General features: G+C 38.9%; 52 protein-coding genes (2 of these 52 running past the window's edge). 41 read left to right on the forward strand and 11 right to left on the reverse strand.

The window, feature by feature from the left end; translation table 11 throughout:
* The 4 genes in view from EO112_RS07310 to EO112_RS07325 are tightly spaced (at most 41 nt apart) and all read right to left on the reverse strand, a layout consistent with a single transcriptional unit that may run on beyond the window.
* On the reverse strand, positions 1–733 hold the 5' end (the start) of the coding sequence (locus EO112_RS07310) for a type IV secretory system conjugative DNA transfer family protein (RefSeq protein ID WP_240629362.1). Its footprint begins 1,514 nt before the window's first position; the window shows 733 of its 2,247 coding nt (coding positions 1–733); its start codon is at positions 731–733; its stop codon lies beyond the left edge, outside the window.
* Positions 734–774: 41 nt separating this feature from the next.
* Positions 775–2,169 (reverse strand): TrbI/VirB10 family protein, encoded by a 1,395-nt coding sequence (locus EO112_RS07315; protein ID WP_127163700.1) that lies wholly within the window; start codon positions 2,167–2,169, stop codon positions 775–777.
* Complete coding sequence (locus tag EO112_RS07320; RefSeq protein WP_127163702.1) at positions 2,159–2,983, reverse strand: TrbG/VirB9 family P-type conjugative transfer protein; 825 nt, start codon at positions 2,981–2,983, stop codon at positions 2,159–2,161. Before EO112_RS07320 ends, EO112_RS07315 begins: the two co-directional genes overlap by 11 nt.
* Positions 2,983–3,687, reverse strand: coding sequence for a type IV secretion system protein (locus EO112_RS07325; RefSeq protein WP_127163704.1), 705 nt, complete (start codon positions 3,685–3,687; stop codon positions 2,983–2,985). Before EO112_RS07325 ends, EO112_RS07320 begins: the two co-directional genes overlap by 1 nt.
* A 302-nt stretch (positions 3,688–3,989) precedes the next feature.
* Between EO112_RS07325 and EO112_RS07330 the strand changes: the two genes are divergently transcribed.
* Entirely contained in the window at positions 3,990–6,176 is a 2,187-nt protein-coding gene (locus EO112_RS07330) for a MobA/MobL family protein (RefSeq protein ID WP_127163707.1), read from the forward strand.
* 449 nt (positions 6,177–6,625) lie between these two features.
* On the opposite strand, the gene EO112_RS07335 is transcribed toward EO112_RS07330, so the two are convergent.
* The 3 genes from EO112_RS07335 to EO112_RS07345 all read right to left on the reverse strand — a co-directional run bounded on the left by EO112_RS07335 (position 6,626) and on the right by EO112_RS07345 (position 8,600).
* Positions 6,626–7,270 carry a type III toxin-antitoxin system ToxN/AbiQ family toxin gene (locus EO112_RS07335; RefSeq protein ID WP_127163709.1) on the reverse strand — a complete coding sequence of 215 codons (645 nt, stop codon included), beginning with the start codon at positions 7,268–7,270 and terminating at the stop codon, positions 6,626–6,628.
* Between the two features lie 363 nt (positions 7,271–7,633).
* Positions 7,634–8,227: a helix-turn-helix domain-containing protein gene (locus EO112_RS07340; protein ID WP_127163711.1), complete on the reverse strand. Its 594-nt coding sequence runs from the start codon at positions 8,225–8,227 to the stop codon at positions 7,634–7,636.
* Between the two features lie 70 nt (positions 8,228–8,297).
* Complete coding sequence (locus EO112_RS07345) at positions 8,298–8,600, reverse strand: helix-turn-helix domain-containing protein (protein WP_127163713.1); 303 nt, start codon at positions 8,598–8,600, stop codon at positions 8,298–8,300.
* Between the two features lie 112 nt (positions 8,601–8,712).
* Here EO112_RS07345 and EO112_RS07350 point away from each other — a divergent pair, with 112 nt between their 5' ends.
* The 11 genes from EO112_RS07350 (at position 8,713) to EO112_RS07395 (ending at position 15,179) form a co-directional block, all read left to right on the forward strand.
* The gene (locus tag EO112_RS07350; protein ID WP_127163715.1) at positions 8,713–8,919 is read left to right on the forward strand and encodes a hypothetical protein; all 207 of its coding nucleotides are present in this window, start codon (positions 8,713–8,715) and stop codon (positions 8,917–8,919) included.
* Between the two features lie 68 nt (positions 8,920–8,987).
* Positions 8,988–9,158 carry a hypothetical protein gene (locus tag EO112_RS08310; protein ID WP_009353773.1) on the forward strand — a complete coding sequence of 57 codons (171 nt, stop codon included), beginning with the start codon at positions 8,988–8,990 and terminating at the stop codon, positions 9,156–9,158.
* Between the two features lie 7 nt (positions 9,159–9,165).
* Positions 9,166–10,386, forward strand: coding sequence for a phage replisome organizer N-terminal domain-containing protein (locus tag EO112_RS07355; protein ID WP_127163717.1), 1,221 nt, complete (start codon positions 9,166–9,168; stop codon positions 10,384–10,386).
* Positions 10,283–11,047: an ATP-binding protein gene (locus tag EO112_RS07360; protein ID WP_164723974.1), complete on the forward strand. Its 765-nt coding sequence runs from the start codon at positions 10,283–10,285 to the stop codon at positions 11,045–11,047. Before EO112_RS07355 ends, EO112_RS07360 begins: the two co-directional genes overlap by 104 nt.
* Before the next feature lie 13 nt (positions 11,048–11,060).
* Positions 11,061–11,252 (forward strand): transcriptional regulator, encoded by a 192-nt coding sequence (locus EO112_RS07365; RefSeq protein ID WP_127163721.1) that lies wholly within the window; start codon positions 11,061–11,063, stop codon positions 11,250–11,252.
* 124 nt (positions 11,253–11,376) lie between these two features.
* Positions 11,377–11,685, forward strand: a complete 309-nt coding sequence (locus tag EO112_RS07370; RefSeq protein ID WP_009353775.1) for a hypothetical protein — start codon at positions 11,377–11,379, stop codon at positions 11,683–11,685.
* Positions 11,682–12,068 carry a hypothetical protein gene (locus EO112_RS07375; RefSeq protein WP_038144862.1) on the forward strand — a complete coding sequence of 129 codons (387 nt, stop codon included), beginning with the start codon at positions 11,682–11,684 and terminating at the stop codon, positions 12,066–12,068. The genes EO112_RS07370 and EO112_RS07375 overlap by 4 nt, the downstream gene beginning before the upstream one ends.
* 2 nt (positions 12,069–12,070) lie before the next feature.
* Positions 12,071–13,150, forward strand: a complete 1,080-nt coding sequence (locus EO112_RS07380; RefSeq protein ID WP_009353758.1) for a site-specific integrase — start codon at positions 12,071–12,073, stop codon at positions 13,148–13,150.
* A gap of 179 nt (positions 13,151–13,329) precedes the next feature.
* A complete protein-coding gene (locus EO112_RS07385; protein WP_127163723.1) occupies positions 13,330–14,172 on the forward strand; it encodes a hypothetical protein in 843 nt (280 codons plus the stop codon).
* 48 nt (positions 14,173–14,220) lie between these two features.
* On the forward strand, positions 14,221–14,571 hold the full coding sequence (locus tag EO112_RS07390) for a GerW family sporulation protein (RefSeq protein WP_009353763.1): 351 nt from the start codon (positions 14,221–14,223) through the stop codon (positions 14,569–14,571).
* A 152-nt stretch (positions 14,572–14,723) separates the two neighbouring features.
* Entirely contained in the window at positions 14,724–15,179 is a 456-nt protein-coding gene (locus EO112_RS07395; protein WP_009353765.1) for an OmpH family outer membrane protein, read from the forward strand.
* A 53-nt stretch (positions 15,180–15,232) separates the two neighbouring features.
* Here EO112_RS07395 and EO112_RS07400 read toward each other — a convergent pair whose 3' ends face one another.
* The 3 genes from EO112_RS07400 to EO112_RS07410 all read right to left on the reverse strand — a co-directional run bounded on the left by EO112_RS07400 (position 15,233) and on the right by EO112_RS07410 (position 17,451).
* The gene (locus tag EO112_RS07400) at positions 15,233–15,514 is read right to left on the reverse strand and encodes a Cro/Cl family transcriptional regulator (RefSeq protein ID WP_009353764.1); all 282 of its coding nucleotides are present in this window, start codon (positions 15,512–15,514) and stop codon (positions 15,233–15,235) included.
* A 94-nt stretch (positions 15,515–15,608) separates the two neighbouring features.
* Positions 15,609–16,262, reverse strand: a complete 654-nt coding sequence (locus EO112_RS07405) for a hypothetical protein (protein WP_009353762.1) — start codon at positions 16,260–16,262, stop codon at positions 15,609–15,611.
* Position 16,263: 1 nt separating this feature from the next.
* Positions 16,264–17,451 (reverse strand): DUF1858 domain-containing protein, encoded by a 1,188-nt coding sequence (locus tag EO112_RS07410; protein ID WP_127163725.1) that lies wholly within the window; start codon positions 17,449–17,451, stop codon positions 16,264–16,266.
* Positions 17,452–18,018: 567 nt separating this feature from the next.
* Here EO112_RS07410 and sfsA point away from each other — a divergent pair.
* The 21 genes from sfsA to EO112_RS07515 all read left to right on the forward strand — a co-directional run bounded on the left by sfsA (position 18,019) and on the right by EO112_RS07515 (position 41,621).
* Entirely contained in the window at positions 18,019–19,173 is a 1,155-nt protein-coding gene (gene sfsA, locus EO112_RS07415) for a DNA/RNA nuclease SfsA (protein ID WP_127163727.1), read from the forward strand.
* 154 nt (positions 19,174–19,327) lie between these two features.
* Complete coding sequence (gene gyrA, locus EO112_RS07420) at positions 19,328–21,802, forward strand: DNA gyrase subunit A (RefSeq protein ID WP_127163729.1); 2,475 nt, start codon at positions 19,328–19,330, stop codon at positions 21,800–21,802.
* Between the two features lie 249 nt (positions 21,803–22,051).
* The gene (locus EO112_RS07425) at positions 22,052–22,969 is read left to right on the forward strand and encodes a DUF2156 domain-containing protein (RefSeq protein ID WP_052847073.1); all 918 of its coding nucleotides are present in this window, start codon (positions 22,052–22,054) and stop codon (positions 22,967–22,969) included.
* Between the two features lie 187 nt (positions 22,970–23,156).
* Positions 23,157–23,765 carry a LysE/ArgO family amino acid transporter gene (locus EO112_RS07430; RefSeq protein WP_127011165.1) on the forward strand — a complete coding sequence of 203 codons (609 nt, stop codon included), beginning with the start codon at positions 23,157–23,159 and terminating at the stop codon, positions 23,763–23,765.
* 121 nt (positions 23,766–23,886) lie between these two features.
* On the forward strand, positions 23,887–25,077 hold the full coding sequence (gene eis / locus EO112_RS07435) for an enhanced intracellular survival protein Eis (RefSeq protein ID WP_127163731.1): 1,191 nt from the start codon (positions 23,887–23,889) through the stop codon (positions 25,075–25,077).
* 180 nt (positions 25,078–25,257) lie between these two features.
* Entirely contained in the window at positions 25,258–28,164 is a 2,907-nt protein-coding gene (locus tag EO112_RS07440; RefSeq protein WP_127163733.1) for a DUF3427 domain-containing protein, read from the forward strand.
* Positions 28,165–28,175: 11 nt separating this feature from the next.
* On the forward strand, positions 28,176–28,562 hold the full coding sequence (locus tag EO112_RS07445) for a (deoxy)nucleoside triphosphate pyrophosphohydrolase (protein WP_127163735.1): 387 nt from the start codon (positions 28,176–28,178) through the stop codon (positions 28,560–28,562).
* 89 nt (positions 28,563–28,651) lie between these two features.
* The gene (locus EO112_RS07450) at positions 28,652–29,299 is read left to right on the forward strand and encodes a hypothetical protein (RefSeq protein WP_127163737.1); all 648 of its coding nucleotides are present in this window, start codon (positions 28,652–28,654) and stop codon (positions 29,297–29,299) included.
* Positions 29,300–29,433: 134 nt separating this feature from the next.
* On the forward strand, positions 29,434–30,327 hold the full coding sequence (locus EO112_RS07455; protein WP_127163739.1) for a polyphenol oxidase family protein: 894 nt from the start codon (positions 29,434–29,436) through the stop codon (positions 30,325–30,327).
* Positions 30,328–30,599: 272 nt separating this feature from the next.
* Positions 30,600–31,289, forward strand: coding sequence for a YggS family pyridoxal phosphate-dependent enzyme (locus EO112_RS07460; protein WP_127163741.1), 690 nt, complete (start codon positions 30,600–30,602; stop codon positions 31,287–31,289).
* 14 nt (positions 31,290–31,303) lie between these two features.
* A complete protein-coding gene (locus tag EO112_RS07465; RefSeq protein WP_009353917.1) occupies positions 31,304–31,807 on the forward strand; it encodes a cell division protein SepF in 504 nt (167 codons plus the stop codon).
* A 16-nt stretch (positions 31,808–31,823) separates the two neighbouring features.
* Positions 31,824–32,642, forward strand: coding sequence for a pyrroline-5-carboxylate reductase (gene proC / locus EO112_RS07470; RefSeq protein ID WP_127163743.1), 819 nt, complete (start codon positions 31,824–31,826; stop codon positions 32,640–32,642).
* Complete coding sequence (locus EO112_RS07475; protein ID WP_127135822.1) at positions 32,632–33,417, forward strand: RNA-binding protein; 786 nt, start codon at positions 32,632–32,634, stop codon at positions 33,415–33,417. Before proC ends, EO112_RS07475 begins: the two co-directional genes overlap by 11 nt.
* 13 nt (positions 33,418–33,430) lie before the next feature.
* Positions 33,431–33,910, forward strand: a complete 480-nt coding sequence (locus EO112_RS07480) for a DivIVA domain-containing protein (RefSeq protein WP_009353901.1) — start codon at positions 33,431–33,433, stop codon at positions 33,908–33,910.
* A 64-nt stretch (positions 33,911–33,974) separates the two neighbouring features.
* Positions 33,975–34,610, forward strand: a complete 636-nt coding sequence (locus tag EO112_RS07485; protein ID WP_082717758.1) for a bifunctional precorrin-2 dehydrogenase/sirohydrochlorin ferrochelatase — start codon at positions 33,975–33,977, stop codon at positions 34,608–34,610.
* Positions 34,579–35,865 carry a glutamyl-tRNA reductase gene (hemA, locus tag EO112_RS07490; RefSeq protein WP_127011174.1) on the forward strand — a complete coding sequence of 429 codons (1,287 nt, stop codon included), beginning with the start codon at positions 34,579–34,581 and terminating at the stop codon, positions 35,863–35,865. The genes EO112_RS07485 and hemA overlap by 32 nt, the downstream gene beginning before the upstream one ends.
* A complete protein-coding gene (gene hemC / locus EO112_RS07495; RefSeq protein WP_127061597.1) occupies positions 35,862–36,800 on the forward strand; it encodes a hydroxymethylbilane synthase in 939 nt (312 codons plus the stop codon). Before hemA ends, hemC begins: the two co-directional genes overlap by 4 nt.
* Positions 36,797–38,332, forward strand: a complete 1,536-nt coding sequence (gene cobA, locus EO112_RS07500; protein WP_009353913.1) for a uroporphyrinogen-III C-methyltransferase — start codon at positions 36,797–36,799, stop codon at positions 38,330–38,332. The genes hemC and cobA overlap by 4 nt, the downstream gene beginning before the upstream one ends.
* 13 nt (positions 38,333–38,345) lie before the next feature.
* On the forward strand, positions 38,346–39,320 hold the full coding sequence (gene hemB, locus EO112_RS07505) for a porphobilinogen synthase (RefSeq protein WP_009353881.1): 975 nt from the start codon (positions 38,346–38,348) through the stop codon (positions 39,318–39,320).
* A gap of 21 nt (positions 39,321–39,341) precedes the next feature.
* Positions 39,342–40,637: a glutamate-1-semialdehyde 2,1-aminomutase gene (gene hemL / locus EO112_RS07510; RefSeq protein ID WP_127011176.1), complete on the forward strand. Its 1,296-nt coding sequence runs from the start codon at positions 39,342–39,344 to the stop codon at positions 40,635–40,637.
* A 168-nt stretch (positions 40,638–40,805) separates the two neighbouring features.
* On the forward strand, positions 40,806–41,621 hold the full coding sequence (locus EO112_RS07515; RefSeq protein ID WP_127163745.1) for a sulfurtransferase: 816 nt from the start codon (positions 40,806–40,808) through the stop codon (positions 41,619–41,621).
* Positions 41,622–41,810: 189 nt separating this feature from the next.
* Here EO112_RS07515 and EO112_RS07520 read toward each other — a convergent pair whose 3' ends face one another.
* Positions 41,811–43,010 carry an MFS transporter gene (locus tag EO112_RS07520; RefSeq protein ID WP_062400932.1) on the reverse strand — a complete coding sequence of 400 codons (1,200 nt, stop codon included), beginning with the start codon at positions 43,008–43,010 and terminating at the stop codon, positions 41,811–41,813.
* A gap of 583 nt (positions 43,011–43,593) precedes the next feature.
* Here EO112_RS07520 and ileS point away from each other — a divergent pair.
* The 8 genes from ileS to rpsG all read left to right on the forward strand — a co-directional run.
* Positions 43,594–46,440 (forward strand): isoleucine--tRNA ligase, encoded by a 2,847-nt coding sequence (gene ileS / locus EO112_RS07525; protein WP_127163747.1) that lies wholly within the window; start codon positions 43,594–43,596, stop codon positions 46,438–46,440.
* Positions 46,441–46,540: 100 nt separating this feature from the next.
* Positions 46,541–47,074 carry a cysteine hydrolase family protein gene (locus EO112_RS07530; RefSeq protein ID WP_127163749.1) on the forward strand — a complete coding sequence of 178 codons (534 nt, stop codon included), beginning with the start codon at positions 46,541–46,543 and terminating at the stop codon, positions 47,072–47,074.
* A 44-nt stretch (positions 47,075–47,118) separates the two neighbouring features.
* Positions 47,119–47,316 (forward strand): DUF362 domain-containing protein, encoded by a 198-nt coding sequence (locus EO112_RS07535; RefSeq protein WP_009353935.1) that lies wholly within the window; start codon positions 47,119–47,121, stop codon positions 47,314–47,316.
* A 328-nt stretch (positions 47,317–47,644) separates the two neighbouring features.
* The gene (rpoB, locus tag EO112_RS07540; RefSeq protein WP_127163751.1) at positions 47,645–51,811 is read left to right on the forward strand and encodes a DNA-directed RNA polymerase subunit beta; all 4,167 of its coding nucleotides are present in this window, start codon (positions 47,645–47,647) and stop codon (positions 51,809–51,811) included.
* A gap of 32 nt (positions 51,812–51,843) precedes the next feature.
* On the forward strand, positions 51,844–56,088 hold the full coding sequence (rpoC, locus tag EO112_RS07545) for a DNA-directed RNA polymerase subunit beta' (RefSeq protein ID WP_126941079.1): 4,245 nt from the start codon (positions 51,844–51,846) through the stop codon (positions 56,086–56,088).
* A gap of 388 nt (positions 56,089–56,476) precedes the next feature.
* The gene (locus EO112_RS07550; protein WP_009353939.1) at positions 56,477–56,722 is read left to right on the forward strand and encodes a ribosomal L7Ae/L30e/S12e/Gadd45 family protein; all 246 of its coding nucleotides are present in this window, start codon (positions 56,477–56,479) and stop codon (positions 56,720–56,722) included.
* 75 nt (positions 56,723–56,797) lie between these two features.
* The gene (rpsL, locus tag EO112_RS07555) at positions 56,798–57,172 is read left to right on the forward strand and encodes a 30S ribosomal protein S12 (RefSeq protein ID WP_009353904.1); all 375 of its coding nucleotides are present in this window, start codon (positions 56,798–56,800) and stop codon (positions 57,170–57,172) included.
* A 46-nt stretch (positions 57,173–57,218) separates the two neighbouring features.
* Positions 57,219–57,671, forward strand: the 5' portion of a protein-coding gene (rpsG, locus tag EO112_RS07560; RefSeq protein WP_009353884.1) for a 30S ribosomal protein S7. The gene runs 18 nt beyond the window's last position; the window shows 453 of its 471 coding nt (coding positions 1–453); the start codon lies at positions 57,219–57,221; its stop codon lies beyond the right edge, outside the window.

Here is a 57,671-nt window from a genome sequence, read left to right on the forward strand (position 1 = left end):
TAATAAGGCCAACGCCTTTACCAGAACGTGTAGGCGCAACAACAGCTAAGTGCTTATTGGAGTTATCTCGTAAATAGAAATGAGGCAATTTTTTATAAAGTTTAACTGCCAATTTGTAGAAATAATCATAGAAATATGTTGGTGTCCAACGATATTTTTTGATGTCAAACTTAGGCGGATTTTTAAGATAAGATTGGGCTTGTTTGATTTTTATCTCTAGCTCTTTTCTTCGTTTTGGATCAGTATTGGCATTATATTCTTCAAGCCAAATAGTGATTTTTTCAGGAATCCGATCTAATACTTTATCTTGTTTTTCGTCAAATTCCATTTCTGCATAGGCTACTTTTTCGTTTTTCTTTACCTCTAAACGTCTTAATTGTTTGGTTAAACTTCTTTTAAAGGGAGAATCATATAATCCAATGGTTACGCCAGAACTAGAAATAAGGTTCATCTTCAATAGATCCTTATACTCAGCCCAACGTGCCGAACCATGTGAAGTTAGCAATGCTTTAGGTTTTAGGAGTAACGCAATGATAAAAATTAAAAACAAGCCAAATCCAACCCACATAATGGCATTGGTAAATAAATAGTTTGCTTCGTGGTAATAGAGAAACCATGTGATACATTTGAATGGGTGATACCATTGCATATATTCATTAGAGATAGTAGGAGCACCTAAATAATAAATATTGTAATTAAGTGCTTCTACTATAGAATTTGTTGCTTTTTGCATAGCCCAAAGCATAATAGATGAATAGACTATGTACCGCATAGTTATCTATACTCCGAGGTATATTCAGGAATTGAAATATCTTGAGTAACAAATAAGCTAAATTCTTTACCAGGTCGAATCTCAATTGTAATTTGATTTTGTGCCGATCGTTTGACTAAATCAGAGATAACATCTTGAATTTCTTTTACACCGCCTGAAACAGCTTCTTGACCAGGGCTACGATTATCTGAACCACCTGTATTGCCTGTAGCAGATTGTGCAATAGCACTTACCATAGTTCCAAATACAGCGGTTCGTAATAAGTTACCAGTATGAGAATCATAAATGTCTTTTAAACCAGGCATTCCTGTTCCATCAATCGCTGGTAAATTAGGTAATGTGATGCTATTACCATTAGGTAAAATAATTCGATTGAACGTAACACCGATTCGTTTAACACCTTTTCCGCCAGCACTACCTGCTTGGCCAATAATTTTTGAACCTTGAGGAATTAATAGATGTGATCCTGTTAGACTATCATAGATGTCTTGACGAACCACAGCGACAATTTCATTGTTAGGGATATCTGTTGAAATTCCTGTTAATAACGTTGCCTGAATAACACTACCCGCATGTAACATATGAGATCCTAATGCATCTGCTGTAGCATAGGATTCATTTGTGTTTGTGTAAATCGGTGTTGTGCCATTGTTTGTTGTTGTGCCATTGTTTGTTATGTTTGTTGTATGTGTAGGTGTAGTAGTAAGGTTTGTAATTGATTGACCTTGTGCTACAGCAGATGCGATTTTAAAAGCAATAGGAGCCATGTCGATAGCTTCTTTTTCTTTTTGAATTTTTTCTAAATCTTCATGATCATGATTATGTGAAGTAGAAGTACTCATTGGTGCAGGTGTATATTCTACATTTCGTACGGATGCAACAGGAGCATGCGTATGACCATGGCCATGAGATTCAGGGGTAGCACCCTCTAAGTGATTGTGACCATCAGCATGACTATGGTTATTTTTGGCATTTTCGCCCACTTCACGATAGGAAGATGATAGATTAGCAGCAGGGTTATTAGTAGAATTAGCAGTAGTAATAGGTGGATCTGGAGGCTTAGATTCTGGAGCTTGTGATAGTTGTTTAAAGCCAAAAACTCCGCCGCCAATAGCGGCTACAAAAACAACTGTAAATAAGCCAATTTTTTTAAAGTTAAAGCTACTACCTCTATCTCGATCTAACACTTCATCCTCATCGAAATAAAAATCTTCTTCTGTATACACTTTGGATTCATTTTCAAGAGTACTCAATGCTTCCGTAGTAGTATCAACAGTAGTATCTGGATTAGATAATCCTTCAGAAATATTTTCTGGAGAGCTATTATCTGTTACAGTTGAATCGGTAGAAGGTTGAATAATCGTAGGAATAACCGTTGTTTTGTTATTATCGTCCATTCACTACCTCCTTATTGGGTGTAATATCAATATATTTATTTTTTCCATACATTAGGCGAGCTTTAGTAAATACTCTATCAGCCACTAAGTAGGAACCAATCACACGATAGTTGACGAGCGTTAGTGAGTTATCATCTTCTAAAATATACAAAGTTGGATAATTGTACTTAGTTTGAGATGAAACTTGGATATAGGTTCTAACAGCATCATCATAAATTTCTGTAGGAATTAAATCCTTTGGAACGTTACGATTTTTTAGTTGATACCGATAATTTAGGTTCTTTAATTCGGTACCTCCTTTGCTAGATGTTTTTGTATGAGTGTCTAAAAACTCTTTTTCTTTTTTGTCCTTATAGACTGGCCGTAATAGTTCAGCTTGTCGTTGTCTTTCAATATCCTGTGGATAAGTAAAAGATACTAAACTATAGTGATCTGTACTTCGTAACGCTAAGTGATAGGTATGGTTGTTAGTATTTACAATAATATTAGTGCGAATGCCATCTTTTAATGGTTTGATGTACAGATGAGGAGTACCAGATACTGTAGAGGTATCAATTAACCATTGGAGTGTATCACCACCTCCGATATACTGAATAGTTTCACCTGGATGTAATGCTACATCGGCAATATAATTCTTACTAGTATCAATGGTGTAGACACTTGTTGGATGATATTCATAAATTGATGAGGCACCAAGTTCTTGGGAATCATGCATATGATACAGTGCTTTAGGTGCCTCAGCAGCATGAGAAGTGAGACTAAATGAAGTACAAAGCGTTACACAAAAAAGGGGGATGTATTTCTTCATATTCATTATTTTTCTCCTCCAGATTCCTTAGTTACACCTAAATCGATGATATAGATGCCAAGTGGATTTACAAGAATTTGTTCTTCCTTAGTAGGAGGAACTACTTGAATGGAGAATAACCCTACATAGTTAGTTGGTTTTGGAGATTTTGTACCATTTAAGTTGTAAGAATCTTCGCTCCAACGAACTTGATATGTTGAGTTTGTACCAGGTTGTTTTTGAATGGAAGTAATAGCAGTTTGTACTGTCATTTTTCCAAGTTTGTTAGTTGGATTATCTTTGTTGATAAAATCGGCGTACTTGTTCATAGCCTCTGGAGTAATAAAGGCTTGCGCATCGTCCCAATTTTTCTTGAATTGAATAGGATCAAGTGGTACGGTTCTTGAATGTTCAATAAATTTAGATAATGCATACTTGATTTCTACCTCTTGTGGTGTGTAGTTTGTTACCTTGATTTCTCCGCTAGTATCAATAGCGCCTGATGTTTGGTTGACACGTACTACATAGGTCTTTGAAGTGTAACTTGTTACAAATACTACGGTTGAAATGACACAAATAGCCACAAGTACTAAGTAGAGAATGTTCCTTTTATGGGCTATATCTTTTTGATATGCCAGGTTGTATAAATCGGAACTAAATTTTGATCCACCGCCTTTTACGATGGATTTTAGTGGATCCCCTTTGGGAAAGTTGCTGTGAACTGGATCCATTTAATCACCTCCTTGCGTAGAGTATACCACGGTTATATCTTGTTTGTATATATGAATTTATATCGTAAATGATATTTAAAATATATTTAGGGTATATAAAAGTGTACCTTGAAGGAAGTTATATCTCTGTGATATGCTAGGGGTATAAAAAATAATCTGAGTGCGCAATTACACATTTCTCTCTTGACTAGGTCAAAACGAGAAATGATTGCGGTCTGTGACACGAAATAAGGGGTCACTTGCCAGTGACAAAGAAAATTTATAAACGGTAAATTTTACAAGAAACGAAAGGAGGTGCGATAATGAGTAGCTGCCATCTTGAAAATACACCACATGCAAAATCACGTACTGGTGATAAAATCAACACATTGACACATATGGAGTACATTACTCGTGAAGGCAAATATGCTACTATGTCGCACCGAGAAGAGGATCTTGTGTATACATCATCTGGTAATCTACCTAAATGGGCTGAATCTGCCCGTGAATTTTGGAATCAAGCTGAAATTAATCGCAGAAAAAATGGCAGAGCGTACAGAGAAATTCGTATTGGCTTGCAAGAAGAATTATCCTTAGCTGAAAATATTGCTTGCATCGAAGAGTTTATGGATAAGATGGGAATTAAGGACCATCATGTATATACCTATGCTATCCACGATAAGACCGCAATGTTTGATGAAGACCATCGAAATATTCATGCTCATCTTATGTTTAATGAAAAACAAGCCGATTATGCAATAACAGACAGTCCTGAACAATTCTTTAAACGATTTACTGTTAATGCTGATGGACATAGTGTACAAGGACTACCTGTAGATAGATATTGGAGTACAGAAGAATCTACTAGAGATATGCGTGCTACCTGGGAAGATATTGTGAATCGTGCTTTTGAACGAAATGGGTTAGAAGAACGTATTAGTATGAAGACCTTAAAAGCACAAAGAGAAGCACTTTTAGAAGAGGGGAAATATGAGGAAGCTGAACTATTAAACCGTATACCAGCGGAACACTTAGGCAATGCAGCAAAGAATCCTAAGACAAGAGAGCGCATCAGAGAAATGATGAATGAATTAGAGTATGATCAGGGTGAAGCTCCAGGTGAGTTAGTAGGGGATACTACTAGTGGAGATAATCCTTCTAATGAACATACAATTCATGATAATATTCAAGATGTTGTAGAAACTGAATTTGAATTAAAACTACAAATTTTTGCGCATGATGCAGTCATTCGTAAGTTGGCCAAGGAAATCCAAAAAGAACGTAAAGCATTATTACAAGCGAAAGAAACAAATGTAGAAAAAGTTGAAGATAGAGCAGTGGATTCTTCTGTGAAAGCAGAAGAAAAAACAGCTAATATCGTAACTGTAGATGATATATTAGTTGGCCTAGAAGAACGTATGATGAGTTCTTTGGAAAAACAATCTGCGTTAGCTAAACAATATGCTAGCGAAGAAGCTAAGTTGTTAACGCCACGAGAAACATATATTGCTACGGTTGATGCAGTGACAAATGGAGAATATACCAAGCATAAGCAAGCTATGCATGATTCTAAAATGGTATTAAAAGCAGCTGAAAGAGATTTAAAATCAGGCTTAAAACGAGTATGCTCATACCAGGAATTTATGGCGCTTACGGCTACAAAAGAAAAAGCACGGGAAGAACGATTACGTTCCGTCCGTGCTGCGTTAGCATGCCGTCATGAAATTAGAATGTCGAAGGAATTACCTAAACAAGCTGCGATTGTGTATGAACAAGAAAATGCAATACGAGATACAATGAAAGATTTGCAAAAACAAATTGAAAAAGAAAATAGAACTTACATGTTGTATAGTAAAAAAGCAGATGAGCTTTTACCTATACCAGGCGATACCGTATTATTTACAGAGGCGATTCCTAGAGAGGTTAGGAAATTTGATAAACTATATGGCGTGATTCCATTGAAGGATTTACCTTCTATATCTCAAAATAGAGAAACGGAGCATGGAAAATATAGGGATGAATATATTGTTATAGATGGTCAAATTCCTGATAGAAACAAACCAACACAAGTAGTACGTGCTATTAAAGTTCGTGATGCAGTAGTTGATGGAAAAGCTCCTGAATATGAACTTACAATCACACCAGAAACTTCAAAAGAAGGGCGTGAATACTTTAAAATTACATCAGTCAAAGAAACACATGCACAAGTTGCCTTGCATCAGTATAGATCTTACAAGAAAAAAGATATTGGCGATGTTTTACATAAACTAAAAAAACGTACGTCTATGAAGGCATCTGAGTTGCCTCAACCAAGTACTCGTAGAGGCTATAGAATACATGCAGTAAATAACAGTACGAAGAGTTTTATTAATAAAAGCGTTAACTCTATTGTATCTGATGGTACTGGAGGGCAAAGACAAGGCTTGTGGCGTGAAGAAGAGGAATATAAAGGCCATGTATCTGAGATGCAGCAGGTTGAAGAAAAAATGAAACAAGGGTGGAGTTTGTAATTTATTTATGATATAATAGTTTTATGCTAAACACCAAAGATGTATTTTATACACACCCAAAAAAGCACAGGATCTTCATCTTGTGCTTTTTTAATTCTAAGAGTATTATTTTTTCCGTTTGAGATTTGAGGTTTGAGAGTAGTGTGATTCTGTAAATATCTAAAACTCATGCAACGGAGATACCAAACTCGGAATGGTTTGAGAGTAGTGTGATTCTGTAAATATCTAAAACTCAATACTTGATTGCTATTATTGGCAACACGTTTGAGAGTAGTGTGATTCTGTAAATATCTAAAACCCAAAACTATGATATAATGAATACTAGCTAAATTTAACAAGGTTGTAATCTAACATGGATTGCACACAAAAAGCACAGGAAGGCGATCCTGTGCTTTTTGTGATGTAACGATATCTTGTTGAAGTACAATTGTTGTATTAAGGAGGATTTTTTATCTGCTAAAGTCTTTAAATTTACCTTTTTTGTTGTCCTGGATGTTGCCTTTTTTATAAATGTTTTCTCGCTCTATCCAGCGATCGTGATATTTAATTGCTTGCTGTAAATTTACACGATAAAAAATCTTTTTATTTTTGACAGGTTTATTAATAGATTCCTCATAAAAAGCTTGAGCAGTTTGTTCTATTTTATCTTCAATTTTATTAATGGCTAAGTATTCTTTATTTAAAAGTCTGCCATATTTAGATTCAGTAGGATTTGATGAAGCCATAAGCTCTTCAATAGATATTTTTTTAATTTGTGACTCAGGGACAGGTATCATTTTACCGACTATGACATTACATAAATGGCGATTATTTTCAGCTTCAGATAAAACTCTTACAGTTAAGCGATTCTTTTCAATTCTTTTGACTTCTTTTATTTTTTTCTTTAAGAGTTCAGGCGGTAAATTAGTAGGTATTTTTGGAGGAGAAGATAATGGTACAAAAAACAATCTATTTTCTACATTTAATACAACTCCGAGAAATGGGCGATTATTTTTATCGTCAGTTGATGTACGAACTTCGGAATCCATTTTTTGAAGAGGTCTCATATAGTCTTCATTTACTGTAAAGAAGTTAAATTTGGGCTTTTTATCCATATAGTATTCCTCGTGATAAAAAGAAAAGCCGAGATAATTCTCGGCTAGAATAGTAAAAAGTAAGTATATTCATGGTGGGGCGCACCATCCTTATAGGGCCTCTCTTTTAGATTGAAAAATCAATCCATGGTGGGGCGCACCATCCTTATGGGGCCTCTCTTTTAGACTGAAAAATCAGTCCATGGTGGGGCGCACCATCCTTATGGGGCCTCTCTTTTAAATATACTTCTATACAAGCATACTACCATATTAAAAATAACATGTCAAATATAATTTGCAATGATTTTTTGTTTTTTAGATATTAGGTAATTTTTAATACTGTATCACTTAGATTAAAAAAATAAATGCCCTGGTAAGAGCAATCTATTGGGAGTTGCTTAACTTCTTGTTTTTTCGGATTAATACTCTCATTTCAGCGAGTACAATAGCTTGGGCTTCTGGATCTAATCGTTCAAATAATTGTGTAGCATATGCTTCATCTATTCGTCCTGCTTTTAATATTGCAGTTTGTAATATGGAATTAGAACCATTTATGAGTGATGTCGGTGTTGTATTAAGTATAGCAGCTATTTTATGTAATAACTCAGATGTATCTTGATGATGCAAGTAACTTTGTATTGGGATATTCTTTCGGATAGATAGCTGAGCTAGCTCTAAACTAAGGTTAGCGACTATATTTTGTTGCTTTGCCAGGGCAGATAGAATATGAGTTGTTAAGAGATCAGGGCTAATTTCTGAAGGAGCGCTAGTTACATCTGGTTCATCTCCAGTAATTAAGTATTGTACAGATACGCTTAAAAAGTTAGCAATATCTGATAAGTATTTGGTAGGAGGATCCGTTTGGCGGGATTTCCATGAAGATACCGTTCCTTGAGTGACATTCAGATGCGCTGCTAAATCAATGATTTTTAAACCTCGTTGATCTAGTAAATACTGAATGCGGTCAATGATAGTCATATATTTATCCTTGTTTAAAATTCAAAATAATAAAAATTGCAAATAAATAGTGTTTAAATATTAAAAAATGTTATATGTTTGTTAAATCCTCCATTAATGAAACTACATGATGCGTTTGTTCTGCATCCAATTTCTGATAGTATTCGTTAAATATATCGTTGTTAGGTTCCTCGCTTGAGGTATGAGCTAATAATTCTTCTATAGACATATCTAAAAATAATGCAATTTGAGATATATATTTTGTTGGGGGATCTGTATTCCGTTGTTTCCAAGAAGATACACTACCATGCGGTAAATTTAGTAGCTTGGCTAGGTCAGCTATTTTTAAATTTTTGGAATCCATTGTAGAAAAAATAAATGTAGATAAATTCATAATTAGGTCACCTATTAAAACAAATTCTTTAAATTATTTGACAAATTAAAGAATTTGCTTTATATTTTAAGTAAGAAATATAACAGTATTTAATTTTTGAAGGAGATTATATATGCAAACTACAATTCCTACACCATTAACCATCAGAAAACTTCTAAGGTTAAAAGGGTATACCATTCGTAAACTAGCCATGGAATTAGAACGAAGTACAACAAGCGTTCATCGAGTTATTTATGGTGTTTCCCGATCTCGCTATATTGAAGGTAGAATTTCTGAGATTCTTGAAACAACACCTAATTTATTATGGGGTTACAAATAGCTGTATAGCATGATTATAGCACAAAAAAGATAGTCAGAATAAACTTTAAAATGTGGAGAATATTGTGTATGGATTCAATTAAAATAGATAATTCAAGTTGTATATTTGTAAAAATCAGTATAACGGGACTTACTAAAACAGAAGAAATCTGGGATGGTATAGGTCTTGTCATTGATGGGCGGCTAATTTGTGTTGCTGAAAGTCCAGATAAACAAATTACAATTCGTGTGGAATTATAGGTGAAATATGGCTAGATACTATTGGATTAAACTGAAAGATACATTCTTTCAAGATAAGCATATAAAAAAATTACGCAAACTACCTGGAGGCTCGGATTGCGTAATTGCTTATATGAAAATGATGCTTACCAGTACGAAAACAAATGGAATCATAACACTTGATGGCATCGAGGAAACACCAGCTGAAGAAATCGCTCTAATGATTGATGAATCCAAAGAAGTGTGTCAAATGACCATGGCATATGGGTTAAAGGTTGGATTTATTCAGCAGATGGATGATCTGAGTGCGTGTAAACTTTTGCAAGTTGAACAGTTACTTGATTCAGAAACCGATGATGCAAGTAGAAAACGAGAAAATCGTTTTATTAAAAATAATCTTTTATTGCCAGAACCTCAAGAAGCATCATTTAGGATGAAAAAACTTAGGGCTAAAAACTGGTGTAAGAAAAATATGGAGAATATATCTGCTATTGAAATATCAGATAATGAAAATAATACAGTGTATGGAGGATATTATTATTTAACTCTTCGTAAAAATAATGGATATTGTATGGACTGTAATGAAAGACTAGCAGAATGTGTAGTTTCAGATATTGGAAATTTACACGATACATCTTCATTAATTGCAATATGCTCTATATGTCGAGAAAAGATAGATATGAATTCGTTACGAGATGTTACGAACCCGTTACGAGATGTTACGGAACCGTTACGAGATGTTACGGAACCGTTACGAGGTGTTACGGAACCGTTACGAGACAGTTACGAATTAATACCTTTGAAAAATCAAGTGGAAAGTCTGGGAAGTGCTGATATAAGCGGGTTTATTGAACCCGTTACGAAAACGGAAAATGTCCGGACAAATTCCCTAGATATAGATATAGAAATAGATACTTATAATTCTAATTATAATTCTATTTCTACAGCACTTGAATATTACACATCTAAAATTGGAGTTCCTTCTTCTGAAACACGCAGCAAATTACATAATTTGGAACAACAATATTCTTTTGAAGAAATAAAAGTAGCTGTAGATGTTGCTTGGAAACAAAAAAAGGGATCTATTGGATATATTACAAAAGTGTTAGAAAATGAGCGAGCACGGCAGGAGGCAAAAGAGGCGAATGGATACAGTCAAACAAAAGCAGGACAAAAAACAACTGATGCCACAACAAAAAAGCCACTTGATGGACCAGATTGGGAAAATATCAAGCCAGGAGAGCTGTAATAACTTTACCGTTCCAATATATGAAGAACCGTATGTTGTTAGCAACGATGTAAATGGAATTAATCTAAATCGGTCTAGCGAAAAAAAGAAGATTAAAACAGGTATTCCTAAACGATACCAGGATATGACGTTACAAAATGTTGTAAAAAGAGGAATACCTGACCAGACTAAAAGTCCATTTTATGTTATTTCACAATACATTGACAATTTACCTAAGATGTTAAATTGTGGACAAGGCTTGCTGCTACGAGGAGATGTTGGCACCATGAAAACAACATTGGCTGTAGCAATTATGTATGAGGTTCTTGAATTAGGGGGAACAGCATACTTTATATCTATGGCCAACTTGATGGATTCATTATATTCGGTTAGCCAGGAGGATCGTCAAAATTTGGAAAACAAACTCAAGAATGTTGATTTGTTAGTCCTCGATGATTTAGGGCTCGAATATGATAAAGGCTGGGTTTCAGTTAAAATACGAGCTTTAATTAATTATAGGTTTGATAATCAAAAGTCTGTGATTATTACAACTAACTTGGGGTCAGACATTAAAAATTTATATCTGAAGGGAATGTTGGATCGCATCGAAGCAAGTTCTATGATTGTAGATTTTAGGGGTGATTCGTTGCGGGAACGATTCCGATCGTTTGATTCGTTGTGAGAGGGGGATATGAATGAACAAGAACTTGATACCATCATATTTGGCAGCTGAAGATGTTATGGAACTTTTAGATATTAGAAGGTCAAAAGCCTATTCGATCATAAGAAAATTAAACTATGAGTTAGAAACAAAGGGTTTTATGACAATTCCAGGAAGAGTACCAAAGAAATACTTGTTAGAACGATTTAAATTGTTGGAATTATAATTCAATTAAAAGCCCTATAAGGCAGGTCTAATAATAATTTAATATAAATACTCATAAGAACCCTCTAAGGGCCCTTATAGCGAGAATAAATAAGGTTAATTTAGATGTTATAGGAGTACAATATATGAAAAATGAAAAAATTAAAAATGAAAAAAGAGAAATGCAGATGAGCATTAGAAATAATTTAGGGTATATTCGATCGTCATTAGGGTTTACGAAAACTCAATTTCGTGATGAGATGGTAGAAAATTATTTTAATGTAGAATATTCAGGAGCATTTCCATCTATTCGCAGTCTTTGGAAGTTAGCGGATTTACTAAATGTTAGTATTGATGAAATTATTGGCAGGGAAAAATTTAAGGAGACTTCTTTAAAGAAAATTAAGAAATTAGGCTTAAAACGCTGCTATGAGTATGAAAAGGAAGTAAGATGATGGATAAGAGAGCAATAGAATTGATTCAAGAAAGTAATGATCGTAAATTAAGATTTGCAGAAACGCTATATATAGTCAAACAACCAAGGGTAATAGGTGTTGTAGTTGGGTTTATGATTACTCTTATGGTATCATGGATGTATCTTGGATGGTTAAATATCGTCACAGCATGTATGATACTTGCAATGCCATTTTTATTAATTAGTATGCTTATGTATCGTGGAGTAATTAGTAAATCTGACGGATTTAAAAAGTTAGGCACTATTGCACAAGATATGGAGAAATATGGTCTTTTAAAATTCCAGTGGATTATGCTAAAAAGACTTGGTCAAAAAATAAAAGAAGCAACTGTTAAATGGATTATGAAGTATTGGAGGAAATAGTAATGGCGGTATCCAAAGATAGTAAAACAGGTGTGTGGAGAGCCACTTTTTATTACACGGATTGGAAGGGGGAAAGGGTCCGCAAACGTAAAAGTGGTTTTAAAACACAAAAAGAAGCAAAAGTATGGGAGCATCAACAAATTACAATAATGGAGCATTCTTGTGAAGGTTTCATTAAAGATTTAGCTCCAGTATATTTAGAAGCAAAGCAAAAATCATTGAAACCATCTACATGTATGGCTTATGCGTATACATTTAATCGTTATATTATCCCTTATTTTGGCAATAAAAAAGCAAATGAGATTAAGCCTGTAGATATTCATGAATGGCATCTCTATGAAACTAATAGAGGGGTGACCGCTAATAATTTAAGAGAGAGGCACGTAGTTTTGTCTAGTTTTCTGAATTACTTGGTTCGTTTCTATGGATTAAAATCAAATCCGTGTAACTTATGTGGGCCACCGCCAGCGGGTACAAAACGAAAAAATAATTTTTGGACCTATGATCAATATACTAAAGCAATGGAATGGGCAATACCATATGTAAGTGAGGTGAAAAACAATAGGCTTACTAGGTCTTGCTTATTGATTGTTAATATATTGTATTGGACAGGCATGAGGGTTGGCGAGGTAATTGCATTACGATCTAAAGATATAGATGGTAGCATAATTCATGTAACTAGAAATATGATGATGTTTAATAAGAAAATAACTACGCCTAAAACTAAAAGTAGTATACGTGATGTTTTTATATCGCCAATTTTAGAAAGCGAGATTAAAGAATTTATAGAACAAATTCCTTATCATGATGAAAATGAATTGTTATTTGGTGTAAGTTGGAAAAGCGTATCTAATTTCCTATCAAAAATTTGTAAGAATGCAGATGTACCCAAAATTCGTGTTCATGATCTGAGACATTCACATGCATCATTTTTGATTGAAAAGAATTATCCAATCATAGCAATTAAGGAACGATTAGGACATAAAAATATACAAACAACACTAAATATATACGGGCATTTATATCCTAATAAAGACAAAGAAATTGCTGATGCACTAAATCAATACATAATAAAAAAATGACCATTTTTTGACCTAAATTTTTGGGTTAAAATTTTTTTTAGCAAATAACGTGGATTATATGGACGAAATAAGCTAATTTTAAATAATATAAACTTATAAAAACTAGCTGATAGATAAATAATAGTATGTTATAATTTAAGTATTAACATCGTATAACATACTGAAAGGTAGGTGGTATCGTGTCACTATGGATGATTCTATTGCTATTGGTAATAGCTGTCATCATAGCCATTCTATGTATTCCTATCACATATAGTCTGAAAGTAAGTTCACGCAAGCCCTATGAATTTGACTTCCGATTAGAATGGATGTACCGAGTGTTAAAGGTGCATTTCGTCTATAAGCAAGGCCATTCCTTGTTTAAGGAAGTTTATGTATTAGGGTCTATGAAAGTCGGCTCTGCCCGTGATTACGAGGATTGGTTAAATCGTAGGGTAAAAGAAGAGCTAGATCCCTTAGCGACGGACGATGAGCAAGATGATGTAGACACAAAACACGTGGAAGAAGAAAGAGATCCGTATCCATTATCTGGATATACGGGCCCAGAGCCAGTAACATCTGTACGATTTGATGCGAATGGACATGTCTTGGATCCAGTAGATTCTACATCACCACAAGAAGAAACGACGGAAGAGAAAGAAGATACAAAAGATTTACCAACATTTTGGTGGTGGAAACATGTATCAAACCCTAAACTCTATGAAGCACTGTTTATAGTTAGTAAGCAATGTGCTAGTCATGCCAGTCCTAGAGTATTCCGATTAGAAGGGGATTTTGGAATTCCTAAACCCTATGAAATGGGTCTCATTACTGCAACAGCCTATACAGTGTGTCCCAAACAAGTGGAACAGGTTAATTTCACTTATACGGAATTTGCCTATACAGGTAGTTTAGAAGTAAAAGGACATATGCAGCTAGGTGTATTTGCTTTCTATGGAACTCTATTTATAGTAAAAAAAGCAGTTAGAGAGTGTCTACTGGACAGCGTAAAAGCATTTGTACAGTATCGACGTCGTAAGTAAAGTGCAAAATAAAAACTTTCAGAAGTTGAAGAATAGTAGGAGGTCATGATGGATACTAAACTTACAAACTTAAAAGACAATTTAGAGCCTTTATTTGAGCAATTTAAAGAAATGATTCGTGTAGAAACAGTAGTGGGTGAACCTGTGCAGTTAGGGGATACTACGATTGTACCATTTGTGGATGTATCCCTTGGTTTAGGGGGATGCCAAAAAGCTGGCGGTGGCGGAGCGAAAGTTGAGCCAACAGCTGTACTTGTAATCAAAGGGGAACGCATTGAATTATTCAATATCAAAGGATCTGCTAAATATACTGGCTTTGATCGTTTAATCGGCATGGTTCCAGAAATTATCAGTAAATTGAAAAAAGAAGAATATGTCTATGTAAGTGAGGATAAATAATAATTAACTTATCATATGGATGTGTAGAATATATTTCATTTAGATTTCATATATATAAAGTATAGTAAGGGGGCAAGGTGATTTGCTAATTGGAAATAACTTTGCTATACTAGATAAATAGATGAAAATATTTCTCACAGGGAGGCTTATACATGAACTTAACTAAAAAGATTGCAACTTTAGGTGCACTAGCTGTAGTTGGTGCTTTCACAGTATCTAACGCTGCTAATGTAGGCGTAATTAACGAAGAAGCTATCTACACGGGCTATAATGGCTTTGGTGCTATCCAAATGCAAATTGATAAATTACGTGCTGAATACGGTCCTAAATTAGAAGGTGAATTCAAGAAACTAAATAACTTTAAAACAGATGCAGAAAAACAAGCATATTTTGATAAAAGTGTTCGTGGCATCCAAGAAAAATATAATCAAGAAGAAGCAAGTGTATTAGCTCCATTGGATAAAAAAGTAGCAGAAGCAATTCAAGCTATTGCAAAAGAAAAAAATATCGATGTATTAGTGGCTAATCCAACATCTGCTGGCGCTGTTAAAGAAGGTAACCAAGTTATCGACTTAACGCCAGATGTAGTAGCACGTATCAACAAATAAGATATAAAGAAAACCCTCAGATCGAAAGGTCTGAGGGTTATTTTTATATTGGCTTATTTATGAATTAAGTTTACAATGAACTCGCTATCTTCCACCAATGTAGCTTGGATGTAGTTGTTGCCATCGAAGTGCAATACTTCTCCTGGTGTTAAGATATGGGATTCTGTTTCGTTAAGGAATACATTCACTTTACCTTTTACCACAGTGAAGATAACGTTAGCCTCTGGGTGATTGTGTTTTTCCACTTGATCACCAGCGACGCCGCCTTTTTTCACGATTTTGTAGTTTGGGCCATCAAAAATTAAACCTAGTTCTTGTTTTACAGTTCCTGCCATAGTAGAACCTCCTATTCTGGGGACTTTCACAGTGGTGAAAGTCAATCACTGCAGCGAATGTGCTGCCATATATAATATAAAAAGGATAAGCTACTTAGCTTTTAGCAATTGTATATACAGGAATATCACCATCAAGGTTCACGCTGAACGCAAAGTCCGGTGCTACGTGACTGACGAAGGCACTGAACCATGCTTGGAAGGCAGCGGCCATAATAATTGGATTCACGCCCGCTGTTTTCCAATAAGAAATTTGATTTTGGTGATTTCCGTACCAACTAAAGGTAGTATCGGTTTGCTCGATCACAGTATCACTTGGGTCACAAGGCATACCGTTCACATAGTAGTCTTGCATCACAGTGTAGATCGCTGGTGCTGTTTGAGCTGTCAGTTTTTCTTTCGCTTCTGTACCGCACATTGCACCTTGTTTGATAAAAGCTTCTAATACAGCGTCAATGCCATCATCGCCACCACAATCAGTTAAATCTTTGATAAAAGTAGCTTCACGAACAGAAGATGTTTGTAATTGGTTGTGTAACCAACCATGAATATTATTATGGTCGATGATACGATCCAACTGGCGATCTGGAGGAATTGGTTTTCCATACAAATCGATAGCGGTTGCATATAACTCATCTGCTAAATCGTCGAGGCGAGTGTGTGCCTCTTTTTTAATCAATTGTTCGCGTTCAGCGATAAGCTGAATTTTTTTGTATAACCAGAAATGAATGTGTCCCAGTACTGCTGACATGTTAAGCTCCTTTTCGTGCGACTTCTAATTTGGAAACAAGTTCATCCACATCCATGCCGTGAATGCTAGCGGCTTGCCATAATGGTTCTCCTGTCGAGGAAGGACAGCCTAGACAACCCATACCGATGGATTGCAACACAGGCACCGTTTGTGGATACATATCTATAATATCACGAATGATGGAATCTTTTGTAATAGCAATTTCAGATACATTGCGACCTGCATTGAGTTTTGCTACTAATTCATCGATGTCCATGCCGTGGATATTTGCCGCTTGCCATAGAGGTTCCCCTGTGGAAGAAGGACAGCCTAGGCAGCCCATTCCCATGGATTGTAAAATAGGAATCAATTCTGGATATACGTCGACGATATGACGAACGATAGTATCTTTTGTAATGAGTTGTCCCGGTGAAAGTGGAGTAGCTCCTTTGTCGTTAGCAGGTGCAGCAGCTTCTGCTAGTCCTGCATTACCTTGACCTGGTAATTTGACCACTGGTTCAGCCGATACTTTAGTAGCAGATGTTGGGGAATCCACTGTATCTAACACAGCAGCTCGGAATGCGTCGAGACCGATGCGGTCAATGAATTGGCCGATACGCTCGATTTGGGCATTTTCTTTGTAGTAGGCAATCATGCGATCGATGATAGTGAGTACTTCTTCTTCAGTAGCTACTTCTGTGATTAAGTCGCCTAAGCGTGGATGAGCGCCAGCACTACCACCTGCATAGATCTGCCAACCCTGATCGTTGCCGATAACGCCGATATCTTTGGTAATCGCTTCGGAGCAAGAGTTAGGACAGCCAGATACGCCAATTTTCATTTTGGACGGCATTTCTTTAGAAATGTATTTTCGTTCTAATTGCATGCCCAAGTGAACACTGTCTTGTTTTGCCCGTTTACAGAATGTTGTACCAGGGCAAATTTTTACAGAACGCACACGATTGGATACAGTGTGTGCTGGTTCCATACCTAGCATTGCCCATGCTTTGTCCACATCTTCTGCATTTAGGTTGGTAATCATGATGCGTTGTGCACCTGTAATCTTTAAAGTTGCGTGGAATGTGTTTGCCACATCGATAAATTTTTGTAACATTTGTGGTTGTACGAAACCACCAGGTATGCGAGGGGTAATCGCATAGGTGCGTTTTCCATTACGGATACGCTGTAAATTGCCTGCCACTTGTGCCATGTGTATCTCCTTAGTATCGAGTAAATGTTGATAATTTTTATGTATGTCAAAGTTATGAAATATTATATATGACTAGGCGAAAGCCTATGCTCTTAGTATACTATAAGAAGTGAATCTTGTATGTAGCCGAGGCAACTGTTTTTATTCACAAATAATACACGGCTTATACACTGAAAATTTAAAGTTACACACAGAATTATCCACAAAAAGTGATTAAGTTAAGAGAAAAATAAATGTAAAATATAGTTAGTTACGTATTACACACAGAATATACACAAGATAATCACATAGTTATCCACAGCTCGGTATAATAGTTGCAATACTTAGAAGTTGCACACAGAGTATACACAAGATACCCACAGAATTATCCACAAATAGTGTATATATGGTTGGTAAAAAATATTTATAGAGTATTTTATTCAAGTTAGTTATAGCATCTTAGTATGTGGTTTAATTTATATATAACTAGTTGAAAATACATTAGCTAAATACCTTATGAAGCCCATAAGTGTTATAAGGAATTCACTATTGTATATGAAGTGATAGAAAAGAAAGATAAGGATATATATGAAAGTATTATATGAAACTGTACAGACTGCTACCTTTGTAGAGAGACCTAATCGATTTGTGGTCCATTTAGAATTACAGGGACAAATCATAGCTGCTCACTTACCGAATCCAGGTCGTATGTGGGAACTTCTTTTTGTAGGGGTGAAGATGTATGTGGTGCATCATCCAAAAGAAGGTGCGAAAACACAATATCGTGTCATCGGTATTGAACGAGAGGGTGTGCCCATTATGTTGGACACTAATTATTGTAATGACATGGCAGAGTACATGATCGAGGAACAACTGATTCCTGGATGGGAAGAATGGCGAGTGGTACGACGAGAGTACACAGTCGGTCATAGCCGCTTTGATTTATTGCTCACTAATGATAAGGGCGAACATTTTTTACTGGAAGTAAAATCTTGTACACTATTTGGTGATCAAGGGGCGATGTTTCCTGATGCGGTGACAGAACGAGGTCGAAAGCACTTACTACATTTGCAAGAATTACAGCAAGAGGGATATCGTACAGGTATTTTATTCTTAGTGCAATGGGGACGAGCTCTGTGGTTTTCCCCAGACTTTCACACGGATTTGGAATTTACTAAGACATTTATTGAGGTGGCACCACAATTAGATTGGAAGGCCATGGCATTACAGTGGACTTCAGAGTTTCACAGGCCTACGGTGGTACGAGAGTGCCTGTACAATGATGTGGCTGTGCGCATAGAAGCAGAGGACCGAGGCGATTACCTCATGGTGTTGCAGGTGGAAGAGCCAGTGACCTTAACTATTGGAAGTAAAGGAGATATGTACTTTGAACCTGGTTATTATGTGTATGTAGGGTCAGCGAAAGCCAATTTAGAAAAACGTATTGAACGTCACAAACGGAAGCGGAAAAAGAAACATTGGCACTTAGATTATTTGCGAAGTGTTAGTACTGTTGTAGCAGCTTTACCGATTCGCAGTTCTAGTGATTTAGAATGCGAATTGGCGAAGGCGATGAAGGCTATTAGCGTAGACGAGGTGAAAGGCTTTGGCTGTAGCGATTGTCATTGTGATTCACATTTATTCAAAATGGATGTGAATCCTATCCATGATGAACGATTTATGATTGAGGTGGTAGAGCAATTTCGTATGAATCGATTGAATACAATGATGTTGGACAGGTAGCTACAAATCTGTGAGAATATTTATTCAATATATACGTTCACAAGTGTTTATATTTGAGCATATTGAAATTTTTGTGTAAAAAGATAGAAAAAAAGTGCATAAAATGGTATAATAATTTAGTTAATAGATTCGTTTTTAAAAATGAGGTGATACAATGGAGGAAAAGGCTTGGAGTCATGGCAAGATTGTGCCAGTCCAAATCGATAAAGAAATGCGTAGCTCCTACATCGATTACGCCATGAGCGTTATCGTTATGCGCGCCCTTCCAGATGTACGTGATGGGTTGAAACCTGTACACCGTCGTATTCTATATGCGATGCATGAAACAGGCATGACACCGTCAAAACCGTACAAAAAATCGGCTCGTATCGTCGGCGACGTACTTGGTAAATACCACCCACATGGTGATAGTTCTGTGTACGATGCAACGGTGCGTTTGGCCCAAGATTTTAATACAAGATATCCACTGGTAGATGGTCATGGTAACTTTGGTTCTATTGACGGCGACTCCGCAGCGGCTATGCGGTATACAGAAGTTCGTATGTCTCGTATTGCTACAGAAATGCTAGCAGATATAGAGAAGAAAACAGTGGACTTCATGCCGAACTATGATGAATCTTTGGAAGAACCAACCGTGCTTCCTGCAAAGATTCCGAACTTGTTAATCAATGGTTCCGCCGGCATTGCCGTTGGGATGGCAACGAACATTCCGCCCCACAACTTAGGGGAAGTGGTAGATGGTCTAGTGATGCTTATCGACGATCCAGAGGTAGATGTGAACCAATTGATGACAGCTATCAAAGGTCCAGATTTTCCAACAGGGGCGTCTATCCTTGGCCGTGAGGGCATAAAAAAAGCCTATGCCACAGGTCGTGGTAGCATCAAAATGCGTGCGAAAGCTCATATTGAGGCTATGACGAAAGGTAAACACCGTATCGTGGTCACAGAAATTCCGTACCAAGTGAACAAAGCGCGCTTAATTGCAACCATTGCAGATTTAAGCCGTGATAAAATGGTGGACGGCATTACGGCCCTTCGTGATGAAAGTGACCGTCGTGGTCTTCGCATCGTCATCGAATTGCGTGCAGACGTACAACCAGATATTGTGTTGAATAAATTATATAAACATACACAATTACAAGATACATTTGGCGTAATTATGCTAGCATTGGTGAAAGGCCATCCAAAAGTATTGACTTTGAAAGAAGTACTAGGTCATTACTTAACGCACCGTCAAGAAGTGATCGTACGCCGTACAGAATTCGACTTGGCGAAAGCAGAAGCTCGTGCCCATGTATTGGAAGGTTTGTTGATTGCTTTAGATCACATTGATGAAGTGATTCATACTATCCGTAGTTCTCAAACTACAGATATTGCTCGTGCCGCTTTGATTGAAAAGTTCAGCCTTACAGAAATTCAAGCGAATGCTATCTTAGATATGCGTTTAGCTCGTTTAACAGGTTTGGAACGCGAAAAAATCGAAGAAGAACATGCAGCATTGTTAGTGTTGATTGCAGATTTAAAAGCAATCTTAGCCTCCGACGAACGTCAACGTGAAATTATCAAAGAAGAATTGATTGCCATGAAAGAAAAATATGGCGACAAACGCCGTAGTGAAATTACGATTGATACGTCTGACTTCGATGTAGAAGATCTAATTGCTGATGAAGAAATGGTTATCACATTAACTCGTCAAGGTTATATTAAACGCATGAATGCTAATGTGTATCGCAACCAACATAAAGGTGGCGTAGGTGTTGTGGGAATGAAAACAAAAGATGATGATTATGTAGCACAAATTATGCATGTACGTACACATAATACATTGTTATTCTTCACATCTACAGGTCGTGCGTACCGTTTAAAAGCCTACGAAGTGCCAGAAGCATCTAGTCGTAATTCACGGGGTACAGCCATCATTAACGTATTACCTCTTAATGTAGGGGAAACAGTGACGAACATGATCGACTTAGAACGCATCTCTAGCGATGTGAACCTGTTTATGGTTACAAAACAGGGCGTTGTAAAACGTACGGCTATTGATGAGTATCGCAATATTCGTCGCGGTGGTTTGAATGCAGTGGCATTGGATGAAGGAGATCAGTTAATCTCCGTAGGATTAACCTATGGTAACCAAGATGTATTGCTAGGTACGAAAAAAGGTATGGCTATTCGCTTCCATGAATCTGATGTACGTTTAATGAAACGAGCAGCTCGTGGTGTGAAAGGTATTAATCTCAATACTGGTGACGAAGTTGTAGGCGCTAGCATCATCCACGGCACTGGCGAAGAATGCCAAGTCTTTACTATCAGTGAAGAAGGATATGGCAAACGCAATGTGGAAAGCTCCTATACAGTACAAAAACGTGGTGGTAAAGGGACGAAAAACTTTAAAATCACAGAAAAAACTGGTGAAGTAGTGGCCGTAGAAATCGTGAATGACAACGATGAAATGATGCTTATTTCCGAACAAGGTAAAATCATTCGCTTTGATGTAAATGATATTGCGGTGAAGAAAAGTAAAGCTATTTCTGGCGTGAAAACACAGAACTTAGACGAAGGAGATAAAATTGCCTCTGTAGCGGTTATCTCTGGAGAAGAGTTAAAAGAAGACGAAAGCTTGTTTTAATATCGGCTTTCTTGCCATTCTTAATTGAGTAGAAGGGAAGAGTACGACACATTCCTCCGCAAACTGATACAGTGGTTAGGTTTGCTCCGGAACATGTCGTGCTCTTCTTGCGTTTGTGGAATTTTGTCAGATAAGGGGGCAAGAAAGGCCGCTCCTACAATGGTGCTTTTTTTGCATTGAATTTTATCGATGAATAGCATATAATAGTAATGTTATATCATAAAATCAGAGTATTAGGAGGCGAGTCCTATTTTAGACTTTAAGCGTTTTACCTTAGAAGATAAGCCCCGTATTGATGCGTACTTTGGAGAGCATCATTATGAAGCGTCAGATAATAGTTTTACTACATTGTTTATGTGGCAAGATATTTATGGCATTACTTGGGCAGAAGAAGAAGGTGTGTTATTTATTAAAGGTGGTGGAGTGACAGAATCTCCATTTATGTTACCACCATTTGCTGGAAAAGATGCCAAGTTTGTAGATGGATTACAAATGGCGAAAGAATGGTTCAAAGAGAACCAAATTCCATTTTTATTAAAAGGTGTTAATCCAATCATGATGGAACGGATGCAAAAGTTGTGTCCAGATTGTTATGAATTTACACCTGATCGTGATAACTTTGAATATATCTATCGTACAGAAGATATGATTACCTTAGCAGGTAAAAAGTTACGTCAAAAGAAAAACCATTTAAATCAATTCCGTATGCAATATTCTAATTATGAATATATGCCAATTGATGAGAATACAATTCCTTTATGTCGTGAAGCGGCAGAGCAATGGGTGGAAACACATCATGAAGAAGGCATTGAAGATGAATTAACAGCTATTAATTTACTCTTTGACCATTGGGATGCATTGGGTCTTGTAGGTGGTTGTATTAAATTGTTCGGACGAGTAGAGGCTTTCACCATTGGAGAAATGTTGAATGAACATATGGCGCTGATTCATATTGAGAAAGCAAATCCAACCATCCGTGGTTTATATCAAGCCATCAATAATGAATTTATTCGTCATGAGTTCGTAGATACACAGTTTATCAACCGTGAAGAAGATATGGGGTTACCAGGGCTTCGCATGGCGAAAGAATCTTACAACCCAGATCATTTTGCTGAAAAATATGATGCTCGTTGTATCAAACAAGGTGCCTGTGAGGATAACGTGTAGCGAATAGTATATAATTCCTAGGGACATATAATACGTTCCTAGGAGTTTTATTTTCTTTCTGACCAAGGAATCGTTTGTTCTTGCGATGTGGCCTTACGTTCGCTTGCTGATACTGTGCAAGAACCACGTCAAGGTATATAACGACTAGATAGTAACGGGATTGATATAGAGAATGAAAGGAGCCAATATGACCTATTTTTGGGAAGGCTTACTGATTGGGTTTGCTGTGTTGGCGCCCATAGGGATGCAGAATCTATTTATCATTAATACAGCACTGGTACAAAAGGCATCACGTATTATTACTACCATTCTAATCGTGGCATTTTTCGATCTTACCTTAAGTGTATCGGCGTTTTATGGCATTGGTGCTATCTTTGATATATGGCCTTTTTTGAAAGGCATCGTACTTCTTTTGGGAGGAGCGGTTATCTTTTACATGGGCTATACCGTGTTTAATTCAGAGCCGAATGTATCTCATGTGGATACGAATGTGACAATTTGGAATATTGTGACTACTGCCTTTGCGGTAGCATGGCTGAACCCTCAGGCACTTATTGATGTGACGATGATGTTCGGTGCTGTGAAAGCCAGCATTCCTGAGGAGTCATCCATCTATTTCCTACTGGGATACATCGTGTCTGCTTTTGCTTGGTTTGGAGCATTATCGACTATTATTCACAAATTAGCAAAGCGTATCAAAATTTCGCAACTCGTATGGATCAACCGTATCTGTGGATTGATTTTATTCGGATATGGAGCGAAATTGTTTATAGATGGAGTATTGCTGTATATATAGTAAACTTTCAGAAAAGAAGTGCATAAAGGGTCTAGCAGTAGACCCTTATTTTTTTATATAATACTAATATAAAGTATTCGAACTATTTTCAATGTACCATAACGATGGAAGAGGGATTATTTTGAAATTTAGAATAGCAAAAGATACGGACACAAAAGATGTAAAGCGTTTGTGGGCCTATTGTTTTGAGCCAGAAGGTCATCCATTTTTTAACTATTATTTTGATACTGCTTATGAACCAGAAAATACGATGGTTGGTATCGATCGTAGTTATTTGGTGAGTACCGTCCATTTACGACAAAATATTATACGTGTTCGTGGTGTGGACCTGCCTATGTCTTACATGGTGGGAGTTGCCACAGACCCTATTGTACGTCGTAGTGGGGTAGGCAAAAAATTACTGAAATCAGCATTAGGCGAATTAAAACAACGTGGACAAGGAGTCACTATTTTAATGCCATCCTATGCTGGGTTTTACCAAAAATATGGATGGGATTTATATGCCCATCAATGGGTACAAACTATGAAGCTAGATGATTTGGCCCCACTAGTAGAAACTACAGATAAAATGGTGTCCTTTGGTATGTTACGGTCTCCACGGGAGTGGAAACGTTTAGCAGGGGTATATGAGACATATACTAAACCATTATCTGGCTATGCTGTGCGTAAAGAAAAAGAATGGGTTCGCTTATTAGAGTCTATTTTTGCAGAAGGCGTGCAAGTAGGGTATGTGAAAAATGATTCTGGACAATTAGAGGGTTATTGTTTTTATCGCTTAGGGGAACCTGAGATTGCTGTGACAGAATTTGTGTATACTACGCGTCGTGCGCAAAAAGCATTGTTGAACTTCTTGTACAACCATCGTTCCCAAGGTGACAGTGTACGGTGGAATGAAGGTATGCTGGATCAAGGCTATATCTTTCATCCTAATGGAAAAGTAGGGCACAGTACTATGCCATTTATGATGAGTCGTATTGTAGATGTCAAACTAGCTATGGAAAGTATTCCTGTACCAGTAGCATTGGAAGGGGCTATTCAGTTCGGTGTGAAAGATCCATTATGTGAGTGGAACCATGGTACCTATGTAGTATCTTATAAAGAAGGCAAGGCGCAAGTAGTAAAACATAAAGAGCATGTAGATATTAATGCTAAATTAGTATTCTCTGTAGGTGCATTGAGCTTACTTCTCATGGGTCGTATGAGTGCTACAGAACTTGCTTTTGAAGAAAAATTAGAAGGACCAGATGATATATTAGAAGTATTGAATCGGGCTTACCCAAGACAAAATACATATATAAATGAATGGTGGTAAGATACTTTTTAAAGTTGATACAATCACCATAAAATAAGAAAGAACGCTATGCATTTCTTGACAAGCTATGAGAATATTTTAGTTTGCTATAGGATGTGTAGTGTTCTTTTTATTTTTCTATTGATCTTATGTATAAGAGCTGGTACAGTGATCTTATATACATGTATATAGGAGATAGAGATGAGTGCGATAAATTTTACGAAATCATTACAATATAGTGGACCAGAGTTTGTATCGAATAATGCAGAAGAAGGGCGGAAGGTAATTTCCGCTATAGAGAGCGAATTAAAACGGTGTGAATCCTTTTTTATCAGTGTAGCCTTTATTACAGCAGGTGGATTAAGTCCATTATTAATGACGTTAAAAGAGTTGGAAGGAAAAAATATTCCAGGTCGTATTTTGACAACAAATTTCTTGATGTTTAATGATCCTAAAATACTAGACAAGTTAAGTCAGTTTAGTAATATAGAGCTCCGCATATTTGATGCACAAGGATCTGATGTAGGTTTTCATACAAAAGGATATGGATTCCATTTAGAGGATGAGTTTACTATTATCGTGGGCAGCTCTAATATGACGCTCCACGCATTGACAAGAAATAAGGAGTGGAATGTGCATTATAGTTCTCATAAGCAAGAATCTTTTGTGATGTCTGTCTTAGAAGAGTTTGAAAGCTTGTGGGCAGCAGATGAGACAAAGACTTATGTAGACTATATTGATACGTACAGAATGTTATATGAGCAATATAATGATTCTACTAAAAAACAATTACCAGCGGTGGTAGATACAAATATAAATGAATCTAATCAAGTCCCAAAAGTATTACAGCCGAACAGCATGCAGTCCTATGTGATGGAAAGGTTTACAGAGTTGTATCAATCAGGTGCTAATAAAGGATTGTTGATTTCTGCCACAGGAACAGGTAAAACTTATGCATCAGCCTTTGCTGTCAGTAGTGTAAAACCAAAGCGAGTACTATTTTTAGTGCATCGTGAACAGGTAGCGAGACAGGCGATGGAATCGTATCAACGGGTAATTGGCGACTCTGTGACATATGGTGTGTTATCGGGTGCAGCAAAAGGTTTTTCTGAAACCTATTTATTTGCGACCATGCAGATGATGTCTAAGCCAGATTGTTATGAACGATTTTCCCCTACAGATTTTGATGTGATTGTTATCGATGAGGCACATCGAGCAGGATCTGAAAGTTATCATAGAATTATGGAATATTTCAGGCCTAAGTTTTGGTTTGCTATGACTGCTAGTCCAGAGCGTACAGATGATTTCGATATTTATAAGCTATTTGATTATAATATTATTCATGAAATACGATTACAACATGCATTAGAGGCAGATTTACTATGTCCATTTCACTATTTTGGTATCGGACAATTATCTGATGGCATCACAACCTATGAGGGTGATGAAGCACAGAGCATTTTTGCCAATGAATGGGATTACCAAACAAGAGCTAGATTAATTCTAGAGCAATGTAATTTTTATGGATATTCTGGAGAGCGAGTAAAAGGGTTAGTATTCTGTCATAGTATTGAAGAAGCACAAGAGTTATCCAAGGCTTTTAATCAACTAGGGATGAGAACTATTAGTTTAAGTGGTGCAGATTCGCAAGAAATTCGGGAAGAGGCTATTCAACGATTATCAGGACTGGATGCGAATGATGCGTTAGATTATATTATGACCGTAGATATTTTTAACGAAGGTATCGATATTCCAGAGGTCAATCAAGTTGTTATGGTTCGTGGTACAGAGAGTCCCATTGTGTTTGTGCAACAGTTAGGTCGGGGACTACGTCGTCATAACAGTAAAGATTACGTGGTCGTTCTTGATTTTATTGGAAACTTTAATAATAACTTTATGATTCCTGTAGCTCTGTCCGGAGATGTAAGTCATAACAAGGATAGTTTGCGGTATTATGTGCAAGAAGGGACGCGAGTGATTCCGGGTGCATCTACGATTCATTTTGATGCGATTGCTCAAGAACGTATTTTTAAATCTATTGACACAGCTAAATTCACACAGATTAAACATATTCGGCAAGCCTATAAAAACTTAAAATATAAATTAGGTCGTATTCCTAAATTGATAGATTTTGAAAACTATGGAAGTATCGATATTTCATTAATCTTTAATAGTAATGCAAAAACATATTATAAGTTTTTGGTAGACTATGAAAAAGACTACACGCATAGGTTTTCGTCGGTAGAAGCGAAAATACTAGAGTATATGGGCCAGTATATGGTACTTGGCAAACGAGTACATGAACTCTATGTATTGGAAGGTTTGTTGAAAGGTGAAGTTAATCCACTGACGTATATGAGAACAAAGTTACTAGGATTAGGTATTCCTTGTACAACTCATACGGAAAGAAATATCATCAATTTATTTACAGGTCAGTTTAAGACAGGATCCTCCAAAGCTGGATTTAAGGATGCCCTGTTGTGCGATGAAGTGGTAGATGGATTGCAGATATCAACGGTATTCCGTGAAGCTTTAGAAAATGAAGGGTTCCGTGATATGGTCGAGGACTATGTGAAAGTGGGCTTTCAAAGAAATCAAAAATACTATAGTCAAAGATATGAGGAAGCCTCTTTTACGCTGTATCAAAAATATACCTATGAAGATGTATGCCAGTTAATGGAGTGGGAAACGAGTATCGTACCATTAAATATTGGTGGTTATAAATATGATGAGGCTACCAAAACATATCCGGTATTTATCAATTATGATAAGGGCGAAGATATTGCAGATACTATTAGATATGAAGATAAATTATTATCTCCACAACAATTAATTGCTATTTCTAAAAGTGGTGTGGACCTTAGTAATAATTTGGTACAAAAAGCGTTACATGCAAAAGAAGAAGGCATTACTATGCATTTGTTTATCCGAAAAAATAAGAACGATGAAGATGGGGCAAAAGAGTTTTATTATTTAGGTCATATACATGCAACAGGGGAAACAGAAGTATTTACCATGCCAGGTACAACGAAAAAAGCTGTTCGTATTATGTATGATTTGGAAACTCCGATACGTGAAGATTTGTACGACTATTTTGTGAATCATTAAAGGAGATATGGATGAAAACGATAGAAGTAGTAGCGGCAGTTATTTTAAAAGATAACCAAGTATTAACTACACAAAGAGGTTATGGAGATTTACAAGGACGTTGGGAATTTCCAGGAGGTAAAATTGAGTTTGGAGAAGATCATAAAGCAGCTTTATCTCGTGAGATACAAGAAGAATTAGATGTGCAGATTACAGTAGGGGATTTTTTAACAACCGTAGAGTATGACTATCCTAATTTTCATCTCATTATGCATGCCTATCAATGTGAGTTATTAGGAGAATTTCATTTACAAGAACATAGTGCAGCTCGTTGGTTAAACTTAGAAACTTTATATGATGTAGATTGGTTAGAAGCAGATTTACCTATCGTGGAATATGTGAAAAGTTTAATTGCTTAGGTAGGACGTATAGCGATATAAATGATATACTAATAATTAAATATGACAATGTTAGAATAGTATATGATTCACAATGAAAGAGAGAGACCATGAAAAAATTAACCATATCTTTTTTATTAGCATTATTCAGTGTCACCATCTTCACACCAACCCATGTAGAGGCGAGTTGGTTGTCTAAAACGTGGAAAAAGGTTGAAAAATCATGGAATGAAGCGGGGAAACAAAGCAGCACTACCGGAACAAGTAGTACATCTTCCAGTACGATTCGTTTACCACAACGATCTGAGTATCCGAGTAGATATAATCCAGGTCAAATTGTAGGGCAAAGACCAGATATGCAAGATCTTATTATTGCAGGAGTACCAGTGGGTGCTCAATATAGTGAGATACGAAAGGCATTGGGAGAACCGACAGAAGAAAGAATGTACGATCCTTTTTCATATACTGGTCCAAATACATTTATGAGATATGGGGGAATCAAGTATTCTAGTCTTTTGGGAAACTTAGATAGAGCTGATATGATAACCATAGAGAATAGAGATGCTGTGACTCATCGTGGTATTGCAGTAGGTGATTCGTTAGAAGCAGTGTTTAAGGCATATGGCAGACCTACTCATATCAATAGCAGAAATGATTGGTTCTACGGAGTTTTTATATGGGCATCAGATGCCAAAAGCGGTATTACTTTTGAAAATGATGGAGAAAAGGTAACTAAGATTAGGATTATTAATTCCTAAAAAGATGCTTATCAAGTTTATTTTCGTAATCTACATCTGAAATTAATAAAGTAAATTCTCATTTAATCTATTATGAATTATAACATCTAAATTCATAATATATATTATTCAACCAATACACAAGAGGTCCCAGCATGAACACAACTAAATCATTCCAAACTTCCTCCTCTCTTCGACACGCACCATTTTCTCAGGATAGCTCCACCAGTATTACCTATGAATACAGTCCGCTGTTAGAGGGTTTTCCCCTCGCTCATGGTGTGACCTACCGCTATGGTGGTGTCAGTGAAGGTAACTTTAATAGTTTTAACATGGGTCTGCATGTAGGTGATGATCCGAAAGCGGTGGCAGAGAACCGCAAACGCTTAGCGCAGGTGTTAGGTGTGGATTCAAATCATTTGACTTGTGGTGAGCAAGTGCATGGGGTAGGCGTGACGAGGGTGACGGAAGTGCTGGTCGGTCGAGGTGCTTTCAGTTGGGAAGACAGTATCCCAGATAGTGATGCGATTCATACGAATTTGGTGAATGTGCCACTCTTGTTGCTCGTGGCAGACTGTGTGCCTGTGCTTATCTATGACGGGGTGCATCATGCGGTGGCAGTGGTTCATGCAGGTTGGCGTGGTGCCATCGCTCACATTGTGGAGCGCACGATGGATAGTATGCACGATGCGTACGGAACGTTGCCAAAAGATTGCTACCTCTTCATCGGTCCCTCCATTGGAGAAGACTCCTTTGAGGTGAGTGAAGAGATTGCTGAACAATTTCGACAGGATATGGGTAATTTGGGACTTTCACAGGTAAATGCAGTCGTGCGTTATCTCCAACGGTTAGAACAAGCGACACCTACTCCACATATAGATCTGAAAGGATATATTGCAGCTTGTGTCGTACAAAAAGGTGTGCCTATAGATCAAGTGATTCTGTCTGCTACGGATACGATGATGACAGAAGGATGTTATTCATACCGAGGGAATGCAGGCAAGACGGGACGAATGGCTATGTTTGCAGTATTACGAAATCAAGGTTAATAGATGATGGAGTTTCAATAGTTTTGTATATCTTAAGACCTTGTGTAGAACATGAGTAATACAGAATTTAGAGACACATTCTTAGGTATTGTTTGAGAATAGAATAAAAAATTATGACAAAGAATAAGAAAATCTTAAGAACTAGGCTTGAAATCATGCTTTTTCTATGTACTTTTCTTATTCTTTCGTTTATAATAAAAAAGATAAAGTATTATTTATTTTGTGAAGACCTTTCAGAGTGAAATGTAACGACGAAAAAAGGACTGACATATATGATTGCAACAGCATTACATAACGTGCAAGAACGCATAGAAGCGGCTAAGGCACGAGTGGGGAGAAGGGATTTCGTTACACTTGTAGCAGTAACGAAGAATCATCCTGTAGAGGCTGTACAAGAAGTAGCTCGCCTAGGTGTAAGAACTGTGGGCGAAAATCGTGTACAAGAAGCAAAAGAAAAAATGGAACTCTACCAGGGACCGGAACTCCAATGGCATTTAATTGGACAATTACAAAACAATAAAGTGCGTAATGCAGTGGGTAAATTTTCTTTAATTCATTCAGTTCATAGCGTGAAATTGTTGGATGAAATCCAACGTATTGCTGCTAGAGAAGGACTTATACAAGAAGTATTACTACAAGTGAATGTGGCACGAGAAGAAAGCAAGTCTGGGATGGATGTGGAAGAATTTCCAACCATACGGGAATATGCCAAATCATTACCCAATGTACGGGTAAAAGGGCTTATGTGTATGGCACCATTTTTTGATGATCCGGAAGAGGCTCGCCCTATATTTAGAGTCGCTCACGCTTTATTTGAAGATATGAAACTTCATTTTAATGAAGGTCAGATTGAATATATATCTATGGGGATGACCCATGATTTTGAAGTAGCAATTGAAGAAGGTGCAAATATTGTTCGTGTAGGAACAGCAATATTTGGAGAACGCCACTATAATGAGTAATGGAGGAATTAACGATGGCACTGAAAGATAGCTGGAATTCTGTAAAAAGTTTTTTTGGTAGTAATCAAGATGATCAATATGAATTTGATGAATATGATAATGAGATGTATGAAGAAGAGTCTCAACAACCAGTAGTAACAGCACCAGTAGCAGGTGGCAATGGACCAGTAGCATCTGCAGCACGACCAAAAACAGGAGGATATAATACAGTGGCACAACGTTCTAGCGGTATGAAAGTAGTCATCGTAGAGCCAAAAGCATTCGATGATTCTGAAAATATTACAAATCAATTGCGCGATATGCGTCCAGTAGTGATTAACTTTGAAAATACAGACCCTCATGAAGCAGCACGTATTGTGGACTTTGTAAGTGGTGCTACATTTGCATTAGATGGCAAATTAGAAAAAATTGGCAAAGATATTTTCATCTGTGTACCAGTGAATGTAACAGTAGATTATACAGATAAAGAGTACACAGAAATATCTGACAAATTAGCTTGGAAAGAACCACAAGCCTAAGCATTAGGAGGTAGCCATGCAAAAAATACTACTAATTGGTGTAGGATCGATGGGTGGTGCTATTTTACAGGGGGCTTTGGAACAAGGTGTTTGGGGCCCTGAGGAAGTAGATGTACTAGTGCGTCGCAGTGAGCAAGCAGCAGAATTAGAGCGCACATTAGGTGTCACAGCCTTCACGGACTGTGATGCCATACCTGCTTTTGATGAGTACAGAACTATTGTATTTGGCGTAAAACCTCAAGTCTTACCAGCTCTTATGGAAGAGGTGGGAGCACAAATCGAGGCGAGAACATTATGTATTTCCATTGCGGCAGGCATTACATTGGATACATTACAATCCTTTGCATCCCATGTACATTGGTTACGAGCTATGCCGAATACTCCAATTTTGATAAAAGCTGGCTTTACAGCGATTGCTAGTAGTGAACAAGTGACACCAGGTGAGCGAGAACAAGCTTTGCGCATTTTCGAAGCCTTAGGTGAAGCAGTGGTATGTTCAGAAACTGATTTAGACCGTATTGGCGCTCTAGCAGGGGCAGGTCCAGGCTATATGTATACCATTTTAGATGCTATGGCAAATGCAGGTGTTCGGATTGGTCTCACTAGGCCATTGGCGTTGCAAGCGGCGGTACAGACGATGTATGGCTCTGGCTTGATTGCCTTAGAAACAGGCGCTCATCCAAGTGTGCTTAGGGATCAAGTGACATCTCCCGGAGGTACGACTATAGCAGGTATTGCAGCCATGGAAAAAGAAGGGTTGCGTTCTTCTATTATGGAAGGCATCTTAGCTTGTTATGAACGGTCAAATGAAATAGGAAAACAAGGTGAAAGATAAAGAAAAGTTAATTCGATATTTTGAAGCATCTGGTAATGGCGAAGAGGCTAGACGTATGATTGATCTAGCGGAGCAAGTACAAGCAGGTCGACCTTACCGTGTGACAGATTTTATGTCACCTGCAGGCCTTGTCATTGCAGATGCAGTAAAAGCGAATTTTGGTGGTATTAATATCATTTCTAGTGGTGGTTACGAAGGGGCAGAACGCCTTCGAGTGGCCTTTGTGGACCCTCACTTTCAAGGAACAGTAGACTTACAAATTGCGGTGTTGAAAGTATCTTGGGATCCACGATTCCGATTATTGACACATCGTGATGTGTTGGGTTCCTTAATGGGACTTGGTATTGATCGCACTCATTTTGGAGATATTATCGTCACTAGTGGTGGGGCGCAGGTAATCGTAGATGCAACGATAACAGATTTTGTGATTCAAAACTTTACAAAAATTGCTATGGTCACGGTTACAGTATCACGGATGGAATTGAGTGAATTACAACCGAAAGAAGAAAAAATAAAAGAAGTGCGAACTACTGTTGCGTCTATGCGGTTGGATTCTATAGCTTCTTCAGGTTTTAGTACATCTCGTACAAAAGTTGTGGAGGCCATTAAGGCAGGATTAGTACAAGTGAATTGGCAACCTGCGAAAGGACCAGCGCAAGAAGTAAAAGAAGGAGATATTATTTCTCTTCGTGGCAGAGGTCGTATGCAAATAGAAAGTATTACCGGCACGTCTAAAAAAGGGCGTATTGGAGTACATCTAAAACGATTTATGTAAGGAGGCTGATCCTATGTTAACACCAATGGATATTCATAATAAAGAGTTTGGAAAAAGTATTCGTGGCTTTGACTGCGATGAAGTAAACGAGTTCTTGAATGAAGTGGTACAAGCTTATGAAATCTTGTATCGTGAAAACCGTGAAATGACTGATAAAGTAGAGCAAATGGAAAAACGTTTGAATCAATATGAATCAACGGAAGAAACTATGCGCAATACATTGGTGCTTGCTCAAGAGACTGGTGAAAATGTAAAAGAGGCAGCTCGTAAAGAGGCTGATTTAATTTTACAGAATGCGGAACAACAACGATCTACGATTTTAGAAGATGCCAATCGTGCGTTGCGAGAAGCAGAAGCTAAATATGCTACCATTGCGAATGAAATGGCCGTGTTCCGTGCAAAAGTAGAATCAATTTTAACAGCACAACTACAATTATTAGATGGCATTGCTTTAGAGGAAACAAAACCTGTAGAGACAGAAACAGAAGTATAAGGTGAATTTCGGCTTGAGTATTCAAGCCGTTTTTGCCATTGTAGAGACATATAAGGATAGTAGGATGATAACAGTTGGACTTTCACTTAAAGACAGGCCTTGTCTTGTAGTCGGCGGAGGGCAAGTAGCGCTGCGTAGAATTGAAAAGTTAATAGACGAAGAGGCATCTATTATAGTAGTCAGTCCTGATGTATTGCCTGACATTGTAACATACCATAAAGCAGGTGTATTACAATGGATAGAGAAGCCTTATAGGTCAGAATATATGGTAGGGCAACAGTTTGTCATTATTGCTACGGATATTCCTGCTGTGAATGCGCAAGTCATGGAAGATGCTCAAGAAGTACAAGCTTTCATTAATCGGGCTGATGTGAAAGATGATTCTACTTGGGTATTCGGCAGTGCTACGGAGATTGGTGATTTAGAGATTTCTATATTTACCAATCAAGTGAGCCCACGAGTGAGTCGCTTGCTTAGACAGGATATAGAAACCAGGTACGGCATATTAGCCGAGTGGCTACCTCAGATTCGTCTATGGAGACAAGAATTACAGCATATATTAAATACGCCAAAAGAACGAGAGCAGTTCTGGCGTACAAATTTAGGAGAATCGGAGTTTATACAAATATTAGAGGGTCAAGGAGACTCAGTGAAGGAGAATATTGTACATGCAATTAGTCGTATTAGGTCTGAATCATAGAAGTGCACCTGTAGATGTACGAGAGAAATTTTCTTTTTCCAAAGAAGCTCTCGATCATGCTATGGATCACATCTATGCTCATGAAGAAGTAGAGGAATGCGTCCTTTTATCGACGTGTAACCGCACAGAACTCTATGTCGTCCTAAATGACATGGAGAATGTAAAAGAATATATGATACGTTTACTACTGCATCTGAAAGGTGAAGAAACGGTAGACGTAGATGAGAAATGGTTTTTCCTGTATGAAGGGAAGGCATGTATTTCTCATTTATTTAGAGTGGCATCTAGTTTAGATTCTCTTGTGTTAGGAGAAGGTCAAATTTTGAGCCAATTAAAAATGGCCTATATTTCTTCCTATAGTAAGGGATTAACAGCGTCTGTGTTTAATATTATTTTCCAAAAAGCCATTGCTGTAGGGAAACGTGTGCGTACGATGACGGGGATTGCGAATACGCCAGTATCTGTTAGTTATACAGCAGTCAATTTAGCGGAAGATAGTTTAGATATTCCTATCAGTGAGGCAAAGGTTCTCATTTTGGGAGCTGGTCAAATGAGTGAGCTCACAGCTCGTCATTTACAAGCTAAAGGGGTAAAGAGTATTTTCGTGTCCAATCGGACGTTCAAAACAGCAGAAGAATTGGCAAAGCAATTCAATGGTAAAGCCGTTGATTTTGACAATTTTGTAGAAGAAGCCAAAGTAGCAGATATTATTATTACATCTACTGGTGCACCTCATTATGTGATTGAATGGGAAGAAGCGGAAGAAATCATGGATGGCCGTGGTGGTAAACCAATTGTCATGATCGATATTGCTGTTCCCCGTGATATCAACCCAGATGTAACAGAAATTCCCGGAGTGTATTTGTTTAACATTGATGCCTTGGAAAGTGTAGTAGAAGCGAATAAACACCAACGAGAAGAAGAAGCTCAAAAAGCAGAGCCTATCTTAGAAGAAGCCTTACAAGAAATTGAAGAAAAATTACAATATTTATCGGTTCGTCCTATTATGGTCTTGCTTAGTGAAAAAGCAGAAGCCATTCGTAAACGTGAAGTACATCGCGCGATGGCAAAATTACCTAATGCCACAGAGCTAGAACGTAAGATTATTAGCAATATGTCCCGCATGTTGGTACGTAAATTATTGCGTGATCCAATGATTCATTTTGGTGAAGTAGCGGGTAAAGAAGAAGAGCGAGATTATTGGAAGTTATTCCAAGATATGTTTGCTTTGGAAGTGGAGGACGACACACTATGAGAGACATAATTCGTATAGGCACCCGTAGTAGTGCCCTTGCTTTATGGCAAGCCAACTATGTAGCAGATGCATTGCGCAAACATTACCCAAAGTGCAAGGTGGAGTTAGTCCATCACAGTACGAAAGGTGATCGTATTTTAGAAAAACCATTGGCTGAAATCGGTGGTAAAGGTTTATTTACAGAAGAACTAGAAGCATCTATGCGTGATGGGAGCATCGATTTGGCTGTACACAGCTTGAAAGATATGCCTACAGAATTACCAGAAGATTTGGTACTAGGTGCTATTACAGAGCGTGAAACACCATGTGATGCTTTGGTATCACCAAAATATAAAACGCTAGATCAACTACCACAAGGTGCTAAGGTAGGGACTAGTAGTTTACGCCGTCAAGCACAATTGTTGAATCAACGACCTGATTTGCAGATTTCTGTACTTCGTGGGAATGTGCAAACGCGATTGAACAAATTAGAAACAGAAAACTTTGATGCCATTGTATTAGCAGAAGCAGGGTTAAAACGATTGGGGCTGGAATCTGTTGTTACACAGACTTTCACTAGCGATGAAATGATTCCTGCTGTGGGTCAAGGGGCATTGGGCATTGAATGTCGCAAGGATGATACAGAAATGCTAGATATGTTATCTGTATTGCACGATGAAAATACTATGTGGGCTACTCGTGGAGAACGTAGTTTCCTTCGTCAACTCGAAGGTGGTTGCCAAGTACCGATGGGGGTACATGGGACGATTTATAAAGGACAATTAACGTTGAAAGCTATCATTGCTTCTTTAGATGGAAAAAATTGTTTTGAAGGTGAATTGTCAGGACCAAAAGAAAAAGCAGATATGTTAGGTCGTAACTTGGCGAAAGCTCTCTATGAAGAAGGGGGTAAAGCCATCATTGACGATTTAGTAGAAAGAGGAGTATTGAAATGACAGGCATTGTATATTTAATTGGTGCCGGACCGGGTGATCATAAATTAATCACTCTAAAAGGTAAGGAATGTATTGAAAAAGCAGACGTTATTGTCTATGACTATTTAGCAGATGCTCATTTCTTGTCCTATGCGAAAGAAGGAGCAGAGATCATTTATGCAGGTAAAAAAAGCAACAATCATACGATGCATCAATGGGAAATCAACGAACTTCTTGTAAAATGTGGCTTAGAAGGTAAAGTAGTGGCTCGTCTTAAAGGGGGCGACCCTCTAGTATTTGGTCGTGGTGGTGAAGAAGCGTTGGCTTTGGTAGAAGCGGGCGTGCCATTTGAATTTGTACCTGGTATTACATCTGGCATTTCTGCACCAGCCTATGCTGGGATTCCTGTCACCCAACGTGCCATGGCGACGTCTTTTGCTATTGTTACAGGTCATGAAGATCCAACAAAACCAGAATCTGGTATGAATTGGGATGGCTTAGCCAAATCTGTGGATACGATCTCCTTTGTGATGGGTATCTCGAATTTGCCGAGCATTGCCACAAACTTAATCAAATATGGTCGTCCTAAGGAAACTCCAGTGGCAGTCATCCGTTGGGGAACAAAACCAATCCAAGAAACGTTGGTCTCTACATTGGAGCATGTCGTAGAAGATGTAGAAAAAGCGCAATTGAAAGCACCAGCTATTGTTATCGTTGGGGAAGTAGTATCTTTGCGGGAGCAATTACGTTGGTTTGATAATAAACCATTATTTGGTAAAACTATCGTGGTCACACGAGCTCGTAGTAAAGCTAGCGCCTTATCTGAACGATTACTAGAATTGGGGGCCCATGTCATCGAAGCATCTGCTATCAAAACACAGGCATTACCTCGTACAGAGGAGATGGACGTGGCTTATGATAGCTTATCTTCCTACGATGGATTAATTTTTACATCTGCCGAAGGGGTGCGGTTCTTCTTTGATGGTTTATTAGACCGTGGCTTAGATAGTCGTGCGTTAGGTTCTATGAAAGTATGTGCTATCGGCAGTGCTACCGCAAAATCTTTATTAGATCGAGGCATTCGTGCGGACATCGTGCCACCGAATTACCAAGCGGAATCTGTGGTGGAAACCATTACAGTAGAACAGAGTCGTGTATGGCCAGAACGAGCGCTAGGCGATTTGCGCTTTGTGCTAGTACAACCAAAAGTGGCACGCGACGTGATTTATAAAGGACTTTCACAGGCAGGATGTGATGTGACGGTATTGCGTTTGTATGAAACGGTACAAGATACGTCCCATAAAGAATATTTAGAAGAAGCCTTGCGAGCAGGTGAAGTAGATTACATTACGTTCACAAGTTCTTCTACGGTGACGAATACAAAAGATATGCTTGGCTCCGATGCAGTGAATTTATTAGGAAACACGAAGGTTGTTTGCATTGGACCGATTACAGGTGCTACCTGTGTAGAAGAAGGGATTCAACCAGATTTAATTGGTGAAACTTTTACAATCCCTGCGATGGTGGATCTAATCTTGAACGATTGCAAATAGAAAGAGGCATAATATGGAATTACGAAATCGACCAAGACGATTGCGCATCAGCCCAGCTATGCGTGCGTTGGTTCGTGAAACAACATTACAAGTAGAAGACTTAATTTATCCTATATTTATTGTTCCGGGAACAGCGGTGAAAGAAGAAATTTCTTCCTTACCAGGACAATATCATGTGTCCGTGGACGAGGCTGTAAAATTGGCGAAAGAAGCCTATGACTTAGGTATTAAGGGAGTCGAAATTTTCGGCATTCCTACTTACAAAGATGAAGATGGTTCTTCTGCGTGGGATATGGAACAACCGGTACAGCAAGCAATTATGGCGATCCGTAAAGAAGTGCCAGAGTTGATCGTGATTTCCGACGTATGCCTTTGCCAATACACATCTACAGGTCATTGCGGTCATGTGGAACATCATGAAGTCATTAATGATGCTACGTTGCCATTATTGTGTAATGTAGCAGTGAGCCATGCGAAAGCGGGTGCTCACATGGTGGCACCATCTGACATGATGGATGGACGTATTGCTGCGATTCGTGAAGCCTTAGATGCAGCGGGATTTAGCCATGTATCCATCATGAGTTATGCGGCGAAATATGCATCCGCCTATTATGGACCATTCCGTGATGCGGTCCATTCTGCACCGGGATTTGGGGACCGTAAAGGATATCAAATGGATGAGGCCAATCGTTTAGAAGCGTTGCGTGAAGTGGAACAAGATATCATCGAAGGGGCGGATATCATTATGATTAAGCCAGCTCTATCCTATTTGGATATTGTACGCGAAGTACGGGATAACTTCGATTGTCCTTTAGCCGTTTACAATGTCAGCGGTGAATATGCCATGATTAAAACAGCAGCGGCAGCGGGGTTGGTAGATGAAAAACGCATTACTTTGGAAACCTTGCTATCCATGAAACGAGCAGGAGCAAAGATGATTATTACCTATCATGCCCTGGATGTGGCACGTTGGCTACAGGAAAAATAGTGTGAAAATATAGGAGCCATTATGTTTAGTTTAGAAAAATCAAAACAAGCCTTCGCAGAGGCTCGTACATATATGCCAGGTGGTGTGAACAGTCCTGTTCGCTCCTACCGCAGTGTAGGGGGCAATCCTCCTTTCATCAGTTCTGCTAGCGGATCTCGCATTTACGATATCGATGGCAATGAGTATATCGATTACGTGTTGTCCTGGGGTCCTATGATTCTAGGTCATGCGAATCCTGAAATCGTGGCGTCTATTTTGGAAGCCATCCCTCGTGGTACTAGTTATGGAGCACCAACACTGCTTGAAACAGAAGTGGCGAAAAAAATTCAAGCTTTCTATCCATCTATGGAAATGGTACGCATGGTGAACTCTGGTACAGAATCTACTATGAGTGCCTTGCGTTTGGCTCGTGGCTATACAGGTCGTGACAAAATTGTGAAATTTATCGGCTGTTACCATGGTCATAGTGATAGCTTGTTAGTGAAAGCTGGTTCTGGCTTAGCTACCTTTGGCGTGCCTGATAGTCCCGGCGTGCCAACTGGTGTGGCAAGGGATACGATTACATTGCCGTACAATGATTCTGATGCAGTTCGCCAATTGTTCGAGGCTCATGGTGAAAGTATTGCAGCCATCATCGTGGAACCAGTAGCAGGTAATATGGGCTGTGTACCTCCTGTGGAAGGATTCTTGGAGACTTTGCGTGAAGTAACGACAGAGCACGGTGCAGTCCTCATCTTTGATGAAGTGATGTGCGGATTCCGCTCCAGTTCTGGAGGGGCACAAAAATATTACAATGTCATTCCAGATTTGACATGCTTAGGTAAAATCGTAGGCGGTGGCTTACCAATGGCGGTATTCGGTGGCAAGAAAGAAATTATGTCTTCCATTGCTCCATCCGGTCCTGTGTACCAAGCAGGCACCTTGAGTGGTAATCCAGTAGCCATGGCGGCAGGTCTTGCTACCTTGTCTATGTTGCAAAAACATCCGAATGCATTCCGTCAAGTAGAGGAATCTACAGAAGCCTTATGCCAAGGATTAGAAGCGGCGGCGAAAGAAGTAGGTGTACCTGTAGTAGTACAACGAGTAGGATCTATGTTTACTCTCTTCTTCACAGATAAAGCAGTGCATAACTTCGATGACGCCAGCGCTTGTGATATGGAAGCGTTTAAAACATTCTTCCATTACAACTTGGAACGTGGCATCTATTATGCAGCCAGCCAATATGAAAGCAACTTCTTATCTACGTGCCATAGCGATCAAGATTTGGCATACACATTACAAATTGCAAAAGAAGCGTTTCAAGCTATTAAAGAGTAATATGAGTATTAACCTTTCTTATGAAGAGTAATGAAAACCGATAAAAATTAATAGTATGTCATATCATACATGTATGAATAGAAATGCCATACACATCGAAGATAATCTATGTTACACTAGATTATATAGAGTGTATGGCATTCTAGTTTATATATAGGAGGTGTAATGATGAGTGTTTTAATCTCTCCGAAAGAATTACAAGAAGAATTAGATAGAGTGGTAGTCCTTGATGCACGTGGCTTTGATGCCTATGCAGCAGCCCACATTCCAGGATCCTTTGCCATCGATATGGATGCACACATGAGTGGTCCTTTAGGCGTACACGGTGGTCGTCATCCCTTGCCAGACATGGCTGTCTTAGCAAATCGTTTGAGTGAATGCGGTGTGACCATGGATTCTCACATAGTGGTGTACGATGCGTGGATTTCCTTTGCCGGTCGGTTGCGGTTCTTGCTACTATACATGGGTTTCACCAATGTGAAAGTCCTAGCCGGTGGTATTGAGCGCTGGCATCGGGAAGGGTATTCGTTGACCCAAGAGGAGACACCAACAGTGGCAGATTCAAAACCGTTGGCCTATACATTACAAGACCATTTAGTGATGAGCCGTGATGAAGTGTTACAAGCTAGCCAAACTGGCAGTCATGTCATCATCGATGCGCGGGCACCACAACGGTATGATGGATCGGTAGTGGATACGATGGATGGCATGACGGGACATGTACCAGGAGCGATTAATCATTTCTATGAATGGGGATTTACAGCTGATGGTGTACGTCCCATTGTAGAATTACAAACAGCTTATGGTGACTTAACTAAGGTGGAGAAACCTATCGTTGCCTATTGTGGCTCTGGAGTGACAGCGGCGAACTTGATGATTGCGTTAGCAGAAGTAGGTGTAGAACCTGCTATGTACGTAGGCAGTTCTAGCGATTGGGTGACTTATGAAGGGTTCCCGTTGGAAACAGGGGTTAATACATTATAGGTTTACACTGTCAGTATAGTAGATAGTGATTCAAAATGTTTTCAATATAACACGATAAAAAACAGAGGCCTTGATGATAGGACCTCTGTTTTTACATTCTATGTATTTTGTCATATGTACATCATCATAAAGCATATGTAATGCACAGTATATAGGATGGGAAATTATCTTGTAATTCATAAGAATGGGCTAATGACTGGCTGTTGAAGTGCGCCCTAATGTTACTTTCAAGAAGACCCCTGTTAATGCAATAATCATACCTGTCACGATAAACATGGTACTAAAGCCCCATTGAGATACGATGGCTGAACCACCTACAGCGCCCATAAAGTAGCCGAAGAATAGAGTGGACTGGTTGTAAGCAAAAATTTGTCCAGCTAAATGTTTTGGTGTAATACTCGCAATATAGGTGTTGATTCCTGGCAATAGTCCGCCTAATCCAAAGCCTAGTAAAAATCGAATGATACATAAGACGATAATAGAATCTGTAAAGGCTTGTGGAATTGTCAGGCATCCTACATAAATAAAACTTGTCCAAAGAATGAATTGAGGGCCTAATTTGTCGATGTAGCGACCGAGTACAGAGCTAGCTAACATTTGAGCAATTCCTGTAGAGGTGAAAGCTAAACCAGCTAGTAATGCGATGTGTTCGTGGCCACGGCCTACAATATGTTGCACGAATACAGAAAGTATAGGGGCTGATGCCATAGTAGTGAAGGCAAAAATGAAAGAAGCGATAGATACGAAGATAAGACCTTTCCAATTGGAGATAGATTGTTGTAAGTCTTTGAAAGAAGGAGCTGGGCCCTTTACTTTAGGAGTAAAGTCTTCTTTTATGAATAATAAGGAAGATAAAAAAGCTATGCCTAGTAAAGCGGATACCACAAAAAAAGCATACCGAATACCAAAGGTACTTCCCATATAACCACCAATCATAGGTCCTAATAAGGAGCCTCCTAAGTTGGCAGCGGATAATAGACCTAAGGCCCAACCAGTTCTGGACTCTGGAGTTTGGGTGGCGACTAACGTAATGGATCCAGAAAAAAATCCAGATACCATACCATTTAGAATGCGGATCATCACAACATGTTCAGGGCTTTGTGCGAATCCAAGAAGTGCATTGGTGACCATCATTCCAAAACTAGCTCGTAGTAAAATTAATTTTCTTCCTTTTCTATCAGCTAGTTTTCCCCAAAAAGGTGAGACGAGGGCCACCATAAGATAGGTGACACCCATGGCGATACCAGACCAATTGGCAAGAGATCCTTGATCGTGGACTCCTAGGTCCTGTAAATATAAGGGAATGAGGGGAGCTGCTTGACTGAGCCCCACCGATGCCATGAAGGCCCCGAATAAACAAACGTATAAGGTGCGTTTCCAAAGTTCCATACTGACTCCTATGTACGTGTAGGTGACCCTACTATAAAATTCCAACTATGTATGTATCTATGGTAGCATATCAGTGAGATTTATTATACCCCCTAATCTAGGTATACCTCTAATAGTTTCTTGTAGGATTCCGAGTAGATTTTTATACATATGGTTCTAGCATTTATGATGTATGAGGAAGTACGATCGTTTGACTATATAATAGCGTCACAGTCAGGGGATATACGTTTCTAACATGGATAGAATGTGATTGGGTCTATTGCAACTACTCTGCAGATAGTATATAATTGTATCTGTATTTGACAACGATATATGTTAATACGTTGATAAAGACGGTCATGCAAGGTAGCTCCGAGCGAGTGAGGGATGGTGAAAGCCTCATGGGTGAATGCATGGCGGATCACTTTTGAGTATATGTTGGGGAGCCCGTACTGGGGGTACTCACATCGGTGGACACCGTTATATGTTTGAGCGATGATTCGTTGGGGGTATCTTTCACAAGAATCATCAGTAGGGTGGTACCACGGATTTGCATTCGTCCCTTCGGGGAGCGGGTGCTTTTTTTATTGAGAGGAGAAATAGAATGTCTAATGAAGTAGATTATGGTAAGACCTTGCACTTGCCTGAAACAGAATTTCCTATGCGCGGTAATTTGCCAAAGCGCGAACCAGAATTTATCAAGTTTTGGGAAGATAATAAAATTTATGAAAAACGCTTAGCGAAAAATAAAGGTAAAAAATCTTTTATTTTGCACGATGGCCCTCCTTATGCGAATGGTAAATTGCACATCGGTCATGCCTTGAACAAAACATTAAAAGACATTGTGATGAAATATAAAACAATGCAAGGCCATTACACACCATACATTCCTGGTTGGGATACACATGGTCTTCCTATCGAGCATGCAGTTATCAAAAACACTGGCTTGAATCGTCATGAAATGAGTCCATTGGATCTTCGCAATCAATGTCGTGAATACGCATTGAATTGTGTAGAAGAACAAAAGAAAGATTTCATCCGTTTCGGTGTGCTTGGTGAATGGGATCGTCCTTATTTAACATTGCGCCCTGAGTTCGAAGTGAAACAAATCGGCGTATTTGGTGAAATGGCGAAACGTGGCTACATCTACAAAGGTTTGAAAACTGTGTACTGGTGTACGCATTGTGAAACTGCTTTGGCGGAAGCGGAAATTGAATATGCTGAGAAAAAATCTTTCTCCATCTATGTTAAATTTGCTTACGTAAACGGTGCTGACAGCACATTGCCAGCAGGTTTTGACACTAGCAAATTGTTTTCCGTCATCTGGACAACAACTCCTTGGACAATGCCTGCCAACCAAGCTATCTCTGTGAACCCAGAATTAGATTACTCTTGGGTGAAAATCGGCGATGAGGCATGGTTATTAGCGAATGGTTTAATCGAAACAGCTACCAAAGAAATGGGCGTAGAATCCTATGAAGTGTTAAACACATTCAAAGGTAGCGCATTAGAATTAGCGAACTTTAAACATCCATTCGCAGATCGTAACGCTCCTATCTTGTTGGGTTCTCACGTCACCTTAGAAGCTGGTACAGGTTGCGTACATACGGCTCCTGCTCATGGTGAAGATGACTTTAATGTAGTAAAAGCATACAAAGATGCAGGTAAAATCGACTTTGAAATTTTATCTTTAGTAGATGCTACTGGTCGTTATATTGCCAAAGTAGATGAACCTCGTTATGGTGATACAGAACAACCACTAGCAGGTGTTGAAATCCATGATGCAGAAGTACCAGTGATCAAAATTTTAGCTCATAATGGTGCATTGGTGCAAAAAGGTAATATCCGTCACCAATATGCTCATTGCTGGCGTTGTAAAAACCCTGTTATCTATCGTGCTACAGAACAATGGTTCTCCTCTGTGGATGGCTACCGTCAAGAAGCTTTGAAAGCCATCGATGAACAAGTACAATGGATTCCTAAATGGGGCCATGACCGTATTTATAATATGATCGCAGACCGTGGGGACTGGGTTATCTCTCGTCAACGTGCGTGGGGTGTGCCAATTCCTATCTACTATTGTGACCATTGTGGAGAGCACATCATCAATGATGATACTATCTCTTCCTTACAAGAATGGTTTGCCAAAGAAGGCTCTAATGCTTGGTGGGCTCATGAAGCGAAAGAATTATTGCCAGCAGGATTCACATGTCCATCTTGTGGACATGATTCTTTCCACAAAGAAACAGATATCATGGACGTATGGTTCGACAGCGGTAGCTCTTGGTCTGGCGTATTGGAACAAAATGAAATGGATGTGCCTTGCGCTATGTACTTAGAAGGTTCTGACCAACATCGCGGTTGGTTTAACTCTTCTTTGTTAACAGGTATCGCTACACGTGGTCATGCACCATACAACGCCGTATTGACTCACGGTTTCGTAGTGGACGGGGAAGGCCGTAAAATGTCTAAATCTGTAGGCAATACAGTGGCTCCTTCTGATATCATCGATGTACACGGCGCTGACGTAATGCGTTTATGGGTATCCTCTGCAGATTACCAAGCAGACGTGCGTTTGTCCAAAGATATCGTAAAACAATTGGCAGAAGTATATCGTAAAATCCGTAACACATTCCGTTTCTTGTTAGGTAACTTAGATAACTTTAACCCTAACACTGATAAAGTAGCTTATGAAGAGTTAACAGAGTTAGATCGTTGGGCATTGCATCGTTTAGAAGAAGTTCGTCAAAAAGTAACGAATGCTTACGAAAATTATGAATTCCACATCTTGTATCACACAATCCATAACTTCTGTACCGTAGATTTATCTTCCTTCTACTTGGACGTATTGAAAGATACGATGTACGCAGAGAAAGAAAACAATGTAGCTCGTCGTAGTGCACAAACTGCGATCTATGAAATTTTGACAACATTGGTTAAAATGGTGTCTCCAGTTCTTTCTTTCACAGCCGAAGAAGTATGGCAATACATGCCAAAAGAAGATGGTATGGAAGAAAGTGTCATGTTAGCAGATTGGCCACAAGGTCATGCAGAGCATGTGGATGCAGAATTGTCCGCTCGTTGGGCGACGATGTTAGACCTTCGTAGTGAAATGACAAGAGCTTTAGAAGGCGCTCGCCGTGATAAAGCCATCGGTCACTCCTTGGATGCATCCATCACTGTCTATGCAGATGGCGATGCGTACCAAGCATTGATTGGATTCGGTGCTTCCTTAGCTAGCTTGTTGATCGTGTCTGAAGCGCATGTAGTGGAAGGCCGTGACAAAGCACCAGACAACGCAGTAACAGTAGAAGACGGAGCATTATCCATCGTGGTAACTCCATCTGAGTTAGAAAAGTGCGAACGTTGCTGGATTCATCGCGACACAGTTGGTCAAGATGGGGATCATCCAACATTATGTGCTCGTTGCGCTGACGTAGTCAAAGGATAATGATAATAGCATAAGTAGTCAAAGGTTTAAGTACTATCAATTAGGTGAGGCAAGGGAGTGTATCATTTCCTTGCCTACTTTCTAACAAAGGAGATGCCCTATGAACGTATTGATTGTGATAGATATGCAACATGATTTTATTGATGGAACATTAGGTTCACCGCAGGCGCAGGCTATTGTACCGGCGGTACGTGAAAAAATCCGCAATTTTACTGGTCCTGTTGTGTTCACTCGTGATACCCACGATGGCGTTTATCTTGAAAGCCAAGAGGGGAAACATTTGCCAGTGGAACATTGTGCCCGTGGCACCAAAGGTTGGGAGATTGCGGATGACCTGTTGGAAGTGGCTCGTGAACGAGGTCAACGGGTGGATGTACTAGATAAACCTAACTTTGGGTCCTTAGATTTGTTGGCCCATCTTAAAGGAATGCATGAAGAGGAACCTATCGAATCTTTAACTTTGATTGGTTTATGTACGGATATTTGCGTGGTTTCTAATGCTTTGATTCTAAAAGCAGGATTGCCAGAAATTCCACTTCATGTGGATCCGGAATGTTGTGCAGGGGTGACACAAGAATCCCATGAAGCGGCACTATTGACTATGAAGATGTGTCAGTGTATTGTGGAAGAGTGACATGTGGGGAGCCTCGTAGTATACTAAGGCTAGGAGGCTTGCTTATGTACTTTTATATTAATGATACCTGCGTTTGTTGTGCAGGGTGTGCTATGGATTGCCCTGCAGAGGCTATTACACGCAAAGGTGATCGCTATGTCATCCATCAGGACATGTGCATTCACTGTGGTGACTGTTATGCTATATGCCCAGTAGGTGCCGTGCAGATGGTAAAGAAAAAGGACTTGGATACGAACGAATAAAATGTTTGTGTACCAAGTCTTTTTTAGTCGTTAATGGTATGGAGTATTACATGGTATTCGTACTATGGAGAACTTTTAGTATAATAGCTATTGACAAATAGATATAAGAAGATTATAATATTTAATTGCAAAAAAGTAACTATAACATTGAATTGATGAAGGAATATATCCAAGGTTGTGCTGAAATGAGGAAAGCAAGGTTCACAAGAAAAAATTACGAGCCTTGCTTATTTTGTCATTGGTCAGCAGGAAAACTGAGACCTGGAATCGTCTGCAGTCATACCGTTATAGAATATGTAAGCCAATTATTATGAGGGGTGAAAAGAACATGTTCAAACCTGAGCAAGTGGGTAAGCGTACTCGATATACCTACGCTAAGATCAACGAAGTTCTCGAAATGCCACATTTGTTAGACGTGCAACGCAAGTCCTATGAGTGGTTTTTAGAGAGCGGTTTACAAGATATTTTTAACGATATTTCTCCGATTAAAGACAATTCAGGAAAGTTAGCTCTTTCCTTTGAAGGTTTCAGCCTTGGAGAACCAAAATATGACATTAACGAATGCAAAAATCGTGATGCTACGTATGCAGCACCATTGCGCGTCAATGTTCGTCTCGTTAACAATGATCCAGAAAATCCAGATATTAAAGAACAAGAAGTATTTATGGGCGACTTCCCATTGATGACAGATACAGGAACTTTCATCATCAATGGTGCGGAACGTGTTATCGTATCCCAATTAGTTCGTTCTCCAGGTGTGTACTACGGTGGCAGTATCGATACCATGGGTAACCGTTTGTATGATTCCACAGTGATTCCGAACCGTGGTGCTTGGATCGAGTTAGAAAAAGATGCGAACGACATTGTGTCCGTACGTATCGACCGTAACCGTAAATTACCAGCTACAGTATTAGTACGTGCATTAGGTTGGGAAACTAACGAATCCATCTTGGAATTATTCTGGAATGGACAAGTGGATGAAAATGGTCATCCTGAATACGATGAACGTTTACTTCGTACATTAGAAAAAGACAGCACACAATCCTCTGATGAAGCATTAGTAGAAATCTACAAAAAACTTCGTCCAGGCGAACCACCAACTGTGGAAAGTGCTCGTAACTTATTCGATAACTTATTCTTTGATCCTCGTCGCTATGATTTAGCTCGTGTAGGTCGTTATAAATTAAATAAAAAATTAGGCTGGCGTCAACGCATGTTCGGTCAAACTTTGGCAGAACCAATCGTAGACGAAAATGGTGAAATCATCGTAGAAGCGAATACTTATGTGAACGAAGAAGTTCTTGACGTAGTGGCTAATAGCGGTGTATATAGCGGTGATGTAGTACCTGAGTTCTTCGTAGTGAATACAGATGGCACTGTAGTAAAAGTGATTTGTAACAATAGCAATTTGCCATTTAGTCATCGTACTGTGACTCGTGAAGATATGATTGCTAACGTAAGTTACATGATGAACTTGATCGAAAACATTGGTCAAACTGATGATATTGACCATTTGGGTAACCGTCGTCTTCGTTGCGTAGGCGAATTGTTGCAAAACCAATTCCGTATCGGTTTAACTCGTATGGAACGTGTGGTAAAAGAACGTATGACAATCCAAGACGTATCTGTTATTACACCACAAGCATTATTGAATATCCGTCCAGTTGTGGCAGCGATCAAAGAATTCTTTGGTTCTTCTCAGTTGTCTCAGTTTATGGACCAAACTAACCCATTGGGTGAATTGACACATAAACGTCGTCTATCCGCGTTAGGACCTGGTGGTTTATCTCGTGAGCGTGCAGGCTTCGAAGTTCGTGACGTGCATCATTCCCATTATGGTCGTATGTGTCCAATCGAAACTCCAGAGGGTCCAAACATCGGTTTGATTAACTCCTTGTCTAACTATGCGAAAGTGAATGAATTTGGTTTCATCGAAGCACCATACCGTAAAATTGAAAAAGTATATGGTACAGGCGAAGATGCTAACAAAGTATTGAAAGTTCGTGTTACAGACCAAGTTGTATATATGACAGCAGATGAAGAAGAAGGCATGACAATTGCCCAAGCGAACTCTCGCATTGATGAAGAAGGTTACTTCGTATCTGAGAACATTGCATGTCGTCGTGGTCATGATGTATTAGAAGTATCTCCAGATAAAGTAGACTACATGGACGTAAGCCCAAAAGAAGTAGTATCTATCGGTACTGCTATGATTCCATTCTTAGAAAATGACGATGCGAACCGTGCCTTGATGGGTGCGAACATGCAGCGTCAAGCGGTGCCTCTACTTCGTGCACAAGCACCTTTAGTTGGTACAGGTATGGAATACAAAGCGGCAACAGACTCTGGCGTTTGTGTATTAGCAAAAGAAGCTGGTATTGTTACACGTTGTTGGGGTAATGAAGTCCATGTACAACGTGATAATGGTCGTGTAGACGTATATAAAATGAACAAATTCATGCGTTCTAACCAATCTACGTGCTTTAACCAAAAACCAATCGTATACCGTGGTCAATCCGTGGTGAAAGGTCAAGTATTGGCAGATGGTCCAGCTACAGATGGGGGCGAATTAGCATTAGGATTCAACGTATTGGTAGCGTTCATGCCTTGGGAAGGTTATAACTACGAGGATGCGATTTTATTAAGTGAAGAACTTTGTAAAGAAGATATCTACACATCCATCCATATCGAAGAGTACGAATGTGATGCTCGTGATACGAAATTAGGTGCCGAAGAAATCACTCGTGAATTGCCAAATACTGGTGATGATAACCTTAAAAACTTGGATGAAAATGGTATTATCTGTATCGGTGCAGAAGTTAAACCTGGTGACATCTTAGTTGGTAAAGTAACTCCTAAAGGGGAAACTGAATTAACTCCAGAAGAACGCTTATTACGCGCTATTTTTGGCGACAAAGAACGTGAAGTTCGCGATACTTCCTTGCGTGTACCACATGGTGAAGCAGGTAAGATTGTGGACGTTAAAATCTTCACGCGTGAAAACGGTGATGAATTACAACCAGGTGTTAATAAAGTAGTTCGTGTATATATTGCGCAAAAACGTAAAATCCACGAAGGCGATAAAATGGCGGGCCGTCATGGTAACAAAGGTGTTGTATCTCGCGTTATGCGTCAAGAAGATATGCCATTCTTACCAGATGGTACACCAGTACAAATCGTATTGAACCCATTAGGCGTACCGTCTCGTATGAACATCGGACAGGTATTGGAAACGCATTTAGGTTGGGCAGTACAAGGATTAGGTATGCAAATTAAGGCAACTGATCTAAAAATCAAAGAAGTACTGAAAGAAGCTAAATTAAACGGTACATATTGGGATGAAATTGATGGCATCAAAGATATCTATGCGGAAATTGAAAGTTTAGAACAAGCCATTGCAGATCCTACGATTGCTAACTACCTTGAAACAGATAAACAAATTGATAGTCAAAAAGTAGTAGCTTTAGATAAAATTTTACATCGAGCTCAAGAAAAATTTGAAGATCTTGGTGGAGAAAAACGCTATAACTTCTTATTGGCTGAAGAAAAACGTATCTATGAATTAGGTATTGAAACATTTGATGATGTAGAAGCTGAACGTCCAGAAATGGAAACAGCCTTAGAAGAGGAATTGCGTGCAATTCGTCGTGTAGTACATGTGATTGAAACGATTCAACAAGTTCGTGAAAAACGTAGTCATTTGCGTACTGAGTTGGAAAAATTTGGTTATGACTATGATATGTATGGTATGCCAAAACCTGACGTGGCTGGTATTCATATTGCGACACCAGTATTTGATGGTGCTCATGAAAGTGACGTGTTCGATACACTTAGCATAGCTGGTCGTGATGATGATGGTAAAACTGTATTATACGATGGCCGTACAGGCGAAAAAATGGATAACAAAGTTACCGTTGGTTACGTATACATGTTAAAACTTCACCATCTAGTAGATGATAAAATCCATGCTCGTTCTACTGGTCCGTACTCTCTTGTTACACAACAACCATTGGGTGGTAAAGCTCAATTCGGTGGACAACGTTTCGGTGAGATGGAAGTGTGGGCTCTTGAAGCGTATGGCGCAGCGTATACACTACAAGAGTTGTTAACTGTGAAATCTGACGATGTTGTGGGCCGTGTAAAAGCTTATGAAAAAATCGTTAAAGGTGAAAACATTCCTGAACCTGGTGTACCTGAATCTTTCAAAGTATTGTTGAAAGAATTGCAAAGTATTGGCCTTGACGTAAAAATCTTGAATGAAGATCAAGAAGAAGTCCTTATCAAAGAATTAGATGATGAGGATGTACCGCGTCATGATGATATTCGTGAAGTGATGGAAGAAGGTACAACTGAAGCTACAGCAGAAGGAGAAGCTTCCACAGTAGAAGGAACACCTGACGGATACATTGTAGAAGAAGAGCCTGTAACAGCAGGTGAAGAAGATGATATTATCAGCCAAATCAGTGGCTATGTAGAATCTTCTGATAATGAGTAAGTACCACTATCTCGTAAAGGAGGGAGCATACAGTGCTAGACGTAAATGAATTTGATTCCATGCGAATCGGTTTAGCTTCACCACAACAAATTTTGGAGTGGTCTCATGGAGAAGTTAAAAAACCTGAAACAATTAACTACCGCACCTTAAAACCAGAGCGAGATGGTTTATTCTGTGAGCGCATTTTCGGACCAACAAAGGACTGGGAATGTCATTGTGGAAAATATAAACGCATCCGTTATAAAGGTGTTGTCTGTGATAAATGTGGTGTAGAAGTTACTCGTGCTAAAGTGCGTCGTGAACGTATGGGCCATATTGAATTGGCTACACCAGTGTCTCATATTTGGTATTTCAAGGGTATCCCATCTCGCATGGGATTGATCCTTGACATATCCCCTCGTTCCTTGGAACGTGTATTATACTTTGCTGCGTATATCGTAGTGGATCCAGGTCAATCTCCATTGTCTAAACAACAATTGTTATTTGAAACTGAATTCCGTGAATACGAAGCCATGTTCAATGATGCTGACTATAAAATCGGTGGTAAAAGTGTCATCATTGAAACCATTGCACAACGTCGTGAACGTTTGCAATTAATCAATTCTGCAAAACACAAAGAAGAAGTGAATGCAGAGCTTGCGGCGAATACAGAAATTCCAGAAGAAGAAAAAGAATACGAAGTATTAACTCGTGAAGAAAAATTAGAGCTTGGTGCCTTAGAAGAGAATACATTCGTGTGTATCGATATGGGTGCAGAAGCGATTAAAGAATTACTTTGCGAATTAGACTTAGAAGCATTGAATGATGAGTTGCGCAGTGAATTAGAAACTGCTACAGGTCAACGTAAAGTTCGTGCCGTTCGCCGTTTGGAAGTAGTAGAAGCATTCCGTCAATCTGGCAATCGCCCAGAATGGATGATTATGGATGTAGTGCCAGTTATCCCACCTGAATTGCGCCCAATGGTGCAATTAGATGGTGGTCGTTTCGCTACCTCTGACTTGAATGATTTGTATCGTCGTGTTATCAATCGTAATAACCGTTTAAAACGTTTACTGGATTTAGGCGCTCCTGATATTATCGTGCGCAACGAAAAACGTATGCTACAAGAAGCTGTGGATGCGTTGATTGACAATGGTCGTCGTGGCCGTCCTGTGACAGGTCCTGGCAACCGTCCATTGAAATCCTTATCCGATATGTTAAAAGGTAAGCAAGGTCGTTTCCGTCAAAACTTGTTGGGTAAACGTGTTGACTATTCCGGCCGTTCCGTTATCGTAGTTGGTCCAGAATTGAAAATGCATCAATGTGGTCTTCCAAAAGAGATGGCATTGGAATTATTCAAGCCATTCGTTATGAAACGTTTGGTAGAACGTGGACAAGCTAGCAATATTAAAGCCGCAAAACGTCAAGTAGAGCGTATTGGTGCTGGTGTTTGGGAAGCTTTAGAAGAAGTTATTAAAGAACATCCAGTATTATTAAACCGTGCCCCTACATTGCATAGATTAGGTATCCAAGCCTTCGAACCAATCCTTTGGGAAGGTCGTGCTATCAAATTGCATCCATTAGTATGTACAGCCTTCAATGCTGACTTTGACGGTGACCAAATGGCGTGTCACTTACCATTGTCCGTAGAAGCGCAATCAGAAGCACGTACCTTGATGCTTTCATCCCATAACATCTTATCTACTAAAGATGGTAAACCAGTAGCAGTTCCATCTCAGGATATGATCTTGGGTACTTACTACCTAACAGTAGTTCGTAAAGGTACAGAAGATAAGGCAAAACGTTTTGCAAATTACGATGAAGTGATGTTGGCATATGACTCTGGTGCCATCGGCTTACAAGACGTTATCTACATTCGTATCGAAGGATATGGTTTAGTTAAAACGACAGCAGGTCGTTTGATATTCAACGAAGCTTTATATCCAGAAATCCGTCAATTTGTGAAAGAAGAAGACGGCACATGGTCCTTGGGTAAAGTCATGGATAAGAAAATGGTTGGTAAATTAGTCGACCAATGTTTCCAAGCGTTCGGCAACGAAAAAACTGCAGAACTATTGGACCGCATTAAATCCTTGGGCTACTCCTTCGCTCGCCGTGCTGGTATGACAATTGCTATTGCGGATATCAAAGTACCAGAAGTAAAAGCTGGTATCGTAGAAGAAGCAGATACAGAAGTTAATAAAGTATCCCGTCTATATCGTCGTGGTTTAATTACAGAAGAAGAACGTTACCGTAAAACGATCGAACTTTGGAATGAAGCTATCGACAATGTAACAGAAGCCATGATGGATAATATGGCGGCTGACCAAGATGGGTTCAACCCAGTATATATGATGGCGATTTCCGGAGCCCGTGGTAACAAACAACAGATCCGTCAGTTGGCGGGTATGCGTGGTTTGATGGCGGACCCATCTGGTCGTATCATCGACTTGCCTATTAAAGCAAACTTTAAAGAAGGTTTGACTGTATTGGATTACTTTACGTCCTCTCACGGTGCTCGTAAAGGTTTGGCCGATACAGCCCTTCGTACAGCTGACTCCGGTTACTTAACACGTCGTCTTGTTGACGTATCTCAAGACGTAATCGTTCGTGAGGAAGATTGCGATGTGGTAGGTATCGACTTAGCTCGTGAAAGAGCTCGCTTAGCGCGTAATACAAAAGATGCATTAACATACTTAAAAGATGATTTAATCGGTCGTGTGTTAGATCGCGATGTAGTAGACCCTATGACTGGGGAAGTGATTGCTGACGCTGAAAGCATCGTAACAGAAGCAACTATTGAAGCATTAGCAGAATCTCAAGTGAAATCTATCGCATTACGTGGCGCACAATTGGGTAGTGATAGCGACATAAACCATACTAACATTGTTCAAACCATTGCGTTAGGTGAAGTGGACGATACCATTCGTACGACATTACGCAATACAATGATTGAAAATATGTTGGGTAAAGATACTGTGTATCCTGTTATTGATAGTGAAGGTGTAGAAATCTTCCCTGCCCATACAGCATTAACAGAAGAAGCTATCGAAGCTATCTTGAACTCTGATGTAAAAGAAGTTCAAGTACGCAACAATGAAATTCATGGCATTGAAGTAGAAGCTATCGTGGAAGGTACTGGCGTTATCGAACCATTGAAAGATCGTATCGTGGGCCGTACAGCAGCAGAAGAATTGATCAATAAAGAAACTGGTGAAGTCATCGTTCCATTGAATGGTGAAATCACTGATGAATTAGCTGATGAAGTAGTAAAACATTACGACACAGTGAAAATTCGTTCTGTATTGACTTGTCGTTCTCCATATGGCGTATGTATGAAATGTTATGGCCGTGACTTAGGTACTGGTGGACAAGTACAAGTTGGTGAAGCAGTAGGTATTATTGCGGCACAATCCATCGGTGAACCAGGTACACAGTTAACAATGCGTACATTCCATACAGGCGGTGTTGCCGGTGATGATATCACACAAGGTTTGCCTCGTGTCGAAGAATTGTTTGAAGCACGTCGTCCAAAACGTAATGCTATCATTGCAGAAGTAGAAGGTACTGTACGTGTCGTTCCTAACGATAATAAAAAAGGTACCAATACCATCTTCATTACTACAGCTGAGGGTGAAGAGTTTGATTACTTAATCCCTTATGGATCTCGCATCATTGTGAAAGATGGTGACGTAGTATCTTTAGGCGCACGTTTAACAGAAGGTTCCATTAATCCTCATGACATTATGCGTGTAATGGGTACAGAAGCAACGCAACGTTACCTAGTATATGAAGTGCAAAAAGTATACAAATCTCAAGGTGTAGAAATTAACGATAAACACATCGAGGTTATCGTTCGTCAAATGTTACATAAAGTGAAAATTGAAGATGCTGGCGATGCAGATGTATTACCAGGAGATTCTATCGATGTAAATACATTTGAAGATGAAAACCGTCGTTTACGCTTAAATGGTAAAAAAGAAGCTACTGGTGTTCGTACACTATTAGGTATTACCAAAGCAGCCTTGGCAACCGACAGCTTCTTGTCAGCAGCTTCCTTCCAAGAAACAACACGTGTTCTTACAGAAGCAGCGATCAAAGGTAAAATTGATCCATTACTTGGCTTAAAAGAAAATGTTATCATTGGTAAATTAATACCAGCTGGTACAGGCATGAGCCGCTATCGTAAAATTAAGGTAGTAAAACATACGCCTGAATTAGAAGATCTAGTGGTGGATACAGAAGTAGTCAGTGCGGATGTAGCAAGTGAAACTACAGATGTAGAGACAGCAGAATAATATAAGACAATCAGACGAGCATAGATAGCTAGTTAACATTGTTGGAAGGAATAGCGGATAACAACCTGCAGGAAGTTATCCGCTTATTTCTTTATGTCATATAAAAATAAATAATTTTGTTATATCAATTTCGCATAGATAAAATACAAAAAAGAAAAGGTGATGCATATACATACAAATAAATCGCTATAATTGCATAAAAACAACTCAAAATATACAGAAAAATACGTTTTTGAACCGCACGGAAGCATGTACATATAAAATGCTTTATTCTAGCGATTTGTAAGGGATAAAATCGTTTGACAGGGCATATAAACAATGGTAAACTAGTAAAGTGCTTAAGGAGCAGTGCGCCCTAAAGCAAGTAACGAATAAGAAGGAGACGCATATGACAATCGATATGCTTTCAAATGCAAATCTCATAATAGGAGCGAAACAAACCCGCAAAGCCGTGGGACGCGATGAAGTAGAGTGTGTATTTGTAGGTCTTGATAGCGATGACCGAATTATCTTGCCGATTCTGGAAATTTGTTTAGAGCACAATGTGCCTGTAGATCGAAATCATACGATGGAAGAACTTGGGCAAGCTGCTCATATTAAAGTAGGAGCTGCCGCAATCGGCGTGCTTCGTTAGTTTTGGTAATATCCGAACGATATATTATCGAGCGGATCAATTATAAATCTAATTGTTTGGAAAGGAGGTGCCCACATGCCAACTATTAACCAGTTAGTACGTAAAGGCCGTAAAACTTTAGTGCGTAAATCTGACTCTCCAGCTTTGAAAGAGTGTCCACAAAAACGTGGTGTTTGTACTCGTGTATACACAGCTACGCCTAAAAAACCGAACTCCGCGCTTCGTAAAGTTGCCCGTGTTCGTTTGACAAACGGTATTGAAGTAACTGCATACATCCCAGGCATTGGTCACAATTTACAAGAACACAGCGTTGTACTTATCAGAGGCGGTCGTGTTAAGGACCTTCCTGGTGTGCGTTATCACATCGTTCGTGGTGCATTGGATACAGCTGGCGTACAAAATCGTATGCAAAGCCGCTCCAAATATGGCGCGAAACGTGCTAAAAAATAATTTAGCATAAGATTAGAGAACACACATCGTTAAAGGAGGAATTGACATGCCAAGAAAAGGCCCTGTTGTGAAACGCGATGTACTACCAGATCCGGTGTACAATAGCAAATTAGTAACACGTTTCATTAACAAAGTAATGTACGATGGCAAAAAAGGCATTGCTGAATCCATCGTATATGATGCATTTGAAATTATTCGTTCCAAAATGGGTCAAGACCCTATGGAAGTTTTTGATCAGGCTTTAAAAAATGTAATGCCTGTATTAGAAGTACGTGCTCGCCGTATCGGTGGTGCTAACTACCAAGTGCCGGTTGAAGTTCGTGCTGATCGCCGTTTATCTCTAGGTATTCGCTGGATGGTAAACTATGCTCGTCTTCGTGGTGAACGCACTATGAAAGAACGTTTAGCAGGCGAATTAATGGATGCGTTCAATAATACTGGCGCAGCTATTAAGAAAAAAGAAGATACTCATAAAATGGCAGAGGCTAACAAAGCATTT

Origin of the sequence: Veillonella sp. VA141 (assembly GCF_003992175.1) — a bacterium.
In the GTDB taxonomy this organism is placed as follows: Bacteria; Bacillota; Negativicutes; order Veillonellales; family Veillonellaceae; genus F0422.

What these genes read in the sequence shown, in the direction of transcription:
- EO112_RS07315 (WP_127163700.1), bottom strand. Translation starts at nt 2,169, where the DNA reads ATGGACGATAATAACAAAACAACGGTTATTCCTACGATTATTCAACCT.
- EO112_RS07320 (WP_127163702.1), bottom strand. Translation starts at nt 2,983, where the DNA reads ATGAATATGAAGAAATACATCCCCCTTTTTTGTGTAACGCTTTGTACT.
- EO112_RS07325 (WP_127163704.1), bottom strand. Translation starts at nt 3,687, where the DNA reads ATGGATCCAGTTCACAGCAACTTTCCCAAAGGGGATCCACTAAAATCC.
- EO112_RS07330 (WP_127163707.1), top strand. Translation starts at nt 3,990, where the DNA reads ATGAGTAGCTGCCATCTTGAAAATACACCACATGCAAAATCACGTACT.
- EO112_RS07335 (WP_127163709.1), bottom strand. Translation starts at nt 7,270, where the DNA reads ATGGATAAAAAGCCCAAATTTAACTTCTTTACAGTAAATGAAGACTAT.
- EO112_RS07340 (WP_127163711.1), bottom strand. Translation starts at nt 8,227, where the DNA reads ATGACTATCATTGACCGCATTCAGTATTTACTAGATCAACGAGGTTTA.
- EO112_RS07345 (WP_127163713.1), bottom strand. Translation starts at nt 8,600, where the DNA reads ATGAATTTATCTACATTTATTTTTTCTACAATGGATTCCAAAAATTTA.
- EO112_RS07350 (WP_127163715.1), top strand. Translation starts at nt 8,713, where the DNA reads ATGCAAACTACAATTCCTACACCATTAACCATCAGAAAACTTCTAAGG.
- EO112_RS08310 (WP_009353773.1), top strand. Translation starts at nt 8,988, where the DNA reads ATGGATTCAATTAAAATAGATAATTCAAGTTGTATATTTGTAAAAATC.
- EO112_RS07355 (WP_127163717.1), top strand. Translation starts at nt 9,166, where the DNA reads ATGGCTAGATACTATTGGATTAAACTGAAAGATACATTCTTTCAAGAT.
- EO112_RS07360 (WP_164723974.1), top strand. Translation starts at nt 10,283, where the DNA reads ATGGATACAGTCAAACAAAAGCAGGACAAAAAACAACTGATGCCACAA.
- EO112_RS07365 (WP_127163721.1), top strand. Translation starts at nt 11,061, where the DNA reads ATGAACAAGAACTTGATACCATCATATTTGGCAGCTGAAGATGTTATG.
- EO112_RS07370 (WP_009353775.1), top strand. Translation starts at nt 11,377, where the DNA reads ATGAAAAATGAAAAAATTAAAAATGAAAAAAGAGAAATGCAGATGAGC.
- EO112_RS07375 (WP_038144862.1), top strand. Translation starts at nt 11,682, where the DNA reads ATGATGGATAAGAGAGCAATAGAATTGATTCAAGAAAGTAATGATCGT.
- EO112_RS07380 (WP_009353758.1), top strand. Translation starts at nt 12,071, where the DNA reads ATGGCGGTATCCAAAGATAGTAAAACAGGTGTGTGGAGAGCCACTTTT.
- EO112_RS07390 (WP_009353763.1), top strand. Translation starts at nt 14,221, where the DNA reads ATGGATACTAAACTTACAAACTTAAAAGACAATTTAGAGCCTTTATTT.
- EO112_RS07395 (WP_009353765.1), top strand. Translation starts at nt 14,724, where the DNA reads ATGAACTTAACTAAAAAGATTGCAACTTTAGGTGCACTAGCTGTAGTT.
- EO112_RS07400 (WP_009353764.1), bottom strand. Translation starts at nt 15,514, where the DNA reads ATGGCAGGAACTGTAAAACAAGAACTAGGTTTAATTTTTGATGGCCCA.
- EO112_RS07405 (WP_009353762.1), bottom strand. Translation starts at nt 16,262, where the DNA reads ATGTCAGCAGTACTGGGACACATTCATTTCTGGTTATACAAAAAAATT.
- EO112_RS07410 (WP_127163725.1), bottom strand. Translation starts at nt 17,451, where the DNA reads ATGGCACAAGTGGCAGGCAATTTACAGCGTATCCGTAATGGAAAACGC.
- sfsA (WP_127163727.1), top strand. Translation starts at nt 18,019, where the DNA reads ATGAAAGTATTATATGAAACTGTACAGACTGCTACCTTTGTAGAGAGA.
- gyrA (WP_127163729.1), top strand. Translation starts at nt 19,328, where the DNA reads ATGGAGGAAAAGGCTTGGAGTCATGGCAAGATTGTGCCAGTCCAAATC.
- EO112_RS07430 (WP_127011165.1), top strand. Translation starts at nt 23,157, where the DNA reads ATGACCTATTTTTGGGAAGGCTTACTGATTGGGTTTGCTGTGTTGGCG.
- EO112_RS07440 (WP_127163733.1), top strand. Translation starts at nt 25,258, where the DNA reads ATGAGTGCGATAAATTTTACGAAATCATTACAATATAGTGGACCAGAG.
- EO112_RS07445 (WP_127163735.1), top strand. Translation starts at nt 28,176, where the DNA reads ATGAAAACGATAGAAGTAGTAGCGGCAGTTATTTTAAAAGATAACCAA.
- EO112_RS07450 (WP_127163737.1), top strand. Translation starts at nt 28,652, where the DNA reads ATGAAAAAATTAACCATATCTTTTTTATTAGCATTATTCAGTGTCACC.
- EO112_RS07455 (WP_127163739.1), top strand. Translation starts at nt 29,434, where the DNA reads ATGAACACAACTAAATCATTCCAAACTTCCTCCTCTCTTCGACACGCA.
- EO112_RS07460 (WP_127163741.1), top strand. Translation starts at nt 30,600, where the DNA reads ATGATTGCAACAGCATTACATAACGTGCAAGAACGCATAGAAGCGGCT.
- EO112_RS07465 (WP_009353917.1), top strand. Translation starts at nt 31,304, where the DNA reads ATGGCACTGAAAGATAGCTGGAATTCTGTAAAAAGTTTTTTTGGTAGT.
- proC (WP_127163743.1), top strand. Translation starts at nt 31,824, where the DNA reads ATGCAAAAAATACTACTAATTGGTGTAGGATCGATGGGTGGTGCTATT.
- EO112_RS07480 (WP_009353901.1), top strand. Translation starts at nt 33,431, where the DNA reads ATGTTAACACCAATGGATATTCATAATAAAGAGTTTGGAAAAAGTATT.
- EO112_RS07485 (WP_082717758.1), top strand. Translation starts at nt 33,975, where the DNA reads ATGATAACAGTTGGACTTTCACTTAAAGACAGGCCTTGTCTTGTAGTC.
- hemA (WP_127011174.1), top strand. Translation starts at nt 34,579, where the DNA reads ATGCAATTAGTCGTATTAGGTCTGAATCATAGAAGTGCACCTGTAGAT.
- hemC (WP_127061597.1), top strand. Translation starts at nt 35,862, where the DNA reads ATGAGAGACATAATTCGTATAGGCACCCGTAGTAGTGCCCTTGCTTTA.
- cobA (WP_009353913.1), top strand. Translation starts at nt 36,797, where the DNA reads ATGACAGGCATTGTATATTTAATTGGTGCCGGACCGGGTGATCATAAA.
- hemB (WP_009353881.1), top strand. Translation starts at nt 38,346, where the DNA reads ATGGAATTACGAAATCGACCAAGACGATTGCGCATCAGCCCAGCTATG.
- hemL (WP_127011176.1), top strand. Translation starts at nt 39,342, where the DNA reads ATGTTTAGTTTAGAAAAATCAAAACAAGCCTTCGCAGAGGCTCGTACA.
- EO112_RS07515 (WP_127163745.1), top strand. Translation starts at nt 40,806, where the DNA reads ATGAGTGTTTTAATCTCTCCGAAAGAATTACAAGAAGAATTAGATAGA.
- EO112_RS07520 (WP_062400932.1), bottom strand. Translation starts at nt 43,010, where the DNA reads ATGGAACTTTGGAAACGCACCTTATACGTTTGTTTATTCGGGGCCTTC.
- ileS (WP_127163747.1), top strand. Translation starts at nt 43,594, where the DNA reads ATGTCTAATGAAGTAGATTATGGTAAGACCTTGCACTTGCCTGAAACA.
- EO112_RS07530 (WP_127163749.1), top strand. Translation starts at nt 46,541, where the DNA reads ATGAACGTATTGATTGTGATAGATATGCAACATGATTTTATTGATGGA.
- EO112_RS07535 (WP_009353935.1), top strand. Translation starts at nt 47,119, where the DNA reads ATGTACTTTTATATTAATGATACCTGCGTTTGTTGTGCAGGGTGTGCT.
- rpoB (WP_127163751.1), top strand. Translation starts at nt 47,645, where the DNA reads ATGTTCAAACCTGAGCAAGTGGGTAAGCGTACTCGATATACCTACGCT.
- EO112_RS07550 (WP_009353939.1), top strand. Translation starts at nt 56,477, where the DNA reads ATGACAATCGATATGCTTTCAAATGCAAATCTCATAATAGGAGCGAAA.
- rpsL (WP_009353904.1), top strand. Translation starts at nt 56,798, where the DNA reads ATGCCAACTATTAACCAGTTAGTACGTAAAGGCCGTAAAACTTTAGTG.